Origin of the sequence: Pseudomonas sp. Seg1 (assembly GCF_018326005.1) — a bacterium.
Lineage (GTDB): Bacteria > Pseudomonadota > Gammaproteobacteria > Pseudomonadales > Pseudomonadaceae > Aquipseudomonas.
This window is the reverse complement of record NZ_AP021903.1, coordinates 171,887-229,557: the sequence shown is the minus strand read 5'-3', so window position 1 is coordinate 229,557 and position 57,671 is coordinate 171,887. Positions and strand designations below refer to the sequence as shown.

Genomic DNA, 57,671 nt, shown 5'->3' with positions numbered 1-57,671 from the left:
CTGGCGGAACAACAGGGTGTCTTTAAGCTGCATGTCGGCTTTCCTTAACAGCACCGCGGCCTGCGCGGAGCAAATTATGATTGTAGAAAGGCGCCTCGCAAGGCTGCCGTCAGGGAAATCTGTGAGCGGGTGAGGCGCATTGATCGTGCTCGACTCGAAACACCTGCGCTTCAACACCCGATCAACGAGCGTTTGAAATCTCAAACGGATCGTAGGAGCAAAGGGGTTAAAGGACAATAGGGCGTTCGAAAAAAAGAACAAAAACGCCGCGTTTGTGGAAATTTTCAGATCAACGCGCAAAAAGCATCCGCCGCAGCGAAACCATAGATCAGCCCCGCGAAAGCGCCAAGCGAGGGTTTTGCAGGACGTTACAGCTTTATGGAATGCAGGCACTCAAACCGAAACGCGCACTGACAAAACCCGCCGAAACCCAGCATGGACGCCCCGAGCCGACCTAGGTATGATGTCGCCCGCTGCACCAGTAGCTCAGCTGGATAGAGTACTGCCCTCCGAAGGCAGGGGTCGTGGGTTCGAATCCCGCCTGGTGCACCATTGATTTAAACGAGAAAGCCCCGGACTGTGATGGTCCGGGGCTTTTTTGTGGGCAATGAACTTATGAAAAAATCGAGTCTGGAAACAAAATTTCACGACAATTGGGTTCATTAGGTCAGCGGTTTTCGCCACACTATGCAGCCTCCCCCGAGTCCTTTCCAAACAATTTATAGACTCGCCAGAACTGGTCGCGGAATAACTCAATGACTGATCAGAACGACACAGACTATCCTGCCGCCCCTCAAGGAGAGCTTTTGCTTTTTCAAAGCTCCGACGGCCAGGTCCGCCTGGAATGTCGATTCGGGTCCGAAACGCTTTGGCTATCGCAGTCCATGATTTGCGAACTGTACGGTAAGGCCAAGGCTACTATCAGCGAACATATAAGCCATATTTTTGCCGAGGGCGAGTTGACGGAGGATTCAGTTGTTCGGTTTTACCGAACAACTGCCGCCGACAACAAACCTTACAACGTCAAGTATTTCAGCCTGCCCTTGATTATCGCGGTGGGATACCGTGTCCGCTCCAAACGAGGAACCCAATTCCGTCAATGGGCCACGCAATTACTTCAAGGGTACCTGATTAAAGGCTTCGTCATGGACGACGAGCGATTGAGAAACCCTCCCGTAGGGCACTCACAGGTACCTGACTACTTTGATGAGCTGCTTGAGCGCATCCGAGATATTCGAGCCAGCGAGAGGCGGGTTTATTTGAGGGTGAAGGATATCTTCGCGATGGCGGCCGATTATGTGCCATCCAACAAGGACACGACTGCGTTCTTTCAGATCATCCAAAATAAACTTCATTTCGCCAGCACCGGCTTGACTGCCGCTGAGTTAATAGCACAGCGCGTTGACGCCTCAAAAGCGCATATGGGTCTAACCAACTTCAAGGGAGATGAAGTGCGTAAAAGCGATGTCACAATCGCTAAAAACTATCTCACTCAAGAGGAGATCAATGCTCTTAATCGTATCGTTACGATGTGGCTGGATTTCGCAGAAGATCAAGCATTGATGCGCAAGCAGATTTTCCTGCGTGACTGGCAGGAGAAACTGAACCAATTTTTGGAATTCAACAGCCGCCAGATTTTGCAGGGATCGGGACACACCAGTAATCAAGCAGCAGAAGAAAAAGCCCGAGCTGAATATGAGATCTATGCCGAACGGCGCAGAGCTTTGAAAGAAACAGAGGGCGAACGGTCCGCCATTGAGGCACTTCGCGGCATTTCAAGAAAGAGTCGGCCCTGACCCCGCAGCCTTGGATCAGGCAACTACGCGCTGGACCCGCACCTGAAGCTCATTTACTCCGTCGTCCAATCAAACTCATCGTAATCCTCATCCTCGTCTTCTTCCCCCTCAACCTCCTCCTCAAAGACGTCCTCTTCCTCAAGCACATCCTCTTCCGGCTGATTCAGCAGAAACTCCTTACGCGCTTCGGTAATCGCGCGGCGCATCTCTTCGCCCTTTTGCGGGCAATTGAGGAGTTGGGCGATGCGGTCGATTTTTGGTGCCACGGTGTTCTCCAGCGATTCAGCTATGACCCGATAGTGCGCGTTTTTGCGGGGCAATGCCAAATGGCTGGGCGAACAGGGCGGTCAGTTCTTCTGGATTTGTTCGAGCCGGGCGTCGAGGTCGGCGTTCGGGTAGCGTTTGTGCAGGTTGTTGAACAGACTGTCGGCGGCTTGTGATTGGCCAGACTCACGCAGACGCAGGACTTCGCGCAGTTGTGCGTCGAGGCCGTTGGCCGGGGCAGCGGCGCGTTTGCTGAATTGGGCTTCGTCGACGAGGATGGCTTCGCTCTGCATCGGCGCGGTCATGTCCACCCTCGGCGGGGGTCCGGAGAAGGTGCCCGCAGGGGCGGCGAATGCTTCCGTTGCTTGTTCGCGGGCCACCGGGGCCGCGGGTCTGGCGGCAGGGGCAAAGTCGAATTGCGGCTGCGGTTCGGGCGCGCGTTGCACCAGCGACAGCATCAGGGCGACGCCAACCAGGCTGGCGAACGCGACTTGCCAGCGCGGTTTGCGGCAGGCGTCGAGCCAGCGTTGCCAAAGGCTTGGCTTCGGTGTTGGCGCTGCACGGTGAGCTGCCTTGAGAATGCGCGCGTCGAGGTGCGCGGGCGGTTCGTCGTGGTGTTGCTCGCGATAGTGCTTGAGCAGTTGTTCTTCGGGTGTCTGGCGGGCGTCGTTCATGTCAGTACCTCCTCGGCCAGCAGCCGACGCAGTTTTTGCTGGGCGTAGCGCAAGCGGCTCTTGACCGTTTCCAGCGGTGTTTCGGTAAGGCTGGCGATTTGTGCCAGGTCGAGGTCGCCGTGGGCGCGCAGCAGGAACACCTCGCGCTGGTCGGCGGGCAGGGTTTGCAGGGCGTTTTCCAGACGCAGGCTGTCGCGGCTGAGGTTGAGCAATTCTGCAGGATCGGTCGACTCATCGCTGACAGCGTGGACCTGTTCATCGTAACTGTCGTGCAGTGGCTGTTGGGCGCCGTGCTTGCGCCAGTGATCGATCAGGCGATTGCGGGCAATCTGGAACAGCCACGTACGAAAGGTCGCCCGTCCCTGTGGCTGACTGGCGCTGCGGATCAGGCTCAGCCAGGTCTCCTGAAAGACCTCATCGGTAAGCTCCGGTTTACCGCTCAAACCGAGCAGAAATCGATACAGGCCCTGACGATGACGGGCGTACAAGATCTCGAACGCCGCGCCGTCGCCCTCGCGGTAACGCGCCAGCAACGTTTCATCGCTGCTGGCGGTCGGGCTGTCTGGTGAAGCAAACAGCTGATTGATGAAGCTTTTCAGACGACTCACTTATTCAACCCGTCGCTCAGTGGGCAGCGTATTCGATGCGGTTGTGTTGCGCAGGCTCTGCGCCAATTCGACCAGTTGCACAAACTCGTTACGCAGGCCAAAACGGTCATCGCCTCGTGCGCCACGGGCCAACGCTTCGGTGTCTTTCAGGCTGAAATCTCCGGTATAGCGGCCGTCCTTGAGTTGCTGGGAAAACGCGGCGACGGCGGCGGCAAAGCGCAGGTCCTCGCTGGCCGGTGCGACTTGATTGGCAATCGGCCGCTCGATCAGCAGACTTTTCCCACCTTCGGGCTGTTGATATCGCACACGCAGCATTGCCAATTCCCCGTTCTTTTCGGAAACAGCCTTGTCGGATTGACCGTAACGCAGCGGCTCCAGCCAGCCCTTCTCCCCCGCCGGAACAATTTCGTACAACGCGGTCACCGTGTGTCCTGCACCGATTTCGCCAGCATCGACTTTGTCATTGCTGAAGTCCTCACGTTTCAAGGCACGGTTCTCGTAGCCGAGCAGACGATATTCACTGACCTGCGCCGGGTTGAATTCCACCTGCAATTTGACGTTTTTTGCCACCACGGCGAGGGTCGAGCCAAGTTGATCCACCAGTACCTTGCGTGCCTCGCGCAGGTTGTCGATGTAGGCGTAGTTGCCGTCGCCGGCATCGGCCAATTGTTCCATCAAGTGTTCATTGTAGTTATCCACACCAAAACCCAGGGTGGTCAGGGAAATTCCAGTTTTGCGTTTATCCACAGCCATTTGCTTGAGGCTGTCGAAGTCGCTGACGCCGACGTTGAAGTCGCCGTCGGTGGCCAGCAGGATGCGGTTGATGCCTTTGGCGATAAAAGCCTGTTGCGCCATTTGATAAGCCAGTTCGATACCGGAGGCGCCAGCGGTCGAGCCGCCTGCGGTCAATTGCTCAATGGCTGTACGAATTTTCGCTTTTTCCCGTCCGGACGTCGGCTCCAGTACCACTCTCGATTCGCCGGCATACACCACCAGCGATACGCGATCCTGCTCGCGCAATTGATCGACGAGCAATTTCAGCGTGCTTTTGACCAGTGGCAGGCCTTCGCGACGATCCATCGAGCCTGACACGTCCACCAGAAAAACCAGATTCGCCGGGGCCAGTTCGGCCACCGCGCGGTCGGACGCCTTGATGCCGATGCGCAACAATCGTGTGTGCGGGTTCCACGGCGAAGCTGCCAGTTCGGTGGTCACGCCAAACGGTGAGCCATCGCTGGGCAGTGCGTAATCGTAGGGAAAGTAATTGACCATTTCCTCCAGCCGCACCGCCCCTTCCGGCGGCAGGCGCCCCTGATTGAGCAAGCGGCGGACGTTGGCGTAAGCGCCCGTGTCGACGTCAGCGCTGAAGGTTGAAACCGGAGTGTCGGCGACGCTGTGGATCGGGTTGTCGGCAAGCGTTTGATATTGCTCACGCGGCTCGTCGCGATAGCCCTGTGGATAACTTTCCCCGGCAGGCATCGCCGCGAAGCTGGCAATGGGCATCGGACGCGCGCTGCGCTTGGCCATCGCGGCATCGGCGAGGATCACCTCATGTTGCACCAAGGCTGCAGGCTGAGCTGGCGCAGCAGCCGATTCAGGATTGGAAGAAACGCCGCAACCGGCGACGGCCAGCAACACACCGACCGCTACAGGTCGCAGAGAAGGCAGAGGAAGGGACATGGGGCTGACCTCGGGATGAAAGTGATCATTCATCCACTGAGACGGGCAGCCCTTTCAGTTCGGGTTAAACGCCGCTAAAAAATTTTTTCAGCGGTGATAACGCCGCACTACGCTGCTGTTGCGCAGCACATGACCCTTGATTTTTTCCATCAGCTCGGCGCGAGTCAGACCGGCAGGCAAGGCGTCCGGTGCGAGATCCAGAGCGTAAATCTGAATGATGTAGTGGTGAGCGCTGTCGCCAACCGGAGGGCACGGCCCCATGTAATGGGTGTTGCCCTTGCTGTTCGTGCCGCCGACGCCTTCGAATGCGGATTTGGCGCCGACACCCGCCGCGATCTGGTGAGTCGTGGCTTTGATGCCGTAATGAATCCAGTGATCGACGCCCAGGCCTTTCTGGCCGTCCGGGTCGTGCATGACGATCGCGTAGCTCAGGGTGCCGGCAGGCCCGGCGCTCCAACTCAAGGCCGGCGACTGGTTCTTGCCGCCGCAACCTGCCGCATCGCTTGCCGCCGCCGAGGTGAACAGGCGATTGTCCGAGACACCAGGGATGTCGAGGGTGAAGCGCTCCTGGGCCGCCTGCGCCGGAAACTGCACGCAAAGGGCAACGGCAACGGCCGCCAGCCAAGGGTTGAGAGAGGTCAATCGGGTCATTCCGGGAGCACCTTGTGCAGTGAGGCCGTGGTCGGCCTGCAAACTATAGCTGTACCGTTCGTGCCGTGGCAGTAGCAAATGGCTGAACCTCGCACTGCCGCGCAAACTCGTATGAGAAATGCCCGCGAGGAAGCCGAATATGTCCCTGCACCGTGTCGCCTGTTTCGCTGATGTCCCTGAAGACCGTGGTCTGGAAGTGAAAATCGGCGACTGCAAAATTGTTCTGCTGCGCGCCGCCGGCGAATTACGCGCGTTTCAGGGTGAATGCCCACACGCCGGCGCGCCTTTGGCTGACGGTGCGTTGTGCAACGGGCGCCTGATTTGTCCATGGCACAAGGCTGTTTTTCGCGTGGAAGACGGCGCTCTATGCGAACCGCCCGCCCTCGATAGCCTCAAGCGCTACCCACTGGAGCTGCGCGGCGAAGACATCTGGGTGGATGATCAACCGCTGCCGGATCCACACACGCCGCCAGCAGACGATGCGCGCACATTCGTGATTGTCGGCGCCGGAGCGGCGGGCACCGCGTGTGCAGCGGCGCTGCGGGAAAAGGGTTTCGGCGGACGCATTGTGCTGATCGATCACGAACCCGAGGCCGGTTACGACCGCACGGTACTGAGCAAGTTTGTCCTCGCCGGAGAAATGCCCTCCAAAGAAATCCCATCGCTGCGCGATGACGACTTTTACCGCGAACAGCACATCAATCGGGTTTCAGGCGAAGTCGTTGCGCTCGATGCCGAGGGAAAAACCGTTCATTTAAAAGATGGCCGCACACTGCATTACAGCGCCGCCGTGCTGGCGACTGGCGGCGTCCCCAACCCGTTGCCGTTGCCCGGGGCTGACCTGCCAAACGTGTTCGTTCTGCGCTCAAAGGCCCAGGCCGAGCAGATCATCAACGCCGCCCAGCCCGATCAACGCGCAGTGATCATCGGCGACAGCTTCATCGCCCTCGAATGTGCCTCGGCACTGCGTCAGTTTGGCCTCGACGTCACGATACTCGCCCGCCATGCAGTGCCTTTCGCGGCTCAATTCAGCGAAGCCGTGGGCAAGGCGATCCGCACGCTGCATGAAAAAAACGGCGTGAAATTCATTACCGAGCACGAGGCGACAGAGATCATCGGTGACGGCAAAGTCGAGGCGGTGTTGCTGGACAATGGATTGCGCCTTTCAGCCGATCTGGTCCTTGCAGGCATCGGCGTACACCCGGCCACCGAGGCTTTTGCCTCGTTACCCCGGGAGCAAGACCTGTCGTTGCGCGTCGATGGCGGCATGCGCGTGACCGAAGGTCTGTGGGCGATTGGCGACATCGCCACGTTCCCGCTGAACGGCCAGCCCCAACGCATCGAACACTGGCGTCTGGCCCAGCAACACGCACGGATCGCGGCGGCCAATATGCTCGGTGGCGAGGAGCATTACCTCGATGTGCCGTATTTCTGGACCTGGCATTTCGGCAAGAATTACGACTACCTCGGCCATGCCGAACAATGGGATGAAGTGGAATTTCTCGGCGAGCCCGAACAGCCGCCCTTCATCGGTCTGTTCGGTCGTAACGGCATCGTTGTTGCCGCCGTAGCGTGCGAGAAAGAAAGAGCGATGGCGCTGCTGGCTGAACGCATGAAACAGCCTCTGCCAATGGAAGAAGCCTGGACACTGATCCACATCTGACCACCGATCTTGATCGTTCCCACGCTGAGCATGGAAACGATCAAAGCCGGGTCAGAGGTTCGCGATTGTCGTCATCCTCGGCGTGCAGAAAGATCACTCGCGGGTGTTCGATTGGCGCCAACGGTGGCGGCAACTCTGCCTGCTGCACCGGCCAGAAATGCGTCACCACCTGACTGATGTCGCCTTCCTGATCGTTGTGAATGGTCATCACCCCCGGCGTGCGGAGTTTCTGAAAGCGGTCATCGCACAGCTTGAAACTTTTGCTCAATCCTTCGTCGTCGATCACCGGCGAAGGTAAACGCCGCTGGGCAAAACTTCTGCTTTTGCGCTGCTGATAACGCGCCCAGGAAATCAGGATCACCGCGTTGACCAACGCCACCCACAGATAAATCTCTAACGTACCCAGCGCTTCAAACGCCGAGTTGTCGATGCGCGGTCCGCCGGCATGGGTTTCGATCAACGGCCAGAGCCCGCGTACCAGCAGAAACAGCAGGCCAATCCACGCCAGCACGGTGAGAATCACATCGACCACAACCAGAAATGGTCGTTGACGGGTCCGGATGATTTTCATTTGATGACCTCCTCTTCGTCGTCCCCGACCGGCTTGATCCCCCGATCAGGGCTGACCCAACGCGCACGTTTCTGATGCTGGCCGAACAGCACTTTGGGAAAACTGACCAGCGTGGTCAGCAGGCTGATCAGCCAGAACACCAACGGATACCAGACCACCCAGAACATGGTCCTGCCCAGACCCGGTTCGTAGCGACGGTCAATAATGATGCTGACGGCGAACTGCACCAGGCAGACGAAGGCCAGCAGCAGCCCGGTAAACGCCGGTGGCATCAGGTGATCCACTGCGATGGCTTCCGGCATGACCAAGAACTTGCCGACACCCCAGAAAATCACCGACAGCAGGAAGGTAAACGCCCAACCGGTCGACAGGCAGTATTCGAACAGCAGTGGCCACAGATAACGATGGCGGTACTGCCAGATGCCGCGAATGTTCTTGAACAGCACTTCGGCACCACCCTGTGCCCAGCGCAAGCGCTGCTTCCACAGCCCGCCGAGGGTTTCCGGCATGAGAATCCAGCACAGCGCACGCGGCTCGTAGAAGATGCTCCAGTGATCGAGTTGCAGCTTCCAGCTGATGTCGATGTCTTCAGTGATCATGTCCGGGCTCCAGTAGCCGACCCGGTTCAGCGCGGTGCGGCGGAACGCGACAATCACGCCGGAGACGGTGAAGATCCGCCCGAACACCCGCTGCGTACGTTTGATCAGACCGATGATCGACGAGAACTCACCGACCTGCACCCGCCCGACCAGCGTTGAACGCGTGCGAATTCGGGGGTTGCCGGTCACCGCACCCAAACGCGCGTTGTCGAGCATTGGCGCCACCAGATAGGCCGCCGTGTTCGGCGCCAGTAGCGCATCGCCGTCGATGCACACCAGATACTCACTGCGCGCGGCGATAGCGCCCATGCGCAGGGCGACCGCCTTGCCCTGGTTTTCCGCCAGATGCAGCACGCGCAGGCGCGGATCTTCCTGGGCCAACCGATCGAGCACTTCGGCGGTGTTGTCTTTGGAACCGTCGTTGATCGCGATGACTTCGATGTTCGGATAATGCTGGGCCAGCGCCGCGTGAATGGTATCGGCGGCGTTGTCACCTTCGTTGTAGCAAGGGATCAGAATCGAGATCAGCGGCTCGCCTTCCAGTGGTGGCGGCAGCGTGTCGTCCTTCCACGGCCAGTGGCGCTCCCAGTGCAGCCAGAAATACAGGCCACCGGCAATCCACAACCCGGACATGAACAACGGGTAGAAGAACACGAAGTCCATCAGGAACTGCCCGGTGATCAGGAAGATCAGACCCAGCGGAACGCCGAGGACAATCGCCAGAACAAGCAGGGCTAACAGTCTATCCAGCATGTCATGGGTTCCATTTGTTGGAGAGCGCAGGCCTTACGGTTTTCAGGTCCGGCAGGTTGTCGAGGAAGTTGTCCGGGTAGTAGCCGAAACTGGTCGCGCCCTGACGCTTGAGGCGACCCATCCAGTCCGCGAGATGCGCGCCATCGATATTGGCCTGATCCTTTTTCGTCCAGTCCCGGGCCTGCAATTCGAACACGGTGCGGTTCAGTGCCCCGGGGCGTTTGCTCACGGTTTGCACCAGCGATTCCAGCCATGGGCCGGACTCTGCCTGAGTCTGTTTTTCCATCAGCGGCATGGCCATCGGCGCCGTCCAGTCGTATGTCGCGAGGAAGTCGTCGAGGTTCTGCGCGTACCATTCTTCGCTGTGCGGATTGAGCATCGGCTCGGCGAAGATGTTGCGCGCGGTCAGCACCTGCGGACCACGAATGGCGCGGACTTTGGCGGTCAGCTCGTTGGTGAAGTCGATGAGGTATTTGCTCTTGAAGCGCGTCCAGCGCTGCATCGCCGCCGGGTCTTCGCGCAGTGCCGCGATCGAACTCGGCAAGCCTTGGGCGGCGTAGGCTTTCAAGGCTTCAGGGCTGGCGTCTTCGAAGTCCGAGAGCACCGCGTCGTCGTGATAGAGGATGCCGTCGACCGACGTCAGGCGCGCCACGTCTTCGTAGATTTCACCGATGATTCGCCTGACTTCAGGATCGAATGGCGACAGGCGTTGGTACTGATTAGGGTCTACCGAGGTGGTGCCGGTTTTCGGGTCCCAACGGGTCACACGCGGCAACTTCGAATCGAGGCCGAAACTCAGCACCGGCATCCACGCAAAGACTTTGACGTGGGCCCGAGTGCGCAACTGCCAGGCGACGCGATCAAAGATGTCTGCACGCACCGGCAGGTGACGGTTGGGGAAGTACAGCGAATGCACTAGTCCATCGCCTTTCGGATCGGCGAAGGCTTGCAGGAACACCGTGTTGGCGCCCATGTCAGCCATGCGCTGCACCAGTTTGCCCAGGTTGATGTCCTGTTGCGCCGGGTCCGGATCGTAAACGTTGTCCAGATCGACATGCACCACGCGCATGGCGAAATCCGACTGCACCCCGACCACGCTGTTGGCGAAATGCTCGCCGTCCGGGTCGGACGCGACGAGGAAACGCGGGCTGCTCATCAGGTTGTCGAGGGCATCGAGACCGTCGTCGAGGGTCAAGGCCATTTCATAGCCTTCCTCGCCGACCACTGTCAGCGAAGTGCCGTCCGCCGTGCCGTATGGCCAGACCCAGACCCGCGGTTTTTTACCGGTGACCTTGCGGATCTTCTCCGAGATGTTGTTCACGTCGGTACGAATCCGCGCCTGGAAATCAGCCTCGGATTCGTAGCGTTTGGTCACCGGATCGTAGCGCCGGGTCGCCGCCGCCGGCTGCATGTTGCCCTGCGGGTTGGCGAGGATGCCCTTGTGGTTGGCGTCGGTGTGAGCGGCGATTTCCACCAGTCCGGATTGGGAAATCTCGCGTATCTGATCCCACGTGAGAAAGTCGGAACGTGCACGCGGGGCGCCGGCGAAGTCCACCGGTTGATTCAGTGGCGTGTCGATCCAGGTGCCGACCGGTGCCAGCAGTGCGTGCCAGTTATAGGCGCGCAACACCGGCAGCACGCGAGTGTAGAAGCTCGAATAACCATCATCGAAGCTGAGCAGAATGGCTTTCGCCGGCAGCTCCGGGCCACCCCTGCGCGCCGCCATGATCTGGTCGACCGTCACCGGTTTGTAGCCGTTCTCGCGCAACCAGGCGAGCTGCTCGATCATGCGCTCGGTGCGCACAGCGACCACGGCCTGATCGGGATCGCGATCCTCGACATCGTGATAGGCAATGCCCAGCACATGATTTTTCGGCCAAGGTTTTTCGCTGGCCGCCAGCGGGCGCTCCGACGGCGGGGCGAAGGCCGGAGCTTGCTGGGCGCAGGCGCTGACCAGCAGCGCTCCCAGCAGAAGGATGAAACGCGAAATAAAAGGCATCTTCAAACTCTTCTAGAAGCGGAAAGTGAGGTCGACGAGCAGACGCAGATCGGTCTCCCGATCACCGTCGTAGGGCCGGTTGATCACACTGAACAAACCGCCCACCTCGAACACGTCGTTCCAGGCATATCGCTGGCCGTAGCCGAGCAGCGCCATGCCGCCGGTGCCGTGATCACGCTGGCTGTACGTCCCCGCGCCGGCCTGGAACTGCTGGCTCCAGGATGTTTCGTAGCGGTGGTAGAGCACGTGATTGACGTTGACCAGCGGCATCACGCTGAAGTCGGACTTGGGATTGAAGTACGGCACGTCATCGGATTTGGAGTTGTGGCTGGTGCCGACTTCCAGACCCGCATCGACCTGCACGTTCGGCGCGCTGTAAACGCCCTCGCGACCGGTGAGCAAGGCTTCGACGCGGTTGTTGCCGTCGCTGAAGTGCGACGGGCTCACCGACAGTTTCCACTCGCGGCTTTCGTTGGCGCGCCAGCGGATGAAACCACTGCCGCCGTTGGCCTTGATATCGCTGTTGAGCGCGCGCAACGGCGTCTCGGCCGACAGGTATTCGAGGCTGCCGCCGTACTGCCAGTTGTCGTTGATATCGCGGGCGATCGCCAAACGCGCGCCCTGCTTGTCACCGTAGCCGTAGGAGTGGTTGGAGACTTCGGCTTCGAGGGTCATGTCGCGGGTGCGACGTTCCAGACCGACGCGCTGGAAACGATGGTTGCCAGTGCCTTCGGCAAAATCGCCAGTGGCGTAACCGGCACCGGCGAATACGCGCCAGTCTTCGTCGATCGGAGGGCTGTACAGCGTCGTCTGGATACCGAAATCGCGGCTGCCACTGACTGCACCGGCATTGCCACTGCCGCCGCCATTGGCCTTGCCGCCATAGGCTTCGACGCGCAGTTCGGACATGTCATGCACTTCGCGCTCGCGGGCCAGACGCTGCACTTGGCGGTTATCCGGATAACGTGCGACGACATCGTCGGTCAGCGCATCCATTTGCCGCCATTCCTGCAATTCCATGGCCGTGTGGGCCTGGCCAATTTCCAGGCCCATGTCACGCGGCACCATGCTCTCGGTTTCCTTGAGCTGCATTTCTGCGCGGCGCGGCCAGTTGCGGGCCAGGTACAAATCGGCCTGAGCCAGACGCAGGCCGATGTTGCCCGGCGCCTGATCGACGAGGGTTTGCAAGCGCTCCTCACCGTGGGGCAGATCAGAACCGTAGGTACCGGCCTGGGCCGCGAGTTGCTGGGCATCCATCCATTCATCGTTGGGGTTGCCGATCGGCAGGCCCTTGAGTTCGATGCGTGGGCGCTGTGATTTGGCGGCATCCTCGGCGACTTTGCGTGCATCTTCAGCGCGGTCGCTTTCCAGCAATGAGTAGTACAACGCCGTGGTGTCTTCGAGGCGATCGCCGACATCGGCGTCCGGCGCCGCCAGCACTTGGCGATAGAGGTCGGTGGCGATTTCTGGCTGACGCTGATCGAGGTACGACGCCGCGACCCAACGCAGGGCATAGGTCGGAATCTTCACGCCTTCGGCTTGCAGCTTTTGATATTCAGTGATGACGTCCGCCGTGCGCGCCCGGGCCTTGAGTGCGCCCATGCGGTCGATGCGCCAGCGGATCACGTCGTCGTGAGCCGTGGCATCCGGCGTCCAGGTGGCGAGCAGTTTGTCGTAGTCGGCCAAGGCGCGATCAGCGATGACGTAGCGTTCTTTTTCGCTGCGGGTGGCCAGTTCGGCGAGACGCACGCGCTCGGCAGCCAGATCGCCTTCGAGGCGACGCAGAGTCACCGGATCGATCAGACCGGGACGTTGATTGGCCAGGCGCAGCGCTGGCTCCGGCAGACGCGCCTTTTGCAGGGCGACCACGTATTCGCGGGCGACTTCCGGTTTGCTGCCGGCACGCTTGAAGGCCTGATCGTATTCGAACAGGGCATCGTAGGGTTTGTTGTCGCGGGTCAGGGCGTAGCCCAATGCGAGACGGCGCGACGGATCATCGGGTTTGGCCGCTACCAGCGCTTTGGCGCGGGTCACCGCTTCGTCGGGTTTGCCGGCGTCAGCCTGTGTCAGGGCCAGGCCCAGTTGCAGGTCGGCATTGTCCGGCTCCAGCGCCAGCGCCTTGTTGTAGACCTGAGTCGCCTGATCCCAACGCTTGAGGTTGCGGTAGGCACGCGCCGTGGCGGTCAGCGCCTGAACCGGCAGGACGCGGTCGCGGCCCTGGGTTTCATAGACCTGCACCACTTCGGCGTCGAGCCCGGCCCAACTGGCGATCTGCAGGTGATCGCTGATCTGTCCGGTGGTCGACTGACCCGGCGGCACCTGACGCAGCACATTCAGCGCAGGCGTGGTCTGCCCGGCACGGGCGTCCCGCACCATCTGATCGTAGGGTGTGTCGGCAAACGCCAGTGCCGGCCAAAGCAACTGGCTGCACAGTGCGACTCGGAACAAAGGGCGTAAACCACGATGTAATACGGGAACATCAATACGCGGCATTCGTCAGCATCCTTACATGGCCAGCCGGGTCGCAATGCCCTCCTTGCCCATTCGTAACGGAGACCGAGCCAACAACGCTCAGCCAAGCTTAGTCCGGCAGTCTTGCATGCAAGCGTAGACCAATATCCACAACACAATAATTGTTCAGATTCGTCACAACGCCTGGGCTGAAACACCGCGAAAACCCATACGCCAGACAGCAAAACGCCCGGCGTCTGCGCAATGACAGAGGCCGGGCGTAGCTATTTAAAGCGCAGGATTACTGCACTTGCGTGACGCCTGCGAACTTGCTCATCAGGAAACCGACGAACTGCTCAACGGTCATTTTCTGGCCGTTGAATTCCACCTGATTGGCGGCGTAATGCAGCTTGGTCACGACGTTGGTGCCGTCCACGACCGCCATTTGCGATCCAACGGCCATGCCCGCGAACATGTCGGCCGCTTCTTTGGATTGGTCGACAATGGCTTTGGCGTCGGTCTGACCATCCAGTTGCGCCTGCACGCTGAGCAGATCAACCAGCATTGGCTTGGACACCTGGATATTCAGGTCAAGCAGCGCGATCAGTTGCTTGCCCAGTTGATCCGGCGGCAAGTCCATCGATTGCGGCTTGGTCAGGTCAATGACCAGATTGGCCTTGCTCTCACCGTTGGCGGTGTTGAACGAGAGGTTTTCCAGGGCAATCTGCGGGCCGGCCGCGAGGAGTTTTTGCAGATCGGCTTTGACCTGGGCATTTTCCGCGTCGGTCAGGTTCAGCTCGGGTGCTGGCAAACCTTGAGCGGCGGCTTCAGCGGCAGCCTTTTCATACGGCTGCAATTTGGTCTGGTAGATCTGCATCAGCGACATCGTCGACGGGATGTCGAGGTTCTTCAGGCTCACGGCCATGTTTGCCGAACCGATTTTCTTGTCGTTGAGGCTGACTTCGCCAATTTTGTAGTCAGCACGACCGGAAGCATTGCTGCCGTTTTCTTCGGTGAGGTTCTTCATTTCGAAGTTCTTCACGCCAAGCACCGATTGCTTGGTGCCGAAGGTGGTTTTGCTGTTGGTCAGCACCAGCGTGTTTTCGCCGGTGTAGTAGCCGTAGCTGCTCTTGGCGAGATTGCTGGCCAGCGTCAGACCGTTGAGTTCGATCTGTACCGGCGCCTGATCTTCGGCCACGGTCACCAGCTTCAGGTTGTCCATGTAACCGTCAGCCTTGACCTTCTGCGCTTTGGCGCTAGCAGAGATGTTCATCGTCAGGCCGGAGAATTTCAGGCTCGACTGTTCATCCAGCGCGGTTTCAAACGGCAGCAGATCGAGGGTGCTGGTGGTGGATTCGTCGTAGCCAATGCTGGTCACGCCTTTGAGTGGCGCGGCGCCCTTGGTGGCGGCAAACCACTTCTCGGTGGCCGGGTTCTTTTCCAGCTCATAGTTGCTGGTAGCCATGACCGGCAACCATTTCAGCGAGACCAGCCGCGAGAACGGCAGCGGGCCATGCTCGATGTGGTCGACGAACAGCAGTTCGACCGGTTTGTCACCGAACATTTCGCCTTCGCCCTTGAGGCGATAGTGCGCGGTGCTGGTGAAGGTGTGACGCTCCAGCGACACCAGTTCCAGCGACGCGCTGCCGTTGGAGCCGGCCATGGCGGTTTGCAGCTCTTTGTTGGCATTGCTGACGGCGTTGTTCAGTACGCCTTCGATCTTGGTCCCGGTGTACCAGGCCCCGCCTGCGCTGATCGCACCAATGGCAACAACAATTCCGAGAAGCACGCCTGCTGATTTATTCATGAATGACCTGATCGATTTCCGTGGCTGTGAGTGTGGTCGTCTTCCCTGAACCCGTGACCGGGTCGCGGCTCGACTCCGCTGAATTAGCGGTGGAGATTAGCACTGGCCGCGCCCGGCGGCCCAATGTTTAAAGGTGAAAGAGTGTCTATGGGAAGTGTGGACAGCGGGCGAGCAGCAAGAGTTTCGCTGTTATTGGAGCCAGCTCCCACAGGGATTTGTAGCGAACACAAAATCTGTGAACACCACAAAACCTTGTGGGAGCTGGCTTGCCAGCGATGAGGCCAGATGATTAGCCGGGAATCAGGAGTACTGAACCTCGATCTCATCTAGTTGATGATCAAAGCTTTTCAGCCGCGCGGTCCAGGTATACACCAGCACCTCGAAATCCCGATCGATCACCGCCCCGCCCGGTCCATCAGCGCGCGGGTCACAGAAATCCAGTTGATAGCGCTCGCGGGCCATGGCCGTGGCGACATCGGACAATTCACGGGCATTGTTCAACCAGTGCCAGCCCTCGTCGGCGATCTGTTTGTCGAGTTCCAGACACTGCTTCTTCAGCGCTTCGAGGCTTTTTTCCAGCGGCGTGCCGGTGAGTTCGCCCATGACTTCGGCGAAGGTCCGCCCGGGCTGCCAGTAGCTGCCCCAGAAATACCGGTCGAACACGGTTTCGACCTTGCGCAGGGCGACTTTGGTGTCCCAGATCAGCACCAGGGTTTTGCCCTGTTCAAGTTGTCTTTTCTTGACGCGCTGCACCTGAACCGAGGCCCACGCCACCACGACGATGGCCATGACCGCGATCAGCGCCGTCGCGCTGTCGAGGAACACCATCGCCTTGTCGATCTGATGGGCCAGCATGATGCCGTAGAAATAGGTGGCCGAGAGCAGCACCAGCGCTACCAGGGCGCACCAGAAGCCGAGAGCGTAAGGGTTTTTCATTATTGGTTTCCCCTAGACCAGCGCTAGCAATGTGCGCTGAAAGGGCGCCTTGCTCGGGGCGCCCTTCCAACACTTCAAAGCATAGCTACGGCGTCAGGGTTTGCTCGCGCTTGAAGCTTGCGTTCGTCCGCTTTCCCAACCGCCGCCCAGAGCAAGGAACAAATCGATCTGGCTCATGGCAACCTGGGTGTTGGCGGCGGCCAGTTGCGCGGTGACATCGGTGTAGGTGCGGGTCGCTTGCAGATCGGCGAGGAACGACTCGCGGCCGGCCTGGAAGAAGCGGTGAGTCTGGTCTGCGGCGAGTTTCGCCGACTGCTCGGCATCGGCCAGGGCATCGCGACGTTGCAGCAACGCGGTGTACTGAGCGAGACCGGTCTGGGTTTCGCGAATGGCGTTGAGCACCACGCCGTCGAAATGCGCCAATGCGCCTTGGGTCGACGCTTCGGCTTCGCGGATGCGCGCGCGCGCGCCGTTGGTCGGCACTTTCCAGCTCAGCGACGGGCCAAAGCCCCAGCGGTTGGTCGATGGATCACCCAAGTCGTCGATGAGACCGACTGTGCCGATGGTCGCGCCGATGCTGATGTCCGGGTACAACTCGCCAGTGGCGACGCCAATCCCGGCGGTCGAAGCCGCCAGACGTCGTTCGGCCTGACGAATATCAGGGCGTCGCTTGAGCAGCGCAGCGCCGTCACCGACGGGCACCAACTGCGCGATTTTCGGTAGTTCGGCGCAGGTCGCGGTGCCGGACGGCAGTTGATCGACCGGTTTCGCCAGCAGCATCGACAGACGGAACAGCCCCGCCTGACGCGCCGCTTCATAGCGCGGCAGGTCAGCACGCAGGGATTTGAATTGGGTTTGCGAACGGGTGACTTGGGTTTCGTCGCCACGCCCGGCATCGCGCAGACGCTGGATCAGCGTGGTGCTTTGCGATTGCAGGTCGAGGGAGTGCTCGGCGATTTCCCGCTCTTCATTCGCCGCGCAGACCTGGGTGTACGCGCGAACCACGTCCGCCACCAAGGTGATGCGCGCGGTGTCCGCCGCCGCCTGAGTCGCGTCGGCATTGGCCTTGGCGCCTTCGATGCCGCGCTGCAAGGTGCCCCACAGATCGAACTGATAGGAAGCGCTGATGCCGATGTCGCCGACGTTATCGACCGGGACTTTTTCCGGTAGCAAGAAGGCCTGACCGGACTCTTGCAAACGCTGCGCGCCCATTTTTACGCCCGCGCTCCAGCCGCCCGCCGCTTCGGCCTCATCGACCTGAGCACGAGCCCGTTGCAGGTTCGCCGCCGCCACCCGCAAATCAGTGTTGGAAGCCATGGCCTGCTGCACCAGTTGATCCAGACGCGGATCCTTGTAAAGGCGCCACCAATCCGCCGGCACGGGCGCCGACACCACCGGTTTGCCGGCCACCGCCAACTCGCCCTGAAAGTCTTTGCGCTGGACCGCCGCGTCCTCGGGCACGTGGTAATCCGGCCCGACCATCTGACAGGCCGAGAGCATCACACCCAACCCGGCGATCATCAGGGCCCTGTTCATTGCCCGGGCTCCTGCTGGCGGTTGTCGACTGGCTGGTCGTCGATGATCGACACCGTGGCAGTGCGCCCGGCAATCATGCGGAAGTCATGCGGCACTTCATCAAAAGCGATGCGCACCGGAATCCGCTGCGCCAGGCGCACCCAACTGAACGCCGGGTTGACGTTGGGCAACAAGTTGCTGCCGCTGCTGCGGTCACGGTCTTCGATACCGGCGACGATGCTTTCGACATGCCCACGCAGTTTGGCGCGGTCGCCGATCACACGGATATCCACCGACTGGCCGACATGAATGCCGTCGAGTTTGGTTTCTTCGAAATAGCCGTCGATGTGAAACGAGTTGCTGTCGACCACCGACAACACCGGACGCCCGGCGGTAACGAATTCCTGCGGGCGCGGTGCACGGTCGTTGACGTAGCCGTCCACCGGACTGCGGATCACCGAGCGGTCGAGGTTGAGCTGGGCGCTGTCCACGGCCACCAGCGCTTCGGCCAGCGCCGATTGCGCGCGGGCGACTTTCGATTGGCTTTCTTCCAGTTGCTCGGCCGGCACGAGGTTGCCGAGGCCACGGTTACGCTTGGCTTCACGTTGCGCCTGGGCGAGGGTTTCTTCGCGATCCGCGACGGCTGCTTTGGCCTGACGCAGGGCCAGCTTGAAACGGTCCTGGTCGATGCTGAACAGCACCTGGCCGCGCTTGATCAACTGGTTGTCTTTCACTTCAACCTGCTGGATCAATCCGGACACGTCCGGCGCGATCTGGATGATGTCGGCGCGAATATGGCCGTCGCGGGTCCACGGCGCGAACATGTAATACATCACCATGCGCCAGACGAGGACAACGGCAAAAGTCACGATCAGCAGGGTCAGTACCACGCGACCGATGGTCAAAAACGGTTTTTTCATGTCATCAGGTATCGACTGAGTGAGTCCACGCCGTACAGCAGCACGGCGTAGAGAGCCACGTTGAACAATGCCCGGTGCCAGACCAGACGGTAAAAGTGCACGCGCGTGAGCACGGCATGCACCAGCAAAAACAGCACATAAGTGATGCCCATCAACACCAGCAAGGTCGGCAGGAAAATGCCGCTGATGTCCAGATCACCGATCATAGGGGCGCTCCATCGGGCAGCGGTTCTTCGGGTTCGGCGCTGGAGACGAATTCGACGCCGGGCAGCAAGGCCAGGCGCAATCCGCTCAAGGCGTGCAACAGGTGTAGCCGGGTTTCTTCATCGCCGTGGCCGTTGAGGGCGCGGCGGGTGCGATCCATGGTCATCAGCAAGGCGGCCGGCGCTGGCAAGCGTTCGCCGGCCTTGAGGCAGGCGCGAAAATACTCGCCGACTTCACTGACCACTTGCTGCAACAAAACGTTCGGTGCGCCGGTCACTCGCGGGGTGTAGGCGAGCAGGTCGAGCAGGTTCAAACCGACGCGTACTTCACGCATGGCGATACCGGTGTCCTGGCCGGTCATCGCCAGCCGAGGCAGGTGCTGCATCAGACGATCAAGCAACTGCACGCCCAACTGCCGATGTTCGGCCAGGTTGGCAGGCTCGGTCATGTGCACGATGTCCTTCCAACTGAAACGGGTCAGGCGTTTGGCAGCCAGTTCGACGCCGAACGGACGGGCAATCAAGGTCCAGATAAACGCGAACAGCAAGCCCATGGGCCCGGCCAGGTTGGAGTTCACAAAAGCAAAGAAGTCCGCGTCGTACGCGCCCTGAATGCTGATGAACGACGAGGTGTTGACCAGCGTCAGGAGCATGCCGAGATAGAAACGCGGCTGCACCGTCAGCGTACCCACGCAAATGAACGGGATGGCAAACGCCAGCACCAGCATCGGGAAGTCGTGCAGGTTCGGCAGAATCAGAAACAGATAAAGACTGGCGAACAGCACCGACATCCCGGTCCAGAAAAAGAACCGGTAGATCTGCGGCGCCGGGTCGTCCATCGAGGCGAAGAAGCTGCACGCCACCGCTGCCAGAATCACCGCACTGCCGCCGTCCGGCCAGCCGAGCAGAATCCACAGCGTCGAGGCGACGATGATTGCCAAAATCGTCGAAGCCACCGAATACAGCATCAGGCCACGGTCGATAAATGGTGTCAGACGACCGAGGCGCCAGTGGCGGTAGACCGCGCGCCAGCTGTCCTGGCGCTCGCAGAGAATCGCATCCTGCAGACTGCGACAGTCCTGCCACAGATCGATGAACTCGCCGAGACGATAAATCGAGTTGGAGAACAGCAATTGCTTGCGATCTTCCAGCGCTTCGGCGCTCGGTTGCAGGGCTTCGAGCTGATCTTTCAGTGCTTGCCAGCGATCAAGGTCGGCATCTTTGTGGCCGAGCCACTCACGGGTCGCGGCCAGCAGCGGTGCGAATTTTTCCACCAGCTCCGGCGTGCGTCGCTCAAGGGCGTAAAGCGAATCTTCCAGGGCGTCGATCACCGGCAACAGATGGATCATCCGCCCGCGCAGTTCCTTGGTGTTGCGCACGGTTTGCGGCCGCGAGCCTTCGTGGGGCAACTGGCCGATCATCAATTCCAGGCTGTTGAAATTGGCGACCATGGCCATGCGCAGTGCGGTGACCTCTTCGGGCTGCACATCGCGGCTGAGGAATTTCAGGCTGTAAGTTGTCGCGTCGGCGAACCATTTGCCCACGGCATCGTTGAACACTGGCGCCAGTCGGCGCGGCCAGAACATCGCGCCCACCACGGCGGCAACGGCGATGCCGAGGAAAATCTCTTCGGTACGGGCTTCCGCCACGTCCCACACCGCCAGCGGGTTATCCACCGTCGGCAAAGCAATCAGCGGCAGGGTGTAACCGGCGAGCATCAGCGCGTAGCTGTTGGCCGTGCGCAGATGCAAGGAGAGAAACAGCAGAATCCCCGTCCACAGCGCAATTACCACCACCAGCACATACGGGCTCTGGACAAACATCGGCACGAAAAAAACCGCGGCCGCCGCACCAAGAAAGGTGCCGATGGCGCGGTACAAGGCTTTGGAGCTGGTCGGCCCGAGGTACGGGCTGGAGACGATGTACACCGTGGCCATCGCCCAATACGGACGTGGCATTTGCATAAGCATGGCGATGTACAGCGCCAGCATTGACGCTGCAAAAGTGCGGACCCCGTAGAACCAGTCCCGGGCCGGCGGAATGCCAGTAAAAAAACCGTTCAAGAATTGACCACCACTGGCGGACTTGCCGCCTCAAATGCGCGCAGTACCCGAAGCGTAGCCTCCAGATCACTCTGATCGATGCCTTCGAGCACTTCGTGACGCAGACGCACCAGCTCGATTTCCACCGCTTGCACCAGTTCACGCCCGGTGTCGGTCAGGCTCAGGCATTTGGCGCGGCGATCCTGCGCATCTTCAGTCCGGCAGACGTAGCCCGAATGGCACAACTGATCGAGCAGACGCACCAGCGACGGACTCTCCATCCCGGCCGCCTGCGCCACCTGCACCTGCCGCACACCCTCGCCGAGCCTGCCGATCATCAACAACGGCACGGCGCAGGCTTCGGAAATTCCATAGTTGACCAGCGTGGTCTGGCAGATCTTCCGCCAATGCCTGGCGGCCACCACCATGGCACTGCTGATGTTCATCTGGAGAGCGTCGAGGGAATTCGGCACGGGGAAATGCACACTGTTAGTTTGCTAACTATCAATATCGCATTGGTGGGGAAATTCAGTCAAGTTTTGAAACAATTGATGCGCATCGTAGGTAACGATGAAGTTGAAGCGATTTTTAACCTCAAACGGGTGGCCAGCATGACTGCCGAGAGTGCCCTTCATCCCTGCCGGCCCTTACGCAATAACACATCCAACTGATCCACCACCTCCGCCCAATCGGCATCATCGAGAATCTCGTCACGCAAAAACTGCGACTGGCTCTTCGACCAGAAAAACGCGTCCGCCAAATGCAACTCGGGTTTCAACGGGGAATGGGTGGCGATGAATTGTTCGATGCTGACCGGGTCGTTTTCCAGGCCGAGTTGCTTGAACAGGGAGGGGAGGCTGTGGGTCGGACTTTCCATTGCTTAACTCCTTCAACAAATCTGTGTGTGGAAGATCAATCGCGGGCAAGCCCGCTCCCACAGGATTTTCAGGGGAACACAAAATGTGTGTACACCTCAGAACCTGTGGGAGCGTGGCTTGCCCGCGATGGCGTCGGCACTGACGCCACAACAGCTAATGACTCAACTCCCGCACCTCGGCATGCGGCACCATTTTCAGGAACTCCGGCATGCTCATGTGCAGCAGGTAATTGTGATTGCCGGCTTCCAGGTAGATGTCTTTCTGCCGGGTCAGCAACGGGTCGATGACCATGTCCAGCCCGTAGGAATCCCCCAGCGGCGGCACCGCGCCACGTTCGCAGTCATCGAAGATATGCGCCAGGTTGCTTTCGCGGGTCAGCTGCCATTCGCCGCTGCTGCGCACCTTGCTCAAGTCCAGATGCCGACTGGCCGGCAGCACGGCCATCAGGTAATGCCCGTGGTGGTCGTCGAGGATCACCGATTTCGCCACCCGTTCGGCCGGAACCCCGGAAACCCGCGCTGTTTCCAGACTGCTGGACGAGTGTCGGTGGGCGACGATGTCGAATTCGCAATGCGCCCGGGTCAGGCTGCTTTGCACCTTTTTGGCCATACGCATGATGCACCTCGGTGTTGCGCTGAACGTGTGTTCCTGTGTCCTTGAGTCTAGTTCCACAGGCTGCGGGCGAAGGGAAATCCGCTCACCGGACACATCCGCACATTGATCAGGATTCAGTCAGCGCAACGCTCAACTAGACTCAAAGAACCACCCCATGACTCTCCCGGAGGGTCACGTGAACAACCGATGTTGTACGTTGTTTCTGTTTCTGCTGGTAAGCGGCTCAGCCTTCGCTGCCGAGACATCGTTGCCGCCCATGAGCCCGGTTGGCCTCTGGCTGATCACGCTGGGCATCGTCTTTCTGATCGCCGAAGCCGCGCTGCCCAATTACGGCGTGATCGGTTTGGGCGGAATCATCATGTTCGTCATCGGCGCGCTGATCCTCGGCAATGCCGAACTGCCGGTGCCGATGATGATCGGCCTCGGCCTGATCAGCGCCCTGCTGTTACTTGCGTTGATCATCCGTGCCTTGAAAACCCGACCGCGCCACGCCGTCAGTGGCGATGCCGGCCTGGTCGGCAGTGTGACGGCGGTGACCACGGTGCAGCCAGAGAACGCCCACAACGGCTGGGTGCAACTGCAGGGCGAACATTGGCAGGTGCTCAGCAGGACGCCATTGCACACCGGGCAATCAGTGCGCGTAGTCGGGCGCAAAGGCTTATTGCTGAAAGTCACCGCGACTGACGCGGCTCAACACGGAGAGTGATCATGGGTCTGCAAATCGGTTTTGTTGCGCTGCTGTTATTGGTGATCGCCCTCGCCGGGTCGACGTTCCGCATCCTGCGCGAATACGAGCGCGGCGTGGTGTTCCAGCTCGGACGCTTCTGGCAGGTCAAAGGCCCGGGGCTGATCCTGCTGATTCCGGTGGTGCAGCAAATGGTCCGGGTCGACCTGCGCACCGTGGTCCTGGATGTGCCGCCGCAAGACGTGATCACCCGCGACAACGTTTCGGTGAAGGTCAACGCGGTGCTGTACTTCCGCGTGCTCGACCCACAGAAGGCGATTATTCAGGTCGAAGACTTTCTCTCGGCCACCAGCCAACTGGCCCAGACCACTCTGCGTGCGGTGCTCGGCAAACATGAACTCGATGAACTGCTGGCCGAGCGCGAGCAACTGAACATCGACATCCAGCAAGTGCTCGATGCGCAGACTGACGCCTGGGGCATCAAGGTCGCCAATGTCGAGATCAAACACGTCGACCTAAACGAGTCGATGGTCCGGGCGATCGCCAAACAGGCCGAAGCCGAACGGGAACGGCGAGCGAAAGTGATCCACGCCGAAGGCGAGTTGCAAGCGTCGGAAAAACTTATGCAAGCCGCGGAAATGCTCGGTCGTCAGCCCGGCGCCATGCAACTGCGCTACATGCAGACCCTGAGCTCGATTGCTGGGGACAAGAGTTCGACGATTGTCTTTCCACTGCCGATTGAATTGCTCAAGGGCATGGCGGATTTGTCGGGAAAATCCTGAAAAGCGAAAGAACGCTTTCAAGCGTTGCGCAGCAACTCAAGATCCAGAAACGAACGCTGGGCAAAGTAACGCACCCGCTCCTCCAACAGCGCCGAGGCCTCACGACGCTTGTCTTCACCATCGGCAACGAAGGGTTGCGACGGCTGCTTCGCGTGTAAATCCACCGCCGCAAACACCTGCTGGCGCTGTACATCATCCAGGCGGAAAAACCGTGCCAACCGCCCCGCCATTGCCTCTGGCAATTCGCTGTAATTCACCGGCAATCCACCCGAGTCGCGGCAGTGGATCAACCCGGCCTCAAGCAACCGCCCCAAACGTCGGGCGATGAAATCCTCGCGACCTGCGAACGGCAAACCATCCTCCAGCACGCAGTCACCGAGCATGCCCGGCACCATGTGCATGCCCGGGCGACGCAAATGAGAGACGGCGATTTCCAATGGATCGCGATACACAAACAGCCACGGCGTATGCGGAAAACATTCCTGCAACAACGACCATTCGCCGATGTTCCAGGCATCCAGTTTGATCACCAGTCGCTGTTCTTCGCCTCGGCGGCGCTGCCCGTATGCCGAAAGCAACCCATTGATCGCGGCCTGGCGCTCAGGCGCAGGCAGATCACTGCGCAACAACGCATCGAGCGGCGGCGGTTCGGAGATCACGATGTGATCGTCGAGCCGGGCGAGCATCTGGCTGATCAGCGTCGAGCCACAGCGCGAGGCGTGCAGAATGAAAGCGCTTGGCGCCAGACCCGGACTCTGCGCATGCCAGTCGCTGAGCGCCGCCAGTGGCGTCTGCCGACGGAAAACCTGATTGAAGGGCAGGCGCAGTGCATCGTCGACCGCGTCGCGGAAAAACGGCTGATGCAGCGGCCTGTCGCCGAACCAGCACCAATCCACCTGCCACTGCCCGGCAATCGGCCAGATACCAATCGGCAACCAGCCGTCGAGGTTCAGCCGTTCCATTGTTGATTCCATTGCCGACGACCGTTGCGCATCGCCGCACGAAGTTCTTCACGCGAGAACGGCAAGCCTCGTGCGGCAGCCAGTTCCAGAGTTCGGCTGATGAACTGTTCAGGATCGTGCAGCTCCCGCAAGGCTAGCGCCAGCGAGGTATCGTTGGCGACCAGCCGTTGAAAACTCTGCAACGTCGTCTCTGCCAACTGCGGTTCAGGCGTGCTCGCCAGGCCTTCAGCAATCCGCTCTTCCAGCCACGCATCGGGCCGACAGTCGAGGACCAGATGCACCCGCGCCGACCTATCACGGTTGTCCACCCGATGCGGTCGCGCCAGATCGAGAAACCAACACTCGCCCGTCCTCATGGGGATGCGCTGGCCGTCGAGCCAGAAGTCCACGTCGGGCGGGCTGAGCAAGGGAATGTGCAGACGCCGATCGGCATCCGGGCCATCGAGATCGTAATCGCGGTGTTCGTGAATCCGGCCACCCGGCCCAAGGCGCAACAAGCGTGCACTGACGATTTTCAACGGCAGATCGCGCAGCCCCTGTCGCCACCCATCATCCTGCAACCACGGTGCGCGACGCAGCGGCTCGCCGCTTCCGGGGGACAACTCGGTCAGCGCATCAGCCGCCGAAATCAGCGCCACGCCGCTCCAGTCTCCCGAAAAGTAATCTGTATTGAAGTGACCGTGCCAAGCGTCATCGGCAATCGCCGCCAGTGCTTGCAACAACAGCGGCAAATCCACTGTCACCGGCAGACGTGAAAACGCCGGACGGCTCATGCGTGTGGCAACACCGAGCACTCGCCGAGCCAGGTCAGCAGGCAATCAAGGCAGGCCTCGACCGATTGCACCCCGGTGTCGACCACCAAAGACGCCTGCAACGGTGGCTCGTACGGTGCCGACACCCCGGTAAACCCCGGCAATTCACCGCGTCGCGCACGGGCGTAATGCCCTTTCGGATCACGCTGCTCGCACACCGCCAACGCGGCGTTGCACCAGACCTCGCAATAGTCCTCACCCAAGCGTTCAGCGAACACTTCGCGTAACTCTGCCAATGGCGCAATCATCGCCAGAATCACGATCTGGCCATTTTCGACCAGCAAAGCGGCCAGTTCACTGGCGCGGCGAATGTTTTCCCGGCGATCCGCATCGGTGAAGCCCAGATCGCGGTTGAGGCCGACGCGCAAACCATCGCCGTCGAGCACCACGCTCTGCACACCTCGCGCGAACAACTCAGCGTGCAGCGCTTGCGCCAGCGTCGATTTGCCCGCCGCCGGAAGCCCCGTCAACAGAATCGCCGCACCTCGATGGCCGTTGCGGGCTTCGAGTTGTGTGCGGCTGATGCTGGCGCTCGGCGCCAGCACATCACTGCGCCGAGGCATGGGCGACTGCCGGCACCGAGATATCCCCCGCCGCCCACGCCGACTCGCGATTGGCCAGCGCGGTGGCGATCGACTGCACTTCGGTGGATTGCACCTGATCAGGCAACGGATCGAGGCCGGCGCTGGCGAAGATCTGGCCGTAGGCATTGCGCAGATCGGCGTACGACAGGTCGCGACGCAAATCCGCCTGCAAGTTGTTCAACTCGCCCTGAATCAGCTCCAGTTCACCAATACCGGCAGCCTGATGACGATTGCGCAATTGGCCGACGATTTGCCCGTCAATGTCGGACAGTTGTTGGTTGGTCTTGAACTGGCGCAAGGCTTCTTGATAGTTGGCGTTGGCCACATAGAGCTGCGCCAGCACCGCAATCGACATCGCCTGACGCCGCGCACTGGCGACTTCTTCGCCAGCCTTGGCGACGTTGATCGCCGCCGGCGCGGAGATCACGTTGAACAGGTTCCAGGTGACTTTGACGCCGTAGTCGGCCCAGCCCTGCTCGACCAGGAAGGAGTTGCTGTCGTAATGCCCGCCCGCCGAAAACTCCAGGCCCGGCAACAGACGCAACATGGCTTTGCGGGTTTCGGCGGCGCTGATGCGCGTCTGGTAATCCTGCTCGCGCAGTTCCGGGCGGCTGGTCAGGGCTTCTTGCTCAAGCTTGGCCAGACCAACCTTGAGCTCGGGAATCTGGTAGCCGTCATCGGTAGCCAGGGTCAGGTTGGTGCCCAATGGCAGGTTGATCAGCGTCGCCAGCTCGGTTTTCGCCAGCGACAAGGCGCGGCGCTGTTCTTCCAGCTGTCGGGTGGCTTCGATCAGCGAACGCTGATAACTCAGCGATTGCACCGGATCACCAATGCGTTGATCGCTCAGGGTCTGGCTGTTGTCGCGGGCGGTCTGCACCCGCGCCATCAGGCTGTCGATCTGCTTGAGCAGACGTTCGGCGGCCATTGCTCGCCAATAGGCCGAGCGCACGTCCTGGACGATGGTGTTGATCACTTTGCGCCGCCGTTCCTGCACGATCAGGCGCTGGTCGCCCTGCTGTTTGGCGCTGATGTAGCTGACGCCGAAGTCGAGGACGTTCCAGACCATGGTCAGGTCGGCAACCTCGCGGTCACGATCCTGCGAGGTCGACGGTTCCAGAGACTGAGTGCCGGTACGCACGCTCTGGCTGCTGGAGGCGTTGACGTTGTTGCGCCCGACGTACCCGGCATCCAGTGCCATGCGCGGCAGCATGTCGAAACTGGCGAGGTCGAGCTGCCGCTTGGCCAGCGCTTCCTCCATGATTTTCAAACGACCTTCGAGGTTGTATTTCACCGCGCGGGCCATGGCCTGGTGCAGGGTCAACGGGCCGCGCAGCGGTTCCTGATCCTTGTACATGCTTTGCAGATCGGTTCTGGCTCGTTGTTCGCTGACGCTGCGCTCAATCGGCTCACTGGTCACTGCACATCCGCTGATCGCCAGCGCCAGCAGGCTGGCGCCGAACAACTTCTGACTTGTCTTCATCCCTGGATCGCCCCTAGGTCCCGCACAGTGTTGAGTAGTTGTTTGTTCAAGCCGACATTTCGCTGATGCCGATCTGTTGCAGAGCTGCCGCCAGGCTGTCGACCCGCTGCTGCTCGGTGTCTTTGAGTTGTTGCAGTTGCTGCCCCAGTGTCGGTGCGCCAAATACGCCGCGCAGGCCCTGGGAAACATCGCCGGCCTTGAGCGACTGACTGCCGAAGGCGTTCAAGGAATCACGCTCGGTACCGCTGTTCTGGTTGAACAGGCTCGCCAGCGTGCTGCTGGCGAATACGCCACCATCGCCACCACCAAAGCCGAGGAAGCCGTGGCCGGAACCGTCGCCGCCGCTGTCACTGCTGCTGAACACCTGCGCGATGAAGCTGCGGCTGAGGGCCCCGTGATTGATGAAAATATCGCCAATCGGACGAATGCCGTTGCCGATCACCCGTTGTTCGAACAACGGCGCGAAGGTCAGCGGTGAACCGAGATCGCCGGTTGGCGCAGTGAAGATGACCGGTTGCAGCGGCACGTTCGGCGGCGGTGGTGGCACCACCGGGTCGCTGCTGCGAATGAGCGGATCCGGAATGACGACGCTGGTCGGCGTGGTCGGCACGGTTGGAGGAATGATCACCGGCACGGTGTTGATGGCGTAGTTATTGGAGCTGCTGACTCCGCTGCCGCTGTTCCCGGACGCATCGCTGACCCCGGTACTGTTGACGCTGATCGCGTTGCTGGCGCTGTTGACGTTGGCGTTCGGCGTCAGGGTTGCGGTCCAGGTTTTGCCGCCATCGCTGCTGCTCAGGTTGGACAAGGTGCCGTTCGCCACCACGAGGTCTGACAGATCGAAACCGCTGACTGCCTCGTTGAAGGTAATGGTCACCTGCGAGGTCTGACCGATGCCCATGTTCGGGTTGGCGATGACGACCGTGGCGGTCGGCCGTTCGCTGTCCAGCGCGTAGTTGTTCGACACCGCGACGGTACTGCCGACGTTGCCGGCCAGATCGGTGACATTGCTGGTGTCCAGCGCGATGAAATTGCTTGGATCGGTCACGCTGGCCGTCGGGGTGAACGTCGCGGTCCAGGTCTTGCCGCCGTCGCTGCTGCTCAGGTTGCTCAAATCGCCGTTGGTCACGCTCAGGTCGGACAGGTCGAAATTGCTCACCGCCTCGCTGAAGGTGAAGGTCACCGTGGTGGTCTGGCCGATACCCAGGTTTGGATTGGCGACCACGATGTTGACGGTTGGCCGCGTAGCGTCGAGCGCGTAGTTATTGGAAATCGCAACGCTCGCGCCAATGTTGCCGGCCAGGTCCTGCACGCCGGCGGTGTCGAGGATGATCAGGTTGGTCGCGTCATTGACGTTGGCGGTCGGCGTCAGCGTAGCGGTCCAGGTAACGCCGCCGTCGCTGCTGGTCAGGTTCGACAGCAGACCATTGGCAACGCTGATGTCCGACAGGTCAAAACCGCTGACCGCTTCGCTGAAGGTGATGGTCACCGTGGTGGTTTCACCGATGCCCAGGCGATTGTCGGCGACCACGATAGTGGCGGTCGGCAGCGCCGTGTCGATGGCGAAGTTGTTCGAATCGGTGGAGCCGACACCGCTGTTGCCCGAGGCGTTGGTCACGCCGGCATTGTTGAGGGTGATCAGATTACTGGTGTCGGTAATGTTGCTGGTTGGCGTGAACGTCGCCGTCCAGGTCACGCCGCCGTCGCTGCTGCTGACGTTGCTCAGGGTGCCATTGGCAATGCTCAGATCGGCATTGTCGAAACCGCTGACGGCCTCACTGAAAGTGATGGTCACCGTGGAAGTTTCACCGGCCTTGAGCGCGGTATCCGCGACGACAATGGTCGCGGTCGGCACTTCGGTCTGCACCGCGTAGTTGGCCGAGTTGGTGGTACCGGTGCCGGTGTTGCCGGTCAGATCGCTGATGCCGCTGTTGTTCAGGACGATCAGATTGGTGGCATCGCTGACGCCGATGGTTGGGGTAAACGTCGCCGTCCAGGTGATGCCGCCGTCGCTCGACGAAACGTTACTCAGCGTGCCGTTGGCGACGCTCAGGTCGCTATTGTCGAAGCCGCTGACCGCTTCGCTGAAGGTGATCGTGACGAGCGCTGATTCGCCGGGACGCAGATCGCTATCACTCATGACGATCGTGGCGGTCGGACGCTGACTGTCGACCGCGTAGTTGTTCGAATCGGTGGTGCCGCTGCCGGTATTGCCCGCCAGATCGGCGATGCCGGTGTTGTCCAGGGTGATGAGGTTGCTGGTGTCGGTGACTCCCGCAGACGGCGTGAACGTTGCCGTCCAGGTGATGCCGCCGTCACTGCTGCTGACCGCGCTCAACGTACCGTTGGCGATGGTCAGGTCGGCGTTGGTGAAGCCGCTCACCGCCTCGCTGAAGGTGATGGTCACCAGCGAGGTCTCACCGACACCCAATGCCGTGTCGGCGACCACGATGGTCGCGGTCGGCCGTACGGTGTCGACGGCGTAGTTGTTCGAATCGGTGGTGCCGCTGCCGGCGTTGCCGGACAGATTTTGCACGCCGGAATTGTCGAGGGTGATCAGGTTAGTGGCGTCGGTGATGTTGCTGGTTGGCGTGAAGGTTGCCGTCCAGGTGATGCCGCCATCGCTGCTGCTCACCGCCGTCAGGGTGCCGTTGGCAATCGTCAGGTCGGCATTGGTGAAACCGGTCACTGCTTCGCTGAAGGTGATGGTCACCAGCGAGGTCTCGCCGATTTTCAGCGAGGGGTCGGCAATGATCACGGTCGCCGTCGGCACTACGGTGTCGATGGTGAAGTTGCCGGAATTGGTGGCGCCGGTGCCGGCGTTACCGGCCAGGTCGGCGATGCCGGCATTGGCCAGGGTAATGACGTTGGTTGCGTCATTGATTCCGGCCGCCGGCGTGTAAGTCGCGGTCCAGGTAATACCGCCATCGCTGCTGCTGACGGCGGTCAATGTGCCGTTGGGAATCGTCAGGTCAGCATTGGTAAAGCCGCTCACCGCTTCCGAGAAAGTGATGGTTACCAACGACGTTTCACCGGCGCTCAGGCTGGCATCCGCCACCAGGATGGTGGCGGTCGGGCGCTGACTGTCGACCGCGTAGTTGTTGGAATCGGTGGTGCCGCTGCCAGCATTGCCAGCGAGGTCGGCGATACCGGTGTTGTCCAGGGTGATGAGGTTGCTGGTGTCGGTGACTCCCGCAGACGGCGTGAAGGTGGCCGTCCAGGTGATGCCGCCGTCACTGCTGCTGACCGCGCTCAACGTACCGTTGGCGATGGTCAGATCGGCGTTGGTGAAACCGCTCACCGCCTCGCTGAAGGTGATGGTCACCAGCGAAGTCTGGCCGACGCCGAGCGCCGTGTCGGCGACCACGATGGTCGCGGTCGGCCGTACGGTATCGACGGCATAGTTGTTGGAAACGGTGGTGCCGCTACCGGCGTTGCCGGACAGGTTTTGTACGCCGCTGTTGTCGAGGGTGATCAGGTTGGTGGCGTCAGTGATGTTGCTGGTTGGCGTGAAAGTCGCCGTCCAGGTGACGCCGCCATCGCTGCTGCTCACCGCCGTCAGGGTGCCGTTGGCAATCGTCAGGTCGGCATTGGTGAAACCGGTCACCGCTTCGCTGAAGGTGATGGTCACCAGCGAGGTCTCACCGATTTTCAGTGAGGTGTCGGCAATGATCACAGTGGCTGTCGGCAGCACCGTGTCGATACTGTAATTGTTGGAGTTGGTCGTGCCGCTGCCGGCGTTGCCGGCCAGGTCGGCAATGCCGGTATTGGCCAGGGTAATGACGTTGGTTGCGTCGTTGATCCCCACCGTCGGCGTGTACGTCGCGGTCCAGGTAATCCCGCCGTCGCTGCTGCTGACGGCGGTCAATGTGCCGTTGGGAATCGTCAGATCGGCGTTGGTAAAACCGCTCACCGCTTCCGAGAAAGTGATGGTTACCAACGACGTTTCACCGGCGCTCAGGCTGGCATCCGCCACCACGATAGTGGCGGTCGGGCGCTGGGTGTCGATGGCGTAGTTGCCGGAATCGACGGTGCCAGTGCCGGCGTTGCCCGCCAGGTCGGCGACGCCGGTCTGGTCGAGGGTGATGACGTTGGTGGCATCGGTGATGTTCGCGCTCGGCGTGAACGTCGCGGTCCAGGTCACACCGCCGTCGCTACTGCTCACCGCCGTCAACGTGCCGTTGGCAATGGTCAGGTCGGCGTTGGTGAACCCGCTCACCGCTTCGCTGAAGGTGATGGTCACCAGCGAGGTCTCAGCGATTTTCAGGCTGTTGTCAGCGAAAACGATGGTCGCGGTCGGGCGCACGGTATCGATGGCGTAGTTGTTGGAGTCAGTAGTGCCGCTGCCGGTATTACCATTCAGATCGCTGATACCGGTGTTGTTCAGGGTGATCAGGTTGGTCGCATCGGTGATGCTCGCGGTCGGCGTGAAAGTCGCCGTCCAGGTGATACCGCCATCGCCGCTGCTGACCGCCGTCAACGTGCCGTTGGCGATGCTCAGGTCGGCGTTGGTGAACCCGCTCACCGCTTCGCTGAAGGTAATGGTCACCAGCGAGGTTTCGCCGATTTTCAGCGCGTTGTCGGCGACGACGATGGTCGCCGTCGGCCGCACGGTGTCGATCGCGTAGTTGTTGGAATTGGTGGTGCCGCTGCCGACGTTGCCGGCCAGATCATTGACCCCGGTGTTGTCCAGCGTGATCAGGTTGGTGGTGTCGGTGACGCTTGTGGTTGGCGTCAGCGTGGCCGTCCAGGTAATGCCGCCGTCGCTGCTGCTCAGCCCGCTAAGGATGCCGTTGGCCACGGTCAGATCGGCGATGGTGAAACCACTCACCGCTTCGCTGAAAGTGATGGTCACCACCGAGGTTTCGCCTGCCGCCAGATTGGTGTCGGCAACAACAATGGTCGCCGTCGGCCGTACGGTATCGATCGCGTAATTGTTCGAGTCGGTGGTGCCGCTGCCGGCGTTGCCCGCCAGGTCAGCGATGCCGGTGTTGTCCAGGGTGATGAGGTTGGTGGTGTCGGTGATGCTGGCGGTCGGGGTGAACGTCCCCGTCCAGGTAATGCCGCCGTCGCTGCTGCTGACTGCCGTCAGCGTGCCATTGGCGATGGTCAGGTCGGCGTTGGTGAAACCGGTCACGGCTTCACTGAAGGTGAAAGTCACCAGCGAGGTATCACCGATCTTTATTGCCGTATCGGCCATCACAATGGTCACGGTCGGCCGGGCGGTATCGATCGCGTAATTGACGGAGTTGGTCGTACCGACGCCCGCCACGCCGTCGCTGATCGCATTTACCCCAGTGTTGTCGAGGGTGATCAGGTTGGTGCTGTCGGTGATGTTGTTGGTTGGGGTGAAGGTCGCGGTCCAGGTGAGGCCGCCGTCGCTGCTGCTCACCGCCGTCAGCGTGCCATTGGCAATCGTCAGGTCGGCGTTGGTGAAACCGCTCACTGCGCGGCTGAAGGTGATGGTCACCAGCGAGGTTTCGCCGATTTTCAGCGCCGTGTCGGCCATCACGATGGTTGCGGTCGGCGGCTCCACATAGGCTGTGTTGAGCGTGCCACCGTTGTTGTAGATCGCCGCGAAGGCCAACGGCACAGAACCGGTGACGCCGCCGCCGAGTTCTGTACCGCCGGCGCCGCTACCGGCAGCGTTGCCGCTGATGGCGCTGAAGTTGGCGGCGGTGATCAGCACCGTGCCGCCCTGGTTCCAGATCGCGCCGACCCCTCGCCCGCCATCACCGCCGTTCAGATTGTTGCTGCCCAGGCCGCTGCCGCCACCACCACCGCCGCCCGCGCCGATGTTGTTGCTGATGACCGAAGTACCGACGATTTTCAGGGTACCGGTGGAGGCGTTGTAAATGCCGCCGGCCGCATTACCACCGACACCGCCGACCTTGTCCCAGCCGGAACCGCCACCGCCGCCGCCAATGGAAATGGTGCCGTTACTGGCCGTGCCGCCATTGCCGCCGTTGCTGTAATCGGCCGTGCCCACCCCGCCGGCGCCGCCCGTCGTGGAGCCACCGCGACCGCCCATATGCGTCGCGTCGTAACCGCCACCGTAACCGCCGACGCCACCGCTGCCAGCCTGGCCGCCCAGCGTACCGGTGCCCGGCCCGGCGATGCCGCCATGACCGCCGCCCTGACCGCCGAGGCCGCCGCCACCGCCACCACCGCCGCCATAGTTGGCGCCCGTGACGCCACCACCGCCGCCGCCACCCGCCGCCGCGTTACCGGTGACCGAGACATTTTTCAGCGTGAGGACTCCGGCGTTGAAAATCCCGCCACCCATGGCGCCGGTCGCGCCGTAGCCACCATTGCCACCGTTGCCGGAGACCAGTCCCCGGGTGATCACCAGACCATCGAGTGTCACAGTGCTGGCCGAGGTGACTTCCACGACGCGGGTTTTGTACTGACCATCGAGGGTCACGTCCGCCACGCCGTCGTTGTTCAGGTCGCCATCGACAGTGATGCTCTTGTTGATCAGCAGTTCAGAGGTGAGTTGCACGGTCATGCCGGAGCTGAACGTGACGATATCGCCGTTCTGCGCCGACGCCAGGGCTGCCCGCAGCGAGCCGACCCCGGTGTTCGCATTGTTGGTGGCGGTCCACGTGGCCAGGCCCCACTGATATTCACTCATGGCCTTGGTCGACAGCACGTTGGCGCTTTCGATGGTGCCAGTGGCGATTTCCAGATCCCAATCGCCGCCCACACCGGTACGGTTGTTCGAAGCCGCCACATCACGGCCGGTCAGCTGTGCCAGAGAATCGACGAAGCTCAAGCCGCGATCGCCTTCAGCGGTGTAGCAGCCGTAGATCAGGATGTCGCCGCCGGCATTCATGTCCTTACCGATTTCACCGAGGATCGCGCTGCGTTGCGCGACGTTGTCGGCAGACAGATAGCTGTTGCCCAGCCACAGGTCGCCGGCATTGCCGTGCGCAATGATCTGCACCGAACTGACGCCCTGATGCTGACTGAGGTAATCGGCGATCTGCTGCAAACCGTCCTTGCTCGCATCGAGCTTGACCACTTGCGCGCCGGGCGCGACACCTTTGAGCAGGCTGTCGGCATCCTTGACCCGCGAATCGACGAACACCACGCTCTGGCCCGGCACTGCGACAGGGCTGACGGCCGGGGTGGCGTCAGCCTGACCGTGGGTGTCCTTGCTGACCGTCGGGTGATCGGCGGTGGGCGTCTTGGCCGCGTCCGCCGCGGGGTGGCTATCGGCTTGGGCTGCGGTGTCGGCCACGGTGGCGGCGACAGCGCCGTCGAACAGCATGCGCGGTTCCAGCGGCATGATCATCGGCGCCGCCAGCGTGCGTTGGCCTGCGGTTCCCTGCGCTTGCTTCTTGCTCCACCACATGTTGCTCACCCGGACTCGAACACAGTTGTTGATGCATCAATGAAAAACGCCGCGATCAGCTGATCGCGGCGTCGGACTTCATACGAATGACATTGGCGGCGCTGGCTGAGCCATCGAGCCAGAAGGACAAATCGGCGTATTGCTTGAACAGATCCGGTGGCAGGATGGTGCGCCGCGACTGCAGGGCCACCTTGGGTTTGACCTTGTGCAGGCCAGCCACGCCGAGGGCCTGATCGAATTCCGGGGCGTCATAGGCCAGGTGCTCGAAATCGTGTTCGAACCATGGCTCGCCGATGAACTCGTAGACCAGCCGCAACACCCGTTCCGGGGCCTGGGTCAGCAAGTCATAGTCGATGATCAACAGTGAATCGGCCTGTTCGCCGTAATAGGCTTCCTTGAGCGCCGCCCAGGCGAAACCGACCAGGCGATTGCGCTGGGCCAGGGTTTCGCAACGGCTGTAGACGGTGTTGCGCTCGACGGCATCGCCGAACAGTTTGGTGTTTTCATAGGGATTGGCGCGGTACAACCGCTCGAGACTGTCCATGACCCAGGCGACGTTGCGCACGCAAGCGATCACTTTGGCCTTGGGAAACAGGTCGTTCAGCGCCGGCAGCCGCGAGCTCCATTGCCGGTTGGTGTCGAACACCACCGGTTTGTCAGCCTTGTCGGCGTAGAAGGACTCAAACAGTCCACGCAGTAAACGGCGGCGCATTTGAGTGTCGATGACCGCGCCGAATTCGCTGCCGGCGCTGCATTGCTCGAGGACGCTGGAGAAGAGCGAGCCGACCGGGCTGGTCATGCCGGCGTGAAAGCGCGGGTTCTGCAAAAGAATCGCAGAAAGCAGGGTCGAGCCTGAGCGCGGCAAGCCGGAGATAAAGTGGAACTGCTGCAATCCCTTCACCGTAATCGAAAGTCCTTTTGTCCGACAAAGCGTAGTTCAACAAAAACCCTTCGACTAGTAGTGTTTTGATATCAATTCAGAGCAAGAATGACTAAGCAGCTAGTTTTTAATCGCGAATAAAAAGGTGAAACGATTTACTTCGCCCAAGGCTTATTCAGCTGCCGATTTCATCACGAACAGTCGCGCTTGAACCCCGCCGGCGTGCACCTCGCCACTGGCTTGCCAAGCCTTGGGCAGCGATGGGAACTCGCCCGGATCACCGAAGGTTCCGACCAGCCAGACCCGGTCCTTGCCGGGCAACTCGGCAAGGCTGTCGAGATAGACGTCAGCGGTTACCAGCGTGCCAAATCCGTACTCGTTCGGCCGCGTCGTATGGCCGTCCGCCGTGGGTGGCGTGTAGAGGCGCACTTGAGCGCCGGTGCGGTCGTAATAGACGTAACTCAGGTACCAGAGCATGTCACTGGTGACAATGCGGTCACCGGGCTGGAAATGCTGATTGACGTAATTCACCACATGGTCGAGCTGATCATTGCTGTCGACCGTGGCGTTGTTGTTCACGCCCACCATTTCCACCGCGATCAACGACACCAGCACCGCCAGCGCGAGCACCCGCACGCGGCTGTACAAACGGTCAATGGCCAGCGCCGCCAGCAGCGGCAGGCCCAGCGCATAAGCGGTCAGATAGCGCTCGATGAACACTGGCGTGATCCACGACACGGCAAACACCAGCACCAGCGGCAGTCCGGTGTAGAGCGCCAGCAGCACACTGCCACGGGACACGCTGCGATCACGCACCACCGCCACCGCCGCCAGCACCAGAAGCGCCAATGGCAGCGCCAGAAAAACCGGCAACGGCAGCTGCTCGCCGTCGTCCTGAATCAGCCATGACCAGACCATCGACGGCAGTGACGACAGCGTGACCGGGTCTTCCCAGCCGACATCACCACCGACTTTCAGTTGCTCCATGTGCTGCATCAGATCGAGCAGATTGGGCAGCCAGGGCAGGTACAACGCGACGATCGCCAGATTCGCCAGCCACCAACTGGCACGCTGGATATGCCGGAACCGATAACCGTGCTGCACACGGATCAGCCCCAGATAAACCCAGTGGCACAGCGCTGCCAGCACGGCGAAGTAGTGGGTGTAGAACGCGGCGCTCATCAACAGCGCATAAAACACCAGATAGCGGTGGCGCTGCGGGCGGCGGATCCAGTAGACCAGCGCCAGCGTAGCCGCGATCAACAGCAACCCGAGCAGCGAATACATGCGCACTTCCTGGCTGTAGCGCACCGCCGTCGGCAACAACGCCAGCAGCACGCCGGCGATGATTGCCGCGCGGCGCGTGGCCAGTCGATCCACCAGCCACACGCCGAGGCCGACCGCTGCAATACCGGCCAACGCGCTGAGACAGCGCAGCGCAAAAATGCCGTCGCCGAACAGTTCGATCCAACCATGCAGCAACATGAAATACAGCGGCGGATGCACATCGAACGCCGCGTGCTGCCAGATCCCGGCCAGCGAGTAACGCGCCAGCAGCAGGCTGGAGCCCTCGTCGCCCCAGATCGCCGCCGCCGTCAGGTCGTAAAAACGCACCCCCGCCGCCAGCAGCAGGATCGGCAGCAACCAGAGTTCCCTGCCCCAGCGGATCAAAGGCAAGCTGCCAAACCCCGATCCCGGTGTCGCGTGCGGGTCCTGTGTGTCGCCTACCGGTGTGACTCTGTTTACCACCATCGTTGCCTCTTCGCCGCGCCGCAAGACCACGCACCCATGAGTCGAAACCTGCCCGTCACTGTAGGTCAGCCACGGGACCACCGTCGATGCCGGTTTGCGCTTTCACGACATCCGGCAACCTTGCCAATCCGCGTCTACGCTCTGGCGTGGCGAGACCTGGCCATGGCAGGTGAAGGCATCGGCACTGCCCGAATCCACGATTGGCCCGCCGACCACCAATCAAAAGGATGAGGATCTTATGGACGTTTACATGGGCACTGTTCTGACGTTTGCCTTCAACTACGCGCCCAGTGGATGGGCGCAGTGCAACGGGCAGTTGATGAACCTTTCGCAATACCAGGCGTTGTTTGCACTGCTGGGCACCACCTATGGCGGTAATGGTGTCCAGACCTTCGGACTCCCCAACCTGCAAAGCCGAATGCCGATCTGCCAGGGCAACGGCCCGGGCCTGACGCCGCGGGTGATGGGTGAAATCTCCGGCGCCGAACAAGTCACCGCGACCCTCAACAATCTGCCGAACCACACCCACACACTGGCGGGCCTCACCGCCAATACCACCGTGCAACTGGCCAATCCGGCGAGCAACCCGGTGGGCACGCCGACGGCGACCAATTCTTACATGGGCGCTTCGGGCACCGGTCCGGGGCTGGCCAATATCTACTCCGACGCGCAAGGCGCCTCCGCCATTCCCCTCAAAGGCGCATCGACTACCATCAGCGGCACGATCAGCCCCACCGGCAATGGCTTGCCGATGGCGATCATGAACCCGTATCTGGTGCTCAACTTCAGCATCGCCCTGCAGGGCATTTTTCCTTCGCGCAACTGACCGATCGCCGGGGGAGCCTTCTCCCCCGGCCTCCCAACTGGCTGGAGCGAGACCATGCTGCAAACGGTTAAAAGCGAACATTTCGAGGCGCTGCTGGGCCGTGTCGGCACCCTGCAATTGCCCGATGGCAGTGCGCTGCAAATCCACATCGGGGAACTCGAAGAAAACCCGCTGGCGAAAATGCGCTACAGCGAGCGCATGCCGTTCTGCGTCCAATTGAACAGTCTGGAGCCGACTGAGTTTGTTGACGGCTTATGTGCCCTGGAGCTACCGGAACTGGGGCGGGTCGAAGGTATCTTCGTCTCACGGGTGCCACCGATGGGCCGGGACCCGGCGCTGGCTTACTTCCACGTCACCTTTAACTGACTCGTTTGCGTACGGGTTACTGGGGATACCAGACCAGACGTTCGGCGGCGGGATTGCTTTCTTCAACGGCAAAACCCAACGCCAGATAATGTCGGCGCGCGTGGGGATTGTTGGTCCAGACCACCGTCGCCACCGGGCAGCGAAGCTGTTGCGCGGCTTTCTGCACCCCTTGCAGCACGGCGCGGCCAAAACCCTGGCCGCGCGCCTGCGGGGTAAAGGCCAGATACAGCACGCGAATCTCGTTGGCGCCGAAATCGGTACTCAGCGCGCCGATGGCCGTGCCGAGTTTTTCCACCACGTAGTGCATGGCATTCGGGTAGTTGTCGCCCATACCCTGCTCCTGCACCTGAAACTGCTGGGCGACCACTTGCTGAACGCGTTCCTGCTCGCCGTCGATCCATTGCAGATCCGGCCGCGCCGTCTGATACAGGCTTTGCAGAAACGGCCCGTCCGTTGCCCGCGAAGGCCGCACCACCAACCCCTCAGCCGCCACTGCTGCGTTATCCGTCATCGCCACTCTCCGTTAGAAACCGCTTTCCCTGACCCCCAGCGCCGCCATCCGCCGCCACGCGACGCCCAACAATGACTCGCCGCTGCCCTGCAAAACCACCACACCGCGCAACGGTTGCAGCGGTGTCGCAGCTGTATCGAGCGCACTCAATCGCACGCCGTATTGCGCCTGCACGGGTTCCGCGCGTTGCTGTTGATCGCGGCGCACGGCAATCGGCCCGTGGTGATCGGAAGTCAATGCCTCCTGATCGACGTAAGCCACGCCGTTGGTGTCGATTTCATTCAGTTGCACGGCGAGCGCCGGGTGCATCGGGTCATCAGCGATGAAGCGGCCACTGGCGCCGGGCTTGACCCGCCACAACTCGGCTTCGGCCAGATAGCCGCGCAGGCGTGCGCCATCCTCGACGACCCGGGCCAATGCGTCCTTGGTCGACAGCCAGCGGCCAACCGTGAGGTTCGGCAGTAAATCCCGCACGCTGCCGGCATGCGGTGCGCGTAGCAGCAAGCGCTCGCGCTGGGCCGTCAGGCCTCGATACTCGGCGACGGCTTCGGCCAGCCGTTGCTCGACGATGCCGGCATCGGCGGCGGTTTCACTGCGACCGGCCTGACGCCGCATCAGCAACTGCTGGATCTGGATCTCGCGGCGGACAATTGCCAGTCGCGACTCAAGGTCCGGCGATTCAAGTTCGATCAGTACATCGCCCTGCGCGACTTTTGCACCGTCCTGCACCTTCACCGCTTTGACCCGCGCCGCGGTCGGCGCATGCAAGGCGCTGGCGCGCCCGGCCTCAAGCATCGTCGGCAATTCCACCGAGCTGCGCCACGGCACGATCAGCACCAGCAACAGCGCGAGTACCGCCAGACTGCTGAGCAACACCCGCGGACCATGCGCCTGCTCGCGGCGGGTCCACCACTGGCGCCACTCACGCATGATCGGCAAAAAGATGAACCACACCAGTTCCACCAGCATCAGGAAAATCCCCAACACCTTGAAGAACAGGTGATAGACCGCCAGCGCGATCCCGAAAAACAACGCCGCACGCCACAACCACGAGCCATACCCCCAGATCAGCAAACGCCGTTGCATCTTCGGCGACCAAGGCTCCGGCGCGGGTGCGCCATAGCCGAACAAGAACTCGCGCAAGCGCCAGCGACACAAGGCAAACGCGCGGCCCTGAAGGTTGTCGACTTCCCAGAAATCACTGATCAGAAAATAACCGTCAAAGCGCATGAACGGATTGAGATTGACCACCAGCGTGGTGATCCATGTTGCGCTGGCGAGCATGAACGCCGCCGTACGCCCCGGGCCATCGGGCATCAGCGACCATACCAGCAAGGCGACACACGCCAGCAGCAGCTCGGCCAGCACGCCGCCCGCCCCGATCAGCAACCGGGCGCGACGATCATTGACCCGCCAGGCATCACTGACATCGGTGTAGAACATCGGCAGCAGCACCATGAACGCCACGCCCATACTCTGCACCCGGCAACCGGCGCGTTTGGCCATAAACGCATGACCAAACTCGTGACACAGCTTGGCGAAAAACAGCGCCACCCCGAACGCCAGGGCGCCGCCGAGGCTGAACAGGTGCGGGAAGGTGCCAACAAACCGTTGCCAGTCCCGCGAGACCAGAAACACCCCCAGCGCCAACGTTGCCGGCAAACCGTAGCGCAGCAGGCGCGGACCGAAGCGTTCCAGCCACGGCCAGGCGCGATTGAGAAACGCGTCCGGGCGCCATAGTGGAATGCGGAAAAACAGATATTGATGCAGCAGGATTTGCCACAGGCTCTGTTTCTGCGCCAAGGCCTTGAGCCGATAACTGGCGCGTTGCTGATCATCCATGGCGCTGATCAAATCGTGACCGCGCAGAAACTCCAGCAACTGCTCAAGCTCGCCGTCCGCAAGCGGCAGACCCGGTTCGCGATTGGCAGCGCGCAAGACTTGTTCGGCATCGCCCAGCGACCAGTGACGCAACAGGCGCATCGCTGCCGCACCGAGTTTGAAATAGCGACCCCGCACCGGATCGGCCAGCGTCCAGCGCGGCGAGCCGTCCAATGCCGGCGCTGCGGGCGACAATTGCAGGTCGGCACGCAGGCTCGGCAGATGCATTTACAGGCCCACGCTCTGGCGCAGGCCGGCCAGTGGCCGACGCAGCAGGTACAACGCCAACGGTGCGCGATCGCCGAAGATTTTCGCGGTACCGCGCAGGCCGATGCGCGGTGGGGCATCGGCGAAATTGGCGTCCAAGCGGTACGCAAGTTGCCCGCCGGCGGTCGGTTGCGCCTCGTAGGCCGAGCGCTCCAGCGTGGCGAGGTGGCGCTTCAGCGGATCACTGTCGAGAAACAGCGAGACTTCGGCGCCAGGGTCCAGCGCGATCGCATCGCCCACCGCCAGTTCGATGCGCAGTTCAGCCTGGTTCGGATCGGCGATTTCCATCAACCGCTCGCCGGTCTGCACCGGTTTGCCGGTCAAGCGCTCGGCATCGGCAAACACTGCGATGCCGTCGCGCTCGGCACGCACTTCACTGCGCTTGAGCAACTCGCGGGCGTAGTCGCGTTCGGCGCGTTTCTGCTCGGCGCGGGCGGCGAGCAAATCGACCCGCGAGCTGGATTCGGCATCGGCAAACGAGCGCTGGGAATTGGATTTCAGTTCCGCCTCGGCCACGCCCAATGCGCGTTCAGCGACATCGGCCTGGGCCCTGAGCGTGGTGTTTTCAAACCGCAGCAAGACGTCGCCGGTTTTTACCGTCTGATTGGGTTTGACCAGAAATTCGGCGATCACCCCGTCCAGCGGCGCTGCCACCACGCGCCCGCCCAGCGGCACCACTTCGGCCGGCGCCAGCACCGATTGGCGCACCGGGATGAGCAGTCCGAGCAATACGACGGCGACCAGCGCCACCTGCCGTTTGCGTGTCCAGCGCAGTCGCCACGGTTTGCGTGGTTGCAGCGCCAGCCAGGCATGGCTGTAGGTATCGCCCAATTGCGATAACAGCACTTGTTCGGAGGAATTCCACGGCACATCGCGGGCCAGCCATAAACCGCCGAAGACCTGACCGTCGCGATCAATCAACGGCAGCCAGAACACCTGCGCGGCAGACAGGCTGCGCCAATCGGTCTGGATCGAGTCGCTGACCATTTCTGGCGTAATCACCCGTGCCTGTTTCAACACGTCCTGCTTGAACAGCTGTGCCACGGCTTGCTCGACAAACGCCACGAACGGCGCATTCGGCTCTACTGCACTGACGCCCGTCACCGCTTGCACCTTGCCGGCGATCAACAGCGCCGCATGGCGAAAACCGAACAGCGACTGGCCGTCATTGACCAGGCTGTAGGCCAGTTGCGAAGCATCACGGGCGGCGCGGGTCTGGCGTTCGAGGTCGAGAAACCGCGCGAACACCTGCTCGGCGGTGCCGCTCACCGGCGCGTTCACTTAAGCTCCGGGAAACGCGCCGTGCCGCTCATGCCGGCCAGCAAGCCTTTGGCTTCGGGAAGTGTTGCGACTAGCAACAGTGTCTGACTGCCCTCATCGATTCGCGCGCCCAGGCGTTTAACCGTGGCATCGATCGGCTGGCCGGTTTCATCAGGGACGAAGCTGAAGGTCTGGCCGGGCTTGAGCCGAGCCATCCAGCGCGACGGCACCAGCAGATGAATTTCCAGGGTGCGGTTATCGACGACATCGAGCAGCGGCGCGCCGGCCGGTACGCTTTCGTAGCGCTGAACCTTGCGCTCCACCACTTGCCCATCGAACGGCGCGATCACGCTGCAGCGTTTGACCTGCACCTGATAAACCTGAGATTGCGCCTGGGTCTCGCTGACCTTGGCCTCGGCCCGCGCGACTTCGAAGCGGCCAACAGAATTGAGCGCGGCCAGTTGCTTGTTGTGCGCCAGCTCTTCACCGGCACCACGATTGGCGGCCTGCGCGGCATTGAGCTGGGCCTGATAGGCCGAGCAATCGAATCGCGCCAGGGTGTCACCCTTCTTGAACGACTCGCCCTCGCTGAACGGCAACTCGACAATCCGCCCCGACAACTCACTGGCCAGCGTCGCCTGATCGCGAGCGCGCAACACACCCCGGGCCTCACTGCTCGCGGCAACTGCGCCAGTCGCTGCGCTATCCAGCAGCGGATCGTCTGGCCCGGGCGTTTGCGCCTGAACCGTGCACGTTAAGAAGGTCAATCCGATAACCCAACCACGACAACGCGACATAACCGCTACTCCCTGACGGATGTGCGGAGTCTACGACAGCGGGGGTTAGCGTCAAGCGAAAGGCCAGTACTCCATGGAAATGTAATGTTTCAAAAGAGAGGGCTGCTCCATAGTTGTTTAAAAAAGGTAGGCAAACCTCCGACTTCCTACATGAGTTGAGGACACTACCAATTGCTCATTACGAAAATGGTGATAGACAAGCTACCTACGAGAATAAACGCAGGCCAAATGTACCTTTCTCTGCAACAACCTCTAATACAGAAGCCCTTAAATGGCTTGACCCCGGTTGGTATTAGCAGCCAAAACTGGCGAGCCGGTGCTGGAGGTAAACCAGCGGAGTGAGCCTGCAATTATTTGGTGGTTGACCTGCATGACGCGCTCAATCTAGGATTGCCTTACTCAACCCCGTACGTAGCGATTCAGTTCGCTGGCAGTTGGGGATGAAAAAACCGGCCTAGGCCGGTTTTTTCGTTTCTGAGGATTTTTTGTGCGTACCGCATTTTTCGTTGATGGCTACAACCTGTTCTACGGCTTGCTCGCTGGTACACCCTATAAATGGCTGAACCTGCACAGCCTGCTGACGCACATAGCCTTCATCGAAAACCCTCAAAGCTCAATCGTATCGATTGACTATTTCACTTCTCCAATCAAACCCCAGTTGGCAACCCGTGGCCGCGTTTCCAAAGAGGCTCAGGATGCATACGTGAGGGCTTTGCGTGCCAGCAAGGTCGCCGTGCATTTCGGAAGACATCAATTAGAGCCAGCCAAAGCGCCAAGGTTTGTAGATAAAAACACCCATGCGTCACGTCAGGACAAAGTCGATATCTGGAAGCTGGAAGAAAAAGAAACCGATGTTCATATAGCAATCAGCATGTATCGCACTGCGAGCCGACAAACAATGCTCGAATGTGCCGAGAGTATTGATCAGATCATTCTGGTTTCCAGTGATACCGATATGACCCCTGCACTGAAGGCGTTTCGAACAGATTTTCCCGCCCTGATCATTGGAGTGATCCTTCCTTATCGGACGGGTTCTGTTCGCCCTCCTCCAGGTTCTTTGAAAGATAACTCGCACTGGTTGAGACGCGTTATTTCCAATGAAGAACTGCGACTTCATCAATTTCCAAACCGTGTGGCTACGCACAAAAAACCAGTGATCAAACCGGATTATTGGTAACCATTTTATCGATTGGATAAACAGACTCCCAACCCCCACCCAACGCCCGGTACAAGCCAACCATCGCCAGCGAAACCCCGGTCGAACTCTCCACCCACTGTTCCTGCGTCGCCAGCAACGCGCCTTGCACGGTGAGGACGTTGACGAAGTCGACTACGCCTTCGACGTATTGCTGTTGCGCGGTGCGCAGGGCGATCTGGTTCTGGCGTACGGCTTCGGCGAGGCTGCCTGCACGGCGCTGGCTGGCGTTGTAGGCGGTCAGTTGATCGTCGATTTCATGCCAGGCGCGCAGCACGGTTTGCTGGTAGCCGATGGCGGCTTCCTGTTGCTGGGCTTCACGCAGTTGCAGCATGCCGCGCAGGCGGCCGCCGTCGAACAGCGGCAAGCTGAATTGCGGACCGATGCCGAAGGCACGCGAGCCCCACGAGCCGAAATCACTGAGTTGCATGGCTTGCGAACTGAGGTTTCCGGACAAGGTGATGCGCGGATAGAAATCACCCTTGGCCACGCCGATGTTGGCGGTCGCCGCGTGCAGGCGCGCCTCAGCCTGGCGGATGTCCGGACGCCGTTCCGCCAGTTGCGACGGCAGGCCGATAGCAACTTGCAGCGGCGACTGCGGCACTGCGGCGTCTGTGGATAACTGTTTGGCCAAGGCCTGCGGTGGCTCGCCCATCAACAGGCTGATCGCGTTGATCAGCTGTGCTTGCCGTTGTTCCAGCGCGGGCAATCGCGACTCGATGGCGGCGACTTGCGCAGCGGCTTCGGCGACGTCGAGATCGGTCGCCACGCCGTCGTTCAGACGCAATTGCGAGAGTTTCAGGCTGTGCCGCGCCACGTCGAGGTTTTGCTCGGTGACGGCGCGGGTGTTCTGCACGCCACGCAACTGAATGTAGTTTTGCGCGGTGTCGGCAAGCACTGCCAGCAGCACACCGCGACGGTCGTTTTCGGCGACTTCGAGGGTGGCGTCGGCGGCTTCGGTTTCGCGGCGCACACGACCCCAGAAATCCAGCTCCCAGGACGCAGAGAAACCGGCGTCCCACAGGTTGAACGCGGAGTCGCCGTTGTGCCCGGAGGGGTCGTTCAGGCCTTTGCCGCTGTTGCGTTCGCGGGCGTAGCTGCCGGTAGCGGCGGTGCTCGGATAGCGGTTGGCGCTGATCACCTGGCGTGCAGCGCGACTTTGTTGCAAGCGGCTGCTGGCCAGTTGCAGGTCGAGGTTGCTGCGCACGGCGCGTTGAGTCAGGGCCGAGAGTTGCGGGTCGTTGAAGACTTCCCACCAGCGTTCGTTGAGAGGTTCGCTGACAACATGGCTAGGGGCTGACTTGGCGGGTTTTGCCCAGTCGGCGATTTGGGTGGCTTCGGGTTTCTGGAAGTCGGGGCCTACGGTGCAGGCGGTGAGGCTTGCCATGAGCAAGGCACTCAAGGTGAGTGGCTGCAAATGGCCTAATCGCTGGCAAGCCAGCTCCCACAGGGATTGTGCAGGTTGACCGAATTGTTTCGTCCCAACGGTGGACCTTGTGGGAGCTGGCTTGCCAGCGATGGCGTCAGTCGATTCAACACTGTTCATCGCTGAGTCACCTCACGCACCGACGTCGCCGAACTGCGGGTATCGATACTCGCCTCCACCGACATCCCCACCCGCAAACGCTCGGCCAGCGGCTGACCCGGCGTCAGCACAATCTTCACCGGAATCCGCTGCACCACCTTGGTGAAGTTGCCGGTGGCGTTATCCGGCTTCACCGCCGCAAAGGTCACTCCAGTCGCCGGAGCAATACTTTCGACGCGACCGTTCAGGGCCTCGCCGCCGAGGCTGTCGACGCGCACTTGCACTTGCTGCCCTGGCTGCACGTCCGTCAGTTGGGTTTCCTGAAAATTGCCGACCACGTAGGCCTGCTTCAATGGCACCACCGCCAGCAACTTGCTGCCCGGCGTCACATACGCGCCGACCCGCACCGCACGCTCGCCGACCATACCGTCCTGCGGCGCAGTGATGCGCGTGTAAGAGAGTTCGAAACTGGCGATTTCCAGCGCCGCCTGGGCGTGTTTCAACGTGCCTTCAGCGGCATCGCGTTGCGCGGTGAGAATGTCGACCTGCTTGCGCTCGGCCGCCAGTTTCGCCGTGGCCGTGTCGAGACGTGCCGTGGCCTGATCGATACGCGTGCGCGCCTGTTGCGCGTTCTGCACGGTACCGGCACCCACGCCAGCGAGGTGGTTGTAGCGGTTCAGTTCCTGTTGGGCGAAGGCCATTCCCGCCTTGGCCGACACCACCGAAGCCTGCGCCTGCGCGATCACCGAGGTCTGGCGCTCCAGCGTCGCCTTGGCATTTTGCAGTTGTGCCCTCGCGACCAGCGTTTGTGCATCGGCGGCTTCAGCGGCGGCACGTAGATCTCGATCATCGATCAGCGCCAGCAACTGCCCGGCCTTCACTTGCTGGTTATCCTCCACCAGCACTTCCTTGATGAATCCGGCCACACGCGGCACCACCAAAGTGAAATCAGCGGAAACGAATGCATCATTGGTGTTTTGCTGAGTACGTTTGCCAAACAGGCCCGGCACTGCCAGATACAGCAGCACGCCTACCGCCAGTGCAGCCGCCACGGCGACCGCGAGTTTTTGCTTTGCTTGAGTTGTCATAAAAACCTTCATTGTTCAGTACCGCAATCAGGTCGGCGCGCGCGGCGGAAAGATCCGCGTCGGCAGCCAGAAAATCAGCAGGATCAGCGCCACTGCGACGCCAGCCATGCACAGATAAAGATCGGAAGAAGTCAGCACCACGGCCTGTTCATGCAGGCGATGGGCAAGGCCCGGATCGCTGTGATCGGCCAGTGGCGAGTTGCCGAGGCTGTCGACCAACATGGTCGAGTGAAAATGCAGACGGGCCGTGGTCAGCGCCTCGATCACCCCGGTTGCCACCACCGCCGCGAGGCCTTTCACGCTGTTGAACCACGCCGAGGCGAACGGTCCATCCACTGGCTGGATGCTGCCGGTCGAAAGCATCAATAGCGGCAACACTGACATCGGCTGGCCGAAGATCTGCAGCCATTGCAGAACGTAGAAATTGTCGCGAATCCACTCCGAGGTCAGCAGCGATCCGCCGAGACAGGACAGCGTCAGCATGCTCAAACCGACCCCCAGCACCCAGCGACAATCGACCCAACGCAGGTTGCACAGCGCCGCCACCAGCGGCAGCGCGATCAACTGCGGCAGCGCCGCAATCAGCATGATCGGTGCGGTCTGCACCGGGCGATAACCCTGTACTTGCGCCAGATAGCTCGACGGAATCAACACCACCGCCTGCAACACCACCAACACCCCGGCCAGAGTCATCAGCGCGAACGACAGGTTGCGGATACCGAGCATCTGCAACTTGAAAAACGGAACCGGCTGCGACCACTCGTTGATCAGAAACGCCACCAGCAGCAGCGATCCCGAACCGAGCAGCGCGCAGATCAGGTTCGACTCGAACCAGTCCAGCCGATTGCCTTGCAACAGGCCGATCACCAGCATGCAGATCGCCGGAAACCCCAGCAGCAGGCCTTTCCAGTTGAACGCTTTGAGGCGCTCAAGGCGCAGCGGATCCTGCGGGATGCCGTAAGCGACCATGACCATGGCGATCAGGCACGGCACGATGATTTGCCAGAACGTCCATTGCCAACCGACATATTCGGTCCACAACCCGGCCAGCGGCGTGCCGAGCCCCGGACCAAAGGTTGCGGTGAGCGCGTAACCGGCCAGGCCATAAAGTTTGAAGTTAGGCGGCAGAAAGCGCAGGGCGACGGTCATCAGCATCGGCGGCAACGCACCACCGGCCAGGCCTTGCAGAATGCGCATCAGCAGCAGGCTTTCGTAGTTCGGGGCGAATGGACAGAGCACGCCGAGCAGCGTGAACAGGCTGATCGCGCAGAGGGTGAAACGGCGCAGCGAAAAGGTCACCGAACACCACGGCGCAAACGCCATGGCCGCCACTGAGGTGGCGGTGTAACTGGCGACCAGCCAGGTGCCTTCGTCGTAGCCGATGTTCAGCGCGCCGCGAATATCGGCCAGCGCGACCTTGGTCACCATCTCGTTGAGGCCCGACACCAGCACCGCCAGCAGCACGCCAACCAGGCCGATGATGATCCGCGCCCCGAACGCCGGTGGCGTGACCGCCGTGGCCGGGCTGGCCGCGGCGATGGGCGCCGTGACCGTCAGGGATGTCATGAATACACACTCCGGAGGGAAAAATACCGGAGCATCTTAGTCGGGCTTTGTACTGACGAAAATTGACTTATTGGCAGCTTATAAGTGCGTTTGGCGCAGCAATTACGATCCCTGTGGGAGCGGGCTTGCCCGCGATGGCGATGGAACAGCCTCTGCAGATGTTTCGGCTGCCGGCCTCATCGCGGGCAAGCCCGCTCCCACAAGGTTTCGTGGCGCTCACAACTACCTAAGGCTGCGCGGCCAGCCAGGTTTCGTCGCAGCAAGTCTTCAGGGTTTCGCGCAGCCAACGGTGCGCCGGGTCCTTGTCGAAGCGCGGGTGCCAGGCCTGGGTCAGCATCATGGTCGGCAACGGGATCGGCAGGTTGAACGAGCGCAGCTTCAATCCCAACCGTCGCACGCTGAGTAGCGCTTCCTTGGGTACCGGCAAAATCAGGTCGGAGTCGGGCAAGGCAAACATCGCCGCGTGAAAACTCGGCGCGATCACCGCCACCCGCCGCTCCAGGCCCAAGGCATTCAGCGCGGTATCAATCGGGCCGCGGGCAATACCCCGGCGCGACATGCTGATATGGGAAAACCCGGCATAGCGCTCGGCGGTGATTTCGCCGTCGAGCAGCGGATGATCTTCACGCACCAGACCGACGAAATGCGTGGAAAACAGGTTCTGCACTTTGACTTCTGGAGTGACTGGGCGGGTGTTGCTGACACTCAGATCGATACGCCCTTCGCGTAGCGCTTCGTCGTCACCGTCGCCCTCCGGGACGAAGCGCAATTCGCAGTGCGGGGCCTGCTGGTCGAGGGTGTCGAACAGCTTGCCGCCATACACGCCGATAAAAAAGTCGTTGGCGCGGATGCTGAAACGGCGGCGCAAAGTGCTCAGATCGACGTCGTCCGCCGAGCGAAACAGCAGCGCCGCCTGCTCGACCACATCGCGCACCTGTTCACGCAGCTCCAGGGCCTTGGGCGTTGGCACCAGCCCCCGGCCGGCGCGCACCAGAATCGGATCGCCGATGGCTTCGCGGATGCGTGTCAGGGTGCGGCTCATCGCCGCCGGGCTGAGGTTCATCCGCCGTGCAGCGCCGACAACGCTGCCCTCGTCGAGCAGGGCGTCGAGGGCGACCAGAAGGTTCATGTCCGGGAGTTGCATGCTGAGCACTCGTGGCTGATCTGGATTGATCTGCACGCAATGCTAGCAAACATCCTTCTAACTCTGCGTTGGGTTATCGGACGCCATCGCTGGCAAGCCAGCTCCCACAGGGATTGCAGGTGTTTACACAGTTTATGTTCACCTTGAAAACTGTGGGAGCTGGCTTTACAGCGATGAGGCCAGTTCAGGCACTACATGGCTCAGCGCTGCATGCCCCAGCGCTTCACCGTGACCCGCTCCAGCGTGTCGAACACCAGATTCTCCACCAGCAAGCCGATCAGGATCACCACGGCCAGCCCGGCAAACACCTTGTCGGTGTACAGCTCATTGCGGTTCTGAAAGATGTACCAACCGAGTCCGCCCTTGCCGCTGGTTGCACCGAACACCAACTCAGCCGCGATCAACGTACGCCAGGCAAACGCCCAGCCGATTTTCAGCCCGGCGAGAATCGACGGCAGCGCCGCCGGAATCAGGATGAACAGCACAAAACGCATGCCCTTCAGCCCGTAGTTGCGCCCGGCCATGCGCAGGGTTTCCGACACGCCGAGAAACCCGGCGTAGGTGTTCAGCGCCAGCGCCCACAGCACCGAATGCACCAGCACGAAAATCAGACTGTTCTGCCCCAACCCAAACCACAGCAGAGCCAGCGGCAGCAAGGCAATCGCCGGCAGCGGATTGAACATCGAAGTCAGCGTGCTCAGCAGATCCCGTCCAAACTGAGTCGACACCGCCAGGGTGGTCAGGGCAAACGCCAGCACGATACCGATCAGATAGCCCTTGAGCAGCACCACCAAGGATATCCACACCTTGCCCAGCAACTCGCCGCTGAGCAGACCGTCGTACAGCGCATGGCTGGTCTGCACAAAACTCGGCAGCAGCAAATCGTTGTTCTGCACCCGGGCGACGATTTCCCAAATGACCGCGAGCAAAATCAGAATCAGGCTTTTACGCAGCCAGCCCTGTTGCCACAGCCGCTGGCTCAGCGGTAATTCGCGCTCGACCGGCACGCTGGTCAGCGGCTCGAGCACGGTTTCGAATTCTTCACGTACAGATGATGAATGGCTCATCGGGCTATCCTCCAGGCCGCTCAATAAGCGATGCGAATGTCGTTGAAGTCGTGGTCCAGTTCGGTTTCCGGCGACTGCCCTTCATCGAACAACAGCCGATGAATGCGCCGCGCCGACTCTTGAAACGCTACACCGCCAAGACTTTGCAGGTTGTATTGATGGCTGTGCACTTCGGCCCTCACCCGCCCCGGATGCGGCGACAACAGCAGGATGCGATTGCCGATCACCAGCGCCTCCTCAATCGAGTGGGTGACGAACAGCAAGGTGAAGCGCACTTCTTCCCAGAGCAGCAGCAGCTCTTCCTGCATCTTGCGGCGGGTCAGCGCATCCAGTGCGGCGAACGGCTCGTCCATCAGGAGGATTTTCGGCTGCATCGCCAACGCTCGGGCAATCGCCACCCGCGCCTTCATGCCGCCGGACAAGGTATGCGGATAAGCATCGGCGAACGCCGCCAGACCGACCTTTTCCAGATAGTGCAGCGCGCGTTCTTCGGCCTCTTTTTTCTTCAGGGTTTTTGAGGCCAGCAGCGGGAACATCACGTTCTGTTTGACGGTTTTCCACGGTGGCAGTTGATCGAATTCCTGAAACACCACAATCCGGTCCGGCCCCGGCGCGTCGACGCGCTGGCCTTGCAGACGGATCTCGCCGTCGCAGGGCTGGATGAACCCGGCGACGGCTTTGAGCAAAGTGGATTTACCGCAGCCGGACGGGCCGAGCAGCACGAAGCGATCCTGCTGATCGACTTCGAAACTGACCTGGTGAGTCGCCCGCACCACCCGTTGCGGCGTGCGGTATTCGAGACTGACTTGATCGACCGCCAGCAACGCTTGCGTGCTGGCGACCGGGTTGCTGGCCGCGTGGCCTGGCAAAGGGGCGTTCATGTCGGTCAGCTCCCTTGCAGCGGTTTGGCGTCCTGGAAGAAGTAGTCCTTCCACGATTCAGGTTTGTTCTTGATCGCGCCGACGCGGTAGAGGAATTCGGCCAGCGGATAGGTATTTTTCGGCGTGACGCTGAATTCGAACTGCGGGTTGTCGATGATTTTCAGCAGCTCGGCACGATCGATCTTGGCTTTGGTCACGCGGATGTACGTGTCCGCCGCCGCGCCTTTATCGTTCTGCGCAAATTGCGCGGCTTCGGTCAGGGCCTCGACGAAGGCCTTGTAGGTCTTCGGGTTGTCGTTGCGGAATTTCTCGGTGGCGAACAGCACGGTTGGCGAGTTCGGGCCGAGCACGTCGTAGGAGTTGAGCACCACGTGCACATTCGGGTTCTGCAGCGCCTGATCCTGGAACGGCGGATTGGAGAAATGCCCGGTCAACTCGGTGCCGCCGGCGATCAACGCAGCGGTGGCGTCCGGGTGTGGGACGGCGATGGTGTACTTGTCGAGGCGATTGAATTCCTTATCGCCCCATTGCTTGGCCGCCGCGTATTGCAGGAAGCGCGACTGCACCGACACCCCCACCGCCGGCACAGCAATGCGATCCTTCTCGGTGAAATCGGCGATGGTTTTGACCTTGGGATTGTTACTCACCAGGTAGTAAGGGAAGTTGCCCAGCGAGGCCACGGCTTTGACGTTCTGCTTGCCATGGGTGCGATCCCAGATAGTCAGCAACGGGCCGACACCGGCGCCGGCAATGTCAATCGAGCCGGAGAGCAGCGCGTCGTTGACCGCCGCGCCGCCCGAGAGCTGCGTCCAGTCGACCTTGATGTCGAGGCCTTCCTGCTTGCCGTACTTCTCGATCAGGCCCTGATCACGCACCACGTTGAGCAATAAATAGACAATACCGAACTGTTCGGCGATACGAATTTCACCTTCGGCGTGGGCCACGGTCGGCGCCACCAGGCTGCCGGCGATCAGACTGAAACCGAGGCCAATGGCGGCGGCCAGCGGTGCAAATGGAAGACGTTTGGACATGATCGAATCTCCGGCAAATCAGAAAGGCGCGTCGCCCTGGATGGTGGTGCGATACAGCTTGCGGCGCAGGTGCGCGGGGCAGCCGGCGGCGAGGTGGATCAGCGAACGGTTGTCCCAGAACACCATGTCGTGGGGCTGCCACTGATGGCGGTAGATGTTTTGCGGCAGCACGCTATGGGCGTAGAGCTCGGCGAGCAGTTGTTGGCTTTCGTCTGCCGGCAGGCCGACGATGCGCGTGGTGAAGCCTTCACTGACGAACAAAGCCTTGCGGCCGTTTTCCGGGTGGGTACGGACGATCGGGTGCACCACTTCGGCGACCTGGGCCAATTGCTCCGGAGTCAGGGTCGGGCGCCAGTTGCCTTCGAATTTGGTTTCGCTGTAACGCGCCGTGTAGGAATGGGCAGCGCTGCGGCCTTCGACCGCTTTGCGCAGCGCCTCAGGCAGGTTGTCCCAAGCTTTGTGCATGTCGGCAAACAGCGTGTCGCCGCCCTCCTCTGGCAACTCCTGTGCGTGGAGCATCGAGCCGAGGCTTGGCAGCTCTTTATAGGAGAGGTCGGAGTGCCAGAACTTGCCGGCATCGCCGAGGCCGATGTTCTGGCCGTTCTCGACGATGTTGGAAACGATGAGGATTTCCGGGTGGTTGGCCAGCAGGAACTGCTTGAGCACGTGGATCTGCAACACGCCGAAGCGGCGGCTGAAATCGATCTGCTGTTGCGGGGTGATGCGTTGGTCACGGAACACCACGACATGATGATCCAGGTGCGCACGATGGATGCGCGCAAAGTCCTCATCGTTGACCGGACGGGTCAGGTCCAGGCCGACGATTTCGGCACCGACGGCACCGCTGAACGGACGAATTTCAAAGGTTTGCGGCGCGGCGGTCGCGGCGCTTGGGGTGGCAGTAGCTGCGGACATCTTTCAATCTCCCACGCACGGCACGCTCACAGGCGCGCTCGTCGATCAGACACTCACGCGGATTGCGTGTTGGTTCAGGTCGTGCGGCGCGCCGATTGGTCGGCAGGTACGCAGGGGAGTGACTTTATAGCTATAAGAATTGGAAATTAAATACCGTTAACGAATAACGATATGGCGAATGTTGAGAAATGGACGAATTAGTGAATGACGATTTGTGTCACTTTTGGGCGTGATGCGGCGACTTAACGGACGCCATCGCTGGCAAGCCAGCTCCCACAGGTTCCGATGTCGAGCACACAATCGTGTTCCAACCGAAAATTCTGTGGGAGCTGGCTTGCCAGCGATGAGGCCATAAAGACCGCTAGAGCATCAACGCTCGTGCAACGCCTCGGCCCGCGCCCGAATGATGGGCTTGAGCAGATAACTCAACACCGACTTCTTGCCAGTGATGATATCCACCGACGCGACCATCCCCGGAATGATCAGCAACGGCTTCTCATCGGTGCCCAAGTGGCTGCGCTCGGTACGCACCTTGATCATGTAGTAGGTGGTTTTCTTGTCTTCGTCGGTGATGGTGTCAGCGCCGATCTGCTCCAGTTGGGCCTTCAGCCCGCCGTAAATGGTGTAGTCATAGGCAGTGAATTTGACGATGGCTTCCTGCCCCGGATGCAGGAACGCGATGTCTTGCGGACGAATCTTCGCTTCGACGAGCAAGGTGTCATCCAGCGGGACGATTTCCACCATGTCGCTACCCGGCTGGATCACGCCGCCGATGGTGTTGACCAGTAACTTGTTGACGATGCCGCGCACTGGCGAGGTGACCAGCGTACGGCTGACACGGTCTTCCAGTGCCTTGCCGGTGGCCTGGGCCTTGTTCAGGTCGGTGCGGGCTTCGTTGAGTTGTGTCAGCGCTTCACTGCGGAATTTGCCACGGGTTTCGTCGATCTTGCGCTGCACTTCCTTGATCGCCGATTCGGCGCGGGGAATCGCCAGCGTAGTAGCGTCGAGCTGACCACGGGTTTCCACTTCGGCACGCTTGAGGCGCAGCACCTCTACCGGGGACACCGCGCCCTGCGCCACCAACGGCTCGGACATGTTGATTTCCTGGCGTTGCAGGCCGAGTTGCTGGCGGTATTGCGCCTGTTTGGAGGTGAACTCGCGCAGCTCTTGCTGACGCTGGATCAACTGCTCCTGCAAGCCGCCAATCTCGTCGTGCAGTTGCTGGCGGCGGCTGATGTAGAGGGATTCTTCGCTTTTCGCCTGACCCGGCACGGCTTTGAGCACGTCCTCGGGGAACGCCAGCGGACGGTCATCGACCTCGGCGCTCAGCCGCTCGACGCGCAGCAACATCGACAGCCGATCGGCCTCGGTTTCGCCGACGTTGGAAGCGAATCGCGTGTCATCCAGCCGAATCAGCGGTGCGCCGGCTTCGACGATCTGACCTTCCTTGACGAACAGTTCGGAAACGATCCCGCCCTCAAGGTTCTGGATTTTCTGGATCTTCGACGAAGGAATCGCCTTGCCATCGCCCTTGGTCACTTCGTCGATCACGGCGAAGTTGGCCCAGAGCAGCAGGAACACGAAGAAGCCGATGATCGCCCAGATCGTCAGGCGCACGACGCGCGGGGCGTCTTCGATCAGCGCCTTGTTGACCTCTGGCAGCGGCTGGCCCTGCAAGGATGCAGAGCCTTTGAAGTAGCGACGGATCGAATCCTTGAAACCCGACTTAAGCAACACTGATCTGCCCCTTCTTCAACGCTTCCATCACGGCGGCTTTCGGGCCATCGGCGAGAATTTGTCCACGGTCGATCACCAGCAGGCGATCCACCAGCGACAACAGAGATGCCCGGTGCGTCACCAGCACCACGGTCTTGTTTTCGATCACGGCGGCGAGGCGTTGCTTGAGGCGTTCTTCACCGGTGTTGTCCATGGCGCTGGTCGGCTCGTCCATCAGCAGGATCGGCGGATTGAGCAGCAGCGCCCGGGCCAGTGCAACGTTCTGCCGTTGACCGCCGGAGAGGTTCTGTCCGCGCTCACCCACTTGCAGCTCATAACCTTGCGGGTGCAGACGGGCGAATTCATGGACACCGGCCAGTTCGGCGGCTTGCAGGACCAGCTCGTCTTCTACATAGCGCGCACCGGAGACGAGGTTGTCGCGCAGGGTGCCGGCCAGCAGCTGGATGTCCTGCGGCACGTAGCCGATGTTGTAGCGCAGTTCGCTGACGTCGATCTGGCGGATATCCACGCCGTCGACCAGCAACGCGCCGTCGTCCGGCTGATACAGGCCGACCAGCAGCTTGGCCAGCGAGCTTTTGCCCGAACCGCTGCGGCCGATGATGCCGATCTTCTCGCCGGGACGGATCACCAGGTTGATGTTCTTCAGCGCCGGATTCTGTTGTTCCGGGTAGGTGAAGTTGAGCTGGCGGCATTCGATGGCGCCTTGCAGCACCTTGCGGCTCAGCGGGCGCTCTTCGAAGTTGCGCTCCTGCGGCAGCTCCATCATCTGGTCGACCGAGGTCATGGTCACGCGGGCTTGCTGGTAACGGGTCAGCAGACCGGACAGCGACGCCAGCGGACTCAGCGCACGACCGCTGAGCATGTAGCAGGCAATCAGGCCGCCCATGCTCAAGTGGCCATCGATGATCTGGTACACGCCGAAGACGATCATGATCACCCCGGCCAGTTGCTGGATCAGCAGGGTAATGTTCATCGCCAGACCGGAGAGCATTTTCACCCGCAGTTCGAGGCGGCTGAGGGTGCCGATGGTCTGTTCCCACTGGTATTGGCGTTCGCTTTCGGCGTTGTTGACCTTGACCGCGTCGAGACCGGCGAGGGTTTCGATCAGGCTCGACTGACGCTCGGCACCGAGGGCCATGGTGCGTTCCATGGTGGCCACCAGCGGCTTCTGCAACGCGTAGCCGATCAGCAGCGCAATCGGGAACGCCAGCACCGGAATCCACACCAGATGCCCGCCGAGAATGGCGATGACAATAAAGATGAGGATGGTGAACGGCAGATCAATCAGGCTGGTCAGGGTCAGCGAGGCGAGGAAGTCGCGCAGGCTCTGAAACTCATGGATGTTCTGGGCGAAGCTGCCGACCCGCGCCGGGCGGTATTTCATCGCCATGCCGACGATGCGCTCGAACAGCGTGGCCGAGATGATCAGGTCGGTTTTCTTCCCGGCCAGATCCAGGCACAGGCTGCGCAGGCTTTTGAGGATCAGGTCGAAGATGTAAGCGCCAGTGATGCCCAGGGCCAACACCCACAGGGTCGCCTCGGCCTGGTTGGGCACTACGCGGTCGTAGACGTTCATCACGAACAGCGGCGCGGCCATGGCGATGATGTTGATCAGGAAACTGGCGGCGATGGCGTCGGCGTACAGCCAGCGCGAACGCTTGAGAGTGTCGCGGAACCACGAGCGTGCACGCGGAA

The 57,671-nt window shown here is 61.0% G+C and carries 47 protein-coding genes and 1 tRNA gene (2 of these 48 running past the window's edge); 8 read left to right on the top strand and 40 right to left on the bottom strand.

What is annotated here, in order from left to right; genetic code table 11:
• On the bottom strand, positions 1-33 hold the 5' portion of the coding sequence (gene gabD / locus KI231_RS00960) for an NADP-dependent succinate-semialdehyde dehydrogenase (RefSeq protein WP_093440380.1). Its footprint begins 1,410 nt before the window's first position; only the first 33 of its 1,443 coding nucleotides appear in the window; its start codon is at positions 31-33; the stop codon falls past the left edge of the window.
• Between the two features lie 442 nt (positions 34-475).
• On the opposite strand from gabD, the gene KI231_RS00955 reads away from it, so the two are divergent.
• Positions 476-552: transfer RNA gene (locus tag KI231_RS00955), tRNA-Arg, on the top strand.
• Between the two features lie 203 nt (positions 553-755).
• Positions 756-1,796 (top strand): virulence RhuM family protein, encoded by a 1,041-nt coding sequence (locus KI231_RS00950; protein ID WP_213027193.1) that lies wholly within the window; start codon positions 756-758, stop codon positions 1,794-1,796.
• Positions 1,797-1,849: 53 nt separating this feature from the next.
• On the opposite strand, the gene KI231_RS00945 is transcribed toward KI231_RS00950, so the two are convergent.
• The 5 genes from KI231_RS00945 to KI231_RS00925 all read right to left on the bottom strand — a co-directional run bounded on the left by KI231_RS00945 (position 1,850) and on the right by KI231_RS00925 (position 5,673).
• Complete coding sequence (locus KI231_RS00945) at positions 1,850-2,122, bottom strand: hypothetical protein (protein WP_177431455.1); 273 nt, start codon at positions 2,120-2,122, stop codon at positions 1,850-1,852.
• Positions 2,123-2,143: 21 nt separating this feature from the next.
• Positions 2,144-2,734 (bottom strand): hypothetical protein, encoded by a 591-nt coding sequence (locus KI231_RS00940; protein ID WP_103306508.1) that lies wholly within the window; start codon positions 2,732-2,734, stop codon positions 2,144-2,146.
• A complete protein-coding gene (locus tag KI231_RS00935) occupies positions 2,731-3,312 on the bottom strand; it encodes an RNA polymerase sigma factor (RefSeq protein WP_213028725.1) in 582 nt (193 codons plus the stop codon). Before KI231_RS00935 ends, KI231_RS00940 begins: the two co-directional genes overlap by 4 nt.
• A 30-nt stretch (positions 3,313-3,342) precedes the next feature.
• On the bottom strand, positions 3,343-5,022 hold the full coding sequence (locus KI231_RS00930) for a vWA domain-containing protein (RefSeq protein WP_213027192.1): 1,680 nt from the start codon (positions 5,020-5,022) through the stop codon (positions 3,343-3,345).
• A gap of 87 nt (positions 5,023-5,109) precedes the next feature.
• Positions 5,110-5,673 carry a YbhB/YbcL family Raf kinase inhibitor-like protein gene (locus KI231_RS00925; protein ID WP_213027191.1) on the bottom strand — a complete coding sequence of 188 codons (564 nt, stop codon included), beginning with the start codon at positions 5,671-5,673 and terminating at the stop codon, positions 5,110-5,112.
• Positions 5,674-5,812: 139 nt separating this feature from the next.
• Between KI231_RS00925 and KI231_RS00920 the strand changes: the two genes are divergently transcribed.
• Positions 5,813-7,336, top strand: coding sequence for an FAD-dependent oxidoreductase (locus KI231_RS00920; RefSeq protein ID WP_213027190.1), 1,524 nt, complete (start codon positions 5,813-5,815; stop codon positions 7,334-7,336).
• Between the two features lie 40 nt (positions 7,337-7,376).
• Here the strand turns inward: KI231_RS00920 and pgaD are convergent, their stop codons facing one another.
• The 13 genes from pgaD to KI231_RS00855 form a co-directional block, all read right to left on the bottom strand.
• Complete coding sequence (pgaD, locus tag KI231_RS00915; RefSeq protein ID WP_213027189.1) at positions 7,377-7,907, bottom strand: poly-beta-1,6-N-acetyl-D-glucosamine biosynthesis protein PgaD; 531 nt, start codon at positions 7,905-7,907, stop codon at positions 7,377-7,379.
• Positions 7,904-9,259 (bottom strand): poly-beta-1,6-N-acetyl-D-glucosamine synthase, encoded by a 1,356-nt coding sequence (gene pgaC, locus KI231_RS00910; protein WP_213027188.1) that lies wholly within the window; start codon positions 9,257-9,259, stop codon positions 7,904-7,906. The genes pgaD and pgaC overlap by 4 nt, the downstream gene beginning before the upstream one ends.
• A 1-nt stretch (position 9,260) precedes the next feature.
• Positions 9,261-11,258, bottom strand: coding sequence for a poly-beta-1,6-N-acetyl-D-glucosamine N-deacetylase PgaB (pgaB, locus tag KI231_RS00905; RefSeq protein ID WP_213027187.1), 1,998 nt, complete (start codon positions 11,256-11,258; stop codon positions 9,261-9,263).
• Positions 11,259-11,270: 12 nt separating this feature from the next.
• Complete coding sequence (gene pgaA, locus KI231_RS00900; RefSeq protein ID WP_103306500.1) at positions 11,271-13,751, bottom strand: poly-beta-1,6 N-acetyl-D-glucosamine export porin PgaA; 2,481 nt, start codon at positions 13,749-13,751, stop codon at positions 11,271-11,273.
• Positions 13,752-14,010: 259 nt separating this feature from the next.
• Complete coding sequence (locus tag KI231_RS00895; RefSeq protein ID WP_213027186.1) at positions 14,011-15,516, bottom strand: YdgA family protein; 1,506 nt, start codon at positions 15,514-15,516, stop codon at positions 14,011-14,013.
• 300 nt (positions 15,517-15,816) lie between these two features.
• Complete coding sequence (locus tag KI231_RS00890) at positions 15,817-16,452, bottom strand: NADH:ubiquinone oxidoreductase subunit N (RefSeq protein WP_213027185.1); 636 nt, start codon at positions 16,450-16,452, stop codon at positions 15,817-15,819.
• Between the two features lie 93 nt (positions 16,453-16,545).
• Positions 16,546-17,988 carry an efflux transporter outer membrane subunit gene (locus tag KI231_RS00885; RefSeq protein ID WP_213027184.1) on the bottom strand — a complete coding sequence of 481 codons (1,443 nt, stop codon included), beginning with the start codon at positions 17,986-17,988 and terminating at the stop codon, positions 16,546-16,548.
• Positions 17,985-18,887, bottom strand: a complete 903-nt coding sequence (locus KI231_RS00880; RefSeq protein ID WP_103306497.1) for an efflux RND transporter periplasmic adaptor subunit — start codon at positions 18,885-18,887, stop codon at positions 17,985-17,987. Before KI231_RS00880 ends, KI231_RS00885 begins: the two co-directional genes overlap by 4 nt.
• Positions 18,884-19,093, bottom strand: a complete 210-nt coding sequence (locus tag KI231_RS00875; RefSeq protein ID WP_007917703.1) for a DUF1656 domain-containing protein — start codon at positions 19,091-19,093, stop codon at positions 18,884-18,886. The genes KI231_RS00880 and KI231_RS00875 overlap by 4 nt, the downstream gene beginning before the upstream one ends.
• On the bottom strand, positions 19,090-21,153 hold the full coding sequence (locus KI231_RS00870) for an FUSC family protein (protein ID WP_213027183.1): 2,064 nt from the start codon (positions 21,151-21,153) through the stop codon (positions 19,090-19,092). Before KI231_RS00870 ends, KI231_RS00875 begins: the two co-directional genes overlap by 4 nt.
• Positions 21,150-21,578 carry a MarR family winged helix-turn-helix transcriptional regulator gene (locus KI231_RS00865; RefSeq protein WP_103306495.1) on the bottom strand — a complete coding sequence of 143 codons (429 nt, stop codon included), beginning with the start codon at positions 21,576-21,578 and terminating at the stop codon, positions 21,150-21,152. Before KI231_RS00865 ends, KI231_RS00870 begins: the two co-directional genes overlap by 4 nt.
• 185 nt (positions 21,579-21,763) lie before the next feature.
• Positions 21,764-22,009 carry a DUF2789 domain-containing protein gene (locus tag KI231_RS00860; RefSeq protein ID WP_213027182.1) on the bottom strand — a complete coding sequence of 82 codons (246 nt, stop codon included), beginning with the start codon at positions 22,007-22,009 and terminating at the stop codon, positions 21,764-21,766.
• Between the two features lie 154 nt (positions 22,010-22,163).
• Positions 22,164-22,625: an aminoacyl-tRNA deacylase gene (locus KI231_RS00855; RefSeq protein ID WP_103306493.1), complete on the bottom strand. Its 462-nt coding sequence runs from the start codon at positions 22,623-22,625 to the stop codon at positions 22,164-22,166.
• 175 nt (positions 22,626-22,800) lie between these two features.
• Between KI231_RS00855 and KI231_RS00850 the strand changes: the two genes are divergently transcribed.
• Positions 22,801-23,331, top strand: coding sequence for an NfeD family protein (locus tag KI231_RS00850; protein WP_249412086.1), 531 nt, complete (start codon positions 22,801-22,803; stop codon positions 23,329-23,331).
• A 2-nt stretch (positions 23,332-23,333) separates the two neighbouring features.
• Positions 23,334-24,092 (top strand): slipin family protein, encoded by a 759-nt coding sequence (locus KI231_RS00845; protein ID WP_003220464.1) that lies wholly within the window; start codon positions 23,334-23,336, stop codon positions 24,090-24,092.
• Positions 24,093-24,109: 17 nt separating this feature from the next.
• Here the strand turns inward: KI231_RS00845 and KI231_RS00840 are convergent, their stop codons facing one another.
• The 7 genes from KI231_RS00840 to KI231_RS00810 all read right to left on the bottom strand — a co-directional run bounded on the left by KI231_RS00840 (position 24,110) and on the right by KI231_RS00810 (position 37,919).
• Positions 24,110-25,054, bottom strand: coding sequence for a sulfotransferase family protein (locus KI231_RS00840; protein WP_213027180.1), 945 nt, complete (start codon positions 25,052-25,054; stop codon positions 24,110-24,112).
• The gene (locus tag KI231_RS00835; RefSeq protein WP_213028724.1) at positions 25,042-25,827 is read right to left on the bottom strand and encodes an aspartyl/asparaginyl beta-hydroxylase domain-containing protein; all 786 of its coding nucleotides are present in this window, start codon (positions 25,825-25,827) and stop codon (positions 25,042-25,044) included. The genes KI231_RS00840 and KI231_RS00835 overlap by 13 nt, the downstream gene beginning before the upstream one ends.
• Positions 25,824-26,429, bottom strand: coding sequence for an adenylyl-sulfate kinase (gene cysC, locus KI231_RS00830; protein WP_213027179.1), 606 nt, complete (start codon positions 26,427-26,429; stop codon positions 25,824-25,826). The genes KI231_RS00835 and cysC overlap by 4 nt, the downstream gene beginning before the upstream one ends.
• Positions 26,413-27,930 (bottom strand): TolC family protein, encoded by a 1,518-nt coding sequence (locus KI231_RS00825; protein WP_213027178.1) that lies wholly within the window; start codon positions 27,928-27,930, stop codon positions 26,413-26,415. Before KI231_RS00825 ends, cysC begins: the two co-directional genes overlap by 17 nt.
• Positions 27,931-27,976: 46 nt before the next feature.
• The gene (locus tag KI231_RS00820) at positions 27,977-35,203 is read right to left on the bottom strand and encodes an Ig-like domain-containing protein (protein ID WP_502937317.1); all 7,227 of its coding nucleotides are present in this window, start codon (positions 35,201-35,203) and stop codon (positions 27,977-27,979) included.
• 139 nt (positions 35,204-35,342) lie between these two features.
• Positions 35,343-36,188 carry a sulfotransferase family protein gene (locus KI231_RS00815; RefSeq protein ID WP_213027176.1) on the bottom strand — a complete coding sequence of 282 codons (846 nt, stop codon included), beginning with the start codon at positions 36,186-36,188 and terminating at the stop codon, positions 35,343-35,345.
• A gap of 150 nt (positions 36,189-36,338) precedes the next feature.
• Positions 36,339-37,919: a glycosyltransferase family 39 protein gene (locus tag KI231_RS00810; protein ID WP_213027175.1), complete on the bottom strand. Its 1,581-nt coding sequence runs from the start codon at positions 37,917-37,919 to the stop codon at positions 36,339-36,341.
• Between the two features lie 238 nt (positions 37,920-38,157).
• Here KI231_RS00810 and KI231_RS00805 point away from each other — a divergent pair, with 238 nt between their 5' ends.
• Together KI231_RS00805 and KI231_RS00800 are read left to right on the top strand one after the other, a co-directional pair.
• Complete coding sequence (locus tag KI231_RS00805; protein ID WP_103307298.1) at positions 38,158-38,745, top strand: phage tail protein; 588 nt, start codon at positions 38,158-38,160, stop codon at positions 38,743-38,745.
• Between the two features lie 54 nt (positions 38,746-38,799).
• Complete coding sequence (locus KI231_RS00800) at positions 38,800-39,111, top strand: DUF6916 family protein (protein ID WP_103307297.1); 312 nt, start codon at positions 38,800-38,802, stop codon at positions 39,109-39,111.
• 16 nt (positions 39,112-39,127) lie between these two features.
• Here KI231_RS00800 and KI231_RS00795 read toward each other — a convergent pair whose 3' ends face one another.
• The 4 genes from KI231_RS00795 to KI231_RS00780 are packed head-to-tail and all read right to left on the bottom strand — an operon-like array spanning position 39,128 to position 43,827.
• Positions 39,128-39,622 (bottom strand): GNAT family N-acetyltransferase, encoded by a 495-nt coding sequence (locus tag KI231_RS00795; protein WP_213027174.1) that lies wholly within the window; start codon positions 39,620-39,622, stop codon positions 39,128-39,130.
• 12 nt (positions 39,623-39,634) lie between these two features.
• Positions 39,635-41,731: a site-2 protease family protein gene (locus tag KI231_RS00790; protein WP_213027173.1), complete on the bottom strand. Its 2,097-nt coding sequence runs from the start codon at positions 41,729-41,731 to the stop codon at positions 39,635-39,637.
• The gene (locus tag KI231_RS00785; RefSeq protein WP_213027172.1) at positions 41,732-43,051 is read right to left on the bottom strand and encodes an efflux RND transporter periplasmic adaptor subunit; all 1,320 of its coding nucleotides are present in this window, start codon (positions 43,049-43,051) and stop codon (positions 41,732-41,734) included.
• Positions 43,048-43,827, bottom strand: a complete 780-nt coding sequence (locus tag KI231_RS00780) for an efflux RND transporter periplasmic adaptor subunit (RefSeq protein ID WP_213027171.1) — start codon at positions 43,825-43,827, stop codon at positions 43,048-43,050. The genes KI231_RS00785 and KI231_RS00780 overlap by 4 nt, the downstream gene beginning before the upstream one ends.
• Before the next feature lie 487 nt (positions 43,828-44,314).
• On the opposite strand from KI231_RS00780, the gene KI231_RS00775 reads away from it, so the two are divergent.
• Entirely contained in the window at positions 44,315-45,004 is a 690-nt protein-coding gene (locus tag KI231_RS00775; protein ID WP_213027170.1) for an NYN domain-containing protein, read from the top strand.
• On the opposite strand, the gene KI231_RS00770 is transcribed toward KI231_RS00775, so the two are convergent.
• From KI231_RS00770 to KI231_RS00725, 10 genes are all read right to left on the bottom strand, one after another.
• Positions 44,985-46,568: an efflux transporter outer membrane subunit gene (locus KI231_RS00770; RefSeq protein WP_213027169.1), complete on the bottom strand. Its 1,584-nt coding sequence runs from the start codon at positions 46,566-46,568 to the stop codon at positions 44,985-44,987. The two genes, KI231_RS00775 and KI231_RS00770, sit on opposite strands and share 20 nt — an antisense overlap.
• Positions 46,565-47,635: an HlyD family secretion protein gene (locus KI231_RS00765; protein WP_213027168.1), complete on the bottom strand. Its 1,071-nt coding sequence runs from the start codon at positions 47,633-47,635 to the stop codon at positions 46,565-46,567. Before KI231_RS00765 ends, KI231_RS00770 begins: the two co-directional genes overlap by 4 nt.
• Positions 47,636-47,662: 27 nt before the next feature.
• Entirely contained in the window at positions 47,663-49,201 is a 1,539-nt protein-coding gene (locus tag KI231_RS00760) for an MFS transporter (protein ID WP_213027167.1), read from the bottom strand.
• Positions 49,202-49,427: 226 nt separating this feature from the next.
• Positions 49,428-50,345 (bottom strand): LysR family transcriptional regulator, encoded by a 918-nt coding sequence (locus KI231_RS00755; protein ID WP_103307288.1) that lies wholly within the window; start codon positions 50,343-50,345, stop codon positions 49,428-49,430.
• Positions 50,346-50,545: 200 nt separating this feature from the next.
• Positions 50,546-51,412: an ABC transporter permease gene (locus KI231_RS00750; protein ID WP_103307287.1), complete on the bottom strand. Its 867-nt coding sequence runs from the start codon at positions 51,410-51,412 to the stop codon at positions 50,546-50,548.
• 20 nt (positions 51,413-51,432) lie between these two features.
• Complete coding sequence (locus KI231_RS00745; RefSeq protein ID WP_213027166.1) at positions 51,433-52,293, bottom strand: ABC transporter ATP-binding protein; 861 nt, start codon at positions 52,291-52,293, stop codon at positions 51,433-51,435.
• A gap of 5 nt (positions 52,294-52,298) precedes the next feature.
• A complete protein-coding gene (locus KI231_RS00740; protein ID WP_096823034.1) occupies positions 52,299-53,324 on the bottom strand; it encodes an ABC transporter substrate-binding protein in 1,026 nt (341 codons plus the stop codon).
• An 18-nt stretch (positions 53,325-53,342) separates the two neighbouring features.
• Positions 53,343-54,239, bottom strand: a complete 897-nt coding sequence (locus KI231_RS00735; protein WP_213027165.1) for a TauD/TfdA dioxygenase family protein — start codon at positions 54,237-54,239, stop codon at positions 53,343-53,345.
• A 369-nt stretch (positions 54,240-54,608) separates the two neighbouring features.
• Entirely contained in the window at positions 54,609-55,976 is a 1,368-nt protein-coding gene (locus KI231_RS00730; protein WP_213027164.1) for an HlyD family type I secretion periplasmic adaptor subunit, read from the bottom strand.
• Positions 55,966-57,671 carry the 3' portion of a type I secretion system permease/ATPase gene (locus KI231_RS00725; protein ID WP_213027163.1) on the bottom strand. It continues 451 nt past the right edge of the window, so the window shows 1,706 of its 2,157 coding nt (coding positions 452-2,157); its start codon lies off the right edge, out of view — the gene reads right to left on this strand; its stop codon occupies positions 55,966-55,968. The genes KI231_RS00730 and KI231_RS00725 overlap by 11 nt, the downstream gene beginning before the upstream one ends.

Coding starts and splice junctions, on each gene's coding strand:
- KI231_RS00950 (WP_213027193.1), top strand. CDS start 756: ATGACTGATCAGAACGACACAGACTATCCTGCCGCCCCTCAAGGAGAG.
- KI231_RS00845 (WP_003220464.1), top strand. CDS start 23,334: ATGGGTCTGCAAATCGGTTTTGTTGCGCTGCTGTTATTGGTGATCGCC.
- KI231_RS00755 (WP_103307288.1), bottom strand. CDS start 50,345: ATGCAACTCCCGGACATGAACCTTCTGGTCGCCCTCGACGCCCTGCTC.
- cysC (WP_213027179.1), bottom strand. CDS start 26,429: ATGCCTCGGCGCAGTGATGTGCTGGCGCCGAGCGCCAGCATCAGCCGC.
- KI231_RS00835 (WP_213028724.1), bottom strand. CDS start 25,827: ATGAGCCGTCCGGCGTTTTCACGTCTGCCGGTGACAGTGGATTTGCCG.
- KI231_RS00765 (WP_213027168.1), bottom strand. CDS start 47,635: ATGACAACTCAAGCAAAGCAAAAACTCGCGGTCGCCGTGGCGGCTGCA.
- KI231_RS00800 (WP_103307297.1), top strand. CDS start 38,800: ATGCTGCAAACGGTTAAAAGCGAACATTTCGAGGCGCTGCTGGGCCGT.
- KI231_RS00925 (WP_213027191.1), bottom strand. CDS start 5,673: ATGACCCGATTGACCTCTCTCAACCCTTGGCTGGCGGCCGTTGCCGTT.
- KI231_RS00790 (WP_213027173.1), bottom strand. CDS start 41,731: ATGCATCTGCCGAGCCTGCGTGCCGACCTGCAATTGTCGCCCGCAGCG.
- pgaA (WP_103306500.1), bottom strand. CDS start 13,751: ATGCCGCGTATTGATGTTCCCGTATTACATCGTGGTTTACGCCCTTTG.
- KI231_RS00895 (WP_213027186.1), bottom strand. CDS start 15,516: ATGAATAAATCAGCAGGCGTGCTTCTCGGAATTGTTGTTGCCATTGGT.
- pgaC (WP_213027188.1), bottom strand. CDS start 9,259: ATGCTGGATAGACTGTTAGCCCTGCTTGTTCTGGCGATTGTCCTCGGC.
- KI231_RS00930 (WP_213027192.1), bottom strand. CDS start 5,022: ATGTCCCTTCCTCTGCCTTCTCTGCGACCTGTAGCGGTCGGTGTGTTG.
- KI231_RS00750 (WP_103307287.1), bottom strand. CDS start 51,412: ATGAGCCATTCATCATCTGTACGTGAAGAATTCGAAACCGTGCTCGAG.
- KI231_RS00745 (WP_213027166.1), bottom strand. CDS start 52,293: ATGAACGCCCCTTTGCCAGGCCACGCGGCCAGCAACCCGGTCGCCAGC.
- KI231_RS00770 (WP_213027169.1), bottom strand. CDS start 46,568: ATGAACAGTGTTGAATCGACTGACGCCATCGCTGGCAAGCCAGCTCCC.
- KI231_RS00855 (WP_103306493.1), bottom strand. CDS start 22,625: ATGCGTATGGCCAAAAAGGTGCAAAGCAGCCTGACCCGGGCGCATTGC.
- KI231_RS00860 (WP_213027182.1), bottom strand. CDS start 22,009: ATGGAAAGTCCGACCCACAGCCTCCCCTCCCTGTTCAAGCAACTCGGC.
- KI231_RS00880 (WP_103306497.1), bottom strand. CDS start 18,887: ATGAAAAAACCGTTTTTGACCATCGGTCGCGTGGTACTGACCCTGCTG.
- pgaD (WP_213027189.1), bottom strand. CDS start 7,907: ATGAAAATCATCCGGACCCGTCAACGACCATTTCTGGTTGTGGTCGAT.
- KI231_RS00920 (WP_213027190.1), top strand. CDS start 5,813: ATGTCCCTGCACCGTGTCGCCTGTTTCGCTGATGTCCCTGAAGACCGT.
- KI231_RS00890 (WP_213027185.1), bottom strand. CDS start 16,452: ATGAAAAACCCTTACGCTCTCGGCTTCTGGTGCGCCCTGGTAGCGCTG.
- KI231_RS00760 (WP_213027167.1), bottom strand. CDS start 49,201: ATGACATCCCTGACGGTCACGGCGCCCATCGCCGCGGCCAGCCCGGCC.
- KI231_RS00885 (WP_213027184.1), bottom strand. CDS start 17,988: ATGAACAGGGCCCTGATGATCGCCGGGTTGGGTGTGATGCTCTCGGCC.
- KI231_RS00825 (WP_213027178.1), bottom strand. CDS start 27,930: ATGAAGACAAGTCAGAAGTTGTTCGGCGCCAGCCTGCTGGCGCTGGCG.
- pgaB (WP_213027187.1), bottom strand. CDS start 11,258: ATGCCTTTTATTTCGCGTTTCATCCTTCTGCTGGGAGCGCTGCTGGTC.
- KI231_RS00865 (WP_103306495.1), bottom strand. CDS start 21,578: ATGAACATCAGCAGTGCCATGGTGGTGGCCGCCAGGCATTGGCGGAAG.
- KI231_RS00940 (WP_103306508.1), bottom strand. CDS start 2,734: ATGAACGACGCCCGCCAGACACCCGAAGAACAACTGCTCAAGCACTAT.
- KI231_RS00780 (WP_213027171.1), bottom strand. CDS start 43,827: ATGTCGCGTTGTCGTGGTTGGGTTATCGGATTGACCTTCTTAACGTGC.
- KI231_RS00875 (WP_007917703.1), bottom strand. CDS start 19,093: ATGATCGGTGATCTGGACATCAGCGGCATTTTCCTGCCGACCTTGCTG.
- KI231_RS00735 (WP_213027165.1), bottom strand. CDS start 54,239: ATGTCCGCAGCTACTGCCACCCCAAGCGCCGCGACCGCCGCGCCGCAA.
- KI231_RS00820 (WP_502937317.1), bottom strand. CDS start 35,203: ATGCTGTTCGACGGCGCTGTCGCCGCCACCGTGGCCGACACCGCAGCC.
- KI231_RS00810 (WP_213027175.1), bottom strand. CDS start 37,919: ATGGTGGTAAACAGAGTCACACCGGTAGGCGACACACAGGACCCGCAC.
- KI231_RS00840 (WP_213027180.1), bottom strand. CDS start 25,054: ATGGAACGGCTGAACCTCGACGGCTGGTTGCCGATTGGTATCTGGCCG.
- KI231_RS00740 (WP_096823034.1), bottom strand. CDS start 53,324: ATGTCCAAACGTCTTCCATTTGCACCGCTGGCCGCCGCCATTGGCCTC.
- KI231_RS00795 (WP_213027174.1), bottom strand. CDS start 39,622: ATGACGGATAACGCAGCAGTGGCGGCTGAGGGGTTGGTGGTGCGGCCT.
- KI231_RS00805 (WP_103307298.1), top strand. CDS start 38,158: ATGGACGTTTACATGGGCACTGTTCTGACGTTTGCCTTCAACTACGCG.